51 protein-coding genes and 1 riboswitch are annotated in these 56648 nt (G+C 45.3%); of the genes, 35 read left to right on the top strand and 16 right to left on the bottom strand.

The features are described 5' to 3' along the window. Positions 1-133 precede the first annotated feature (133 nt). The 5 genes from nudF (at position 134) to parE (ending at position 4672) form a co-directional block, all read left to right on the top strand. On the top strand, positions 134-760 hold the full coding sequence (gene nudF, locus LHL20_RS16290) for an ADP-ribose diphosphatase (protein ID WP_226434049.1): 627 nt from the start codon (positions 134-136) through the stop codon (positions 758-760). Then, on the top strand, positions 757-1197 hold the full coding sequence (locus LHL20_RS16285) for a DUF1249 domain-containing protein (protein WP_159624122.1): 441 nt from the start codon (positions 757-759) through the stop codon (positions 1195-1197). Before nudF ends, LHL20_RS16285 begins: the two co-directional genes overlap by 4 nt. Next, positions 1194-2018, top strand: coding sequence for a metallophosphoesterase family protein (locus LHL20_RS16280; RefSeq protein WP_226434048.1), 825 nt, complete (start codon positions 1194-1196; stop codon positions 2016-2018). The genes LHL20_RS16285 and LHL20_RS16280 overlap by 4 nt, the downstream gene beginning before the upstream one ends. A gap of 99 nt (positions 2019-2117) precedes the next feature. Further along, positions 2118-2699 (top strand): YqiA/YcfP family alpha/beta fold hydrolase, encoded by a 582-nt coding sequence (locus tag LHL20_RS16275; protein ID WP_226434047.1) that lies wholly within the window; start codon positions 2118-2120, stop codon positions 2697-2699. A gap of 77 nt (positions 2700-2776) precedes the next feature. Further along, the gene (parE, locus tag LHL20_RS16270; RefSeq protein ID WP_159624116.1) at positions 2777-4672 is read left to right on the top strand and encodes a DNA topoisomerase IV subunit B; all 1896 of its coding nucleotides are present in this window, start codon (positions 2777-2779) and stop codon (positions 4670-4672) included. A 2-nt stretch (positions 4673-4674) separates the two neighbouring features. Here parE and LHL20_RS16265 read toward each other — a convergent pair whose 3' ends face one another. Then, positions 4675-5346: a hypothetical protein gene (locus tag LHL20_RS16265; RefSeq protein WP_226434046.1), complete on the bottom strand. Its 672-nt coding sequence runs from the start codon at positions 5344-5346 to the stop codon at positions 4675-4677. 209 nt (positions 5347-5555) lie between these two features. On the opposite strand from LHL20_RS16265, the gene LHL20_RS16260 reads away from it, so the two are divergent. Next, complete coding sequence (locus tag LHL20_RS16260) at positions 5556-6857, top strand: hypothetical protein (protein WP_226434045.1); 1302 nt, start codon at positions 5556-5558, stop codon at positions 6855-6857. A 27-nt stretch (positions 6858-6884) separates the two neighbouring features. On the opposite strand, the gene LHL20_RS16255 is transcribed toward LHL20_RS16260, so the two are convergent. Next, entirely contained in the window at positions 6885-7217 is a 333-nt protein-coding gene (locus LHL20_RS16255) for a hypothetical protein (protein WP_159624110.1), read from the bottom strand. Between the two features lie 177 nt (positions 7218-7394). On the opposite strand from LHL20_RS16255, the gene LHL20_RS16250 reads away from it, so the two are divergent. Continuing rightward, positions 7395-7586 carry a hypothetical protein gene (locus tag LHL20_RS16250; RefSeq protein WP_159624108.1) on the top strand — a complete coding sequence of 64 codons (192 nt, stop codon included), beginning with the start codon at positions 7395-7397 and terminating at the stop codon, positions 7584-7586. Position 7587: 1 nt separating this feature from the next. Here LHL20_RS16250 and epmB read toward each other — a convergent pair whose 3' ends face one another. Then, positions 7588-8613 (bottom strand): EF-P beta-lysylation protein EpmB, encoded by a 1026-nt coding sequence (gene epmB / locus LHL20_RS16245; protein WP_226434044.1) that lies wholly within the window; start codon positions 8611-8613, stop codon positions 7588-7590. A gap of 36 nt (positions 8614-8649) precedes the next feature. Here epmB and efp point away from each other — a divergent pair, with 36 nt between their 5' ends. From efp to LHL20_RS16220, 5 genes are all read left to right on the top strand, one after another. Beyond that, positions 8650-9219 carry an elongation factor P gene (gene efp, locus LHL20_RS16240; protein WP_159624104.1) on the top strand — a complete coding sequence of 190 codons (570 nt, stop codon included), beginning with the start codon at positions 8650-8652 and terminating at the stop codon, positions 9217-9219. Between the two features lie 199 nt (positions 9220-9418). Further along, on the top strand, positions 9419-10417 hold the full coding sequence (gene epmA / locus LHL20_RS16235) for an elongation factor P--(R)-beta-lysine ligase (protein WP_226434043.1): 999 nt from the start codon (positions 9419-9421) through the stop codon (positions 10415-10417). Between the two features lie 158 nt (positions 10418-10575). Continuing rightward, positions 10576-13047, top strand: a complete 2472-nt coding sequence (locus LHL20_RS16230; protein ID WP_226434042.1) for a TonB-dependent receptor — start codon at positions 10576-10578, stop codon at positions 13045-13047. Positions 13048-13161: 114 nt separating this feature from the next. Beyond that, complete coding sequence (locus tag LHL20_RS16225; protein WP_226434041.1) at positions 13162-13812, top strand: gamma-glutamylcyclotransferase; 651 nt, start codon at positions 13162-13164, stop codon at positions 13810-13812. Between the two features lie 12 nt (positions 13813-13824). After that, positions 13825-14376, top strand: coding sequence for a GNAT family N-acetyltransferase (locus tag LHL20_RS16220; protein ID WP_226434040.1), 552 nt, complete (start codon positions 13825-13827; stop codon positions 14374-14376). A gap of 22 nt (positions 14377-14398) precedes the next feature. Here LHL20_RS16220 and LHL20_RS16215 read toward each other — a convergent pair whose 3' ends face one another. Together LHL20_RS16215 and LHL20_RS16210 are read right to left on the bottom strand one after the other, a co-directional pair. Further along, positions 14399-15007 carry a peptidylprolyl isomerase gene (locus LHL20_RS16215; RefSeq protein WP_226434039.1) on the bottom strand — a complete coding sequence of 203 codons (609 nt, stop codon included), beginning with the start codon at positions 15005-15007 and terminating at the stop codon, positions 14399-14401. A 25-nt stretch (positions 15008-15032) separates the two neighbouring features. After that, the gene (locus LHL20_RS16210; RefSeq protein ID WP_226434038.1) at positions 15033-16244 is read right to left on the bottom strand and encodes a methyltransferase; all 1212 of its coding nucleotides are present in this window, start codon (positions 16242-16244) and stop codon (positions 15033-15035) included. A 222-nt stretch (positions 16245-16466) separates the two neighbouring features. On the opposite strand from LHL20_RS16210, the gene LHL20_RS16205 reads away from it, so the two are divergent. From LHL20_RS16205 to LHL20_RS16185, 5 genes are all read left to right on the top strand, one after another. Further along, a complete protein-coding gene (locus tag LHL20_RS16205) occupies positions 16467-17549 on the top strand; it encodes a hypothetical protein (RefSeq protein WP_226434037.1) in 1083 nt (360 codons plus the stop codon). 80 nt (positions 17550-17629) lie between these two features. Next, positions 17630-18274, top strand: a complete 645-nt coding sequence (locus LHL20_RS16200; protein WP_226434036.1) for an alpha-ketoglutarate-dependent dioxygenase AlkB family protein — start codon at positions 17630-17632, stop codon at positions 18272-18274. Positions 18275-18281: 7 nt separating this feature from the next. Then, positions 18282-18602: a BolA/IbaG family iron-sulfur metabolism protein gene (locus tag LHL20_RS16195; protein WP_226434035.1), complete on the top strand. Its 321-nt coding sequence runs from the start codon at positions 18282-18284 to the stop codon at positions 18600-18602. Positions 18603-18635: 33 nt separating this feature from the next. Next, positions 18636-19310 carry a phosphatase PAP2 family protein gene (locus LHL20_RS16190; RefSeq protein ID WP_226434034.1) on the top strand — a complete coding sequence of 225 codons (675 nt, stop codon included), beginning with the start codon at positions 18636-18638 and terminating at the stop codon, positions 19308-19310. Between the two features lie 106 nt (positions 19311-19416). Beyond that, the gene (locus LHL20_RS16185) at positions 19417-19920 is read left to right on the top strand and encodes a nucleotidyltransferase family protein (protein WP_413228904.1); all 504 of its coding nucleotides are present in this window, start codon (positions 19417-19419) and stop codon (positions 19918-19920) included. Between the two features lie 9 nt (positions 19921-19929). Here LHL20_RS16185 and LHL20_RS16180 read toward each other — a convergent pair whose 3' ends face one another. Then, on the bottom strand, positions 19930-21258 hold the full coding sequence (locus tag LHL20_RS16180; RefSeq protein ID WP_226434032.1) for a nitrate regulatory protein: 1329 nt from the start codon (positions 21256-21258) through the stop codon (positions 19930-19932). A 333-nt stretch (positions 21259-21591) separates the two neighbouring features. Next, a complete protein-coding gene (locus LHL20_RS16175; protein ID WP_202263475.1) occupies positions 21592-21879 on the bottom strand; it encodes a hypothetical protein in 288 nt (95 codons plus the stop codon). A 272-nt stretch (positions 21880-22151) separates the two neighbouring features. On the opposite strand from LHL20_RS16175, the gene LHL20_RS16170 reads away from it, so the two are divergent. The 14 genes from LHL20_RS16170 to mobA all read left to right on the top strand — a co-directional run bounded on the left by LHL20_RS16170 (position 22152) and on the right by mobA (position 42355). After that, a complete protein-coding gene (locus LHL20_RS16170; protein WP_226434031.1) occupies positions 22152-23717 on the top strand; it encodes a SulP family inorganic anion transporter in 1566 nt (521 codons plus the stop codon). 322 nt (positions 23718-24039) lie between these two features. Continuing rightward, positions 24040-26589, top strand: coding sequence for a nitrite reductase large subunit NirB (gene nirB / locus LHL20_RS16165; protein WP_226434030.1), 2550 nt, complete (start codon positions 24040-24042; stop codon positions 26587-26589). 33 nt (positions 26590-26622) lie between these two features. Beyond that, positions 26623-26994: a nitrite reductase small subunit NirD gene (gene nirD / locus LHL20_RS16160; protein WP_226434029.1), complete on the top strand. Its 372-nt coding sequence runs from the start codon at positions 26623-26625 to the stop codon at positions 26992-26994. Between the two features lie 22 nt (positions 26995-27016). Then, on the top strand, positions 27017-29845 hold the full coding sequence (locus tag LHL20_RS16155) for a nitrate reductase (RefSeq protein WP_226434028.1): 2829 nt from the start codon (positions 27017-27019) through the stop codon (positions 29843-29845). A gap of 66 nt (positions 29846-29911) precedes the next feature. Then, a complete protein-coding gene (cobA, locus tag LHL20_RS16150) occupies positions 29912-30901 on the top strand; it encodes a uroporphyrinogen-III C-methyltransferase (RefSeq protein WP_226434027.1) in 990 nt (329 codons plus the stop codon). Between the two features lie 31 nt (positions 30902-30932). Next, positions 30933-31922: a glycosyl transferase family protein gene (locus LHL20_RS16145; RefSeq protein ID WP_319003242.1), complete on the top strand. Its 990-nt coding sequence runs from the start codon at positions 30933-30935 to the stop codon at positions 31920-31922. 76 nt (positions 31923-31998) lie between these two features. After that, positions 31999-33501: a bifunctional metallophosphatase/5'-nucleotidase gene (locus LHL20_RS16140; protein ID WP_226434025.1), complete on the top strand. Its 1503-nt coding sequence runs from the start codon at positions 31999-32001 to the stop codon at positions 33499-33501. A gap of 1 nt (position 33502) precedes the next feature. After that, positions 33503-35032, top strand: a complete 1530-nt coding sequence (locus tag LHL20_RS16135; RefSeq protein WP_226434024.1) for a GGDEF domain-containing protein — start codon at positions 33503-33505, stop codon at positions 35030-35032. A 185-nt stretch (positions 35033-35217) separates the two neighbouring features. After that, positions 35218-36534 carry a methyl-accepting chemotaxis protein gene (locus LHL20_RS16130; protein ID WP_226434023.1) on the top strand — a complete coding sequence of 439 codons (1317 nt, stop codon included), beginning with the start codon at positions 35218-35220 and terminating at the stop codon, positions 36532-36534. Between the two features lie 452 nt (positions 36535-36986). Next, the gene (locus tag LHL20_RS16125) at positions 36987-38393 is read left to right on the top strand and encodes a CmpA/NrtA family ABC transporter substrate-binding protein (RefSeq protein ID WP_202263495.1); all 1407 of its coding nucleotides are present in this window, start codon (positions 36987-36989) and stop codon (positions 38391-38393) included. 74 nt (positions 38394-38467) lie between these two features. After that, entirely contained in the window at positions 38468-39463 is a 996-nt protein-coding gene (locus tag LHL20_RS16120; RefSeq protein WP_201283781.1) for an ABC transporter permease, read from the top strand. Between the two features lie 28 nt (positions 39464-39491). After that, a complete protein-coding gene (locus tag LHL20_RS16115; RefSeq protein ID WP_159624070.1) occupies positions 39492-40370 on the top strand; it encodes an ABC transporter ATP-binding protein in 879 nt (292 codons plus the stop codon). 141 nt (positions 40371-40511) lie between these two features. After that, positions 40512-41714, top strand: coding sequence for an alginate export family protein (locus tag LHL20_RS16110; protein WP_413228903.1), 1203 nt, complete (start codon positions 40512-40514; stop codon positions 41712-41714). Between the two features lie 2 nt (positions 41715-41716). Next, positions 41717-42355: a molybdenum cofactor guanylyltransferase gene (gene mobA / locus LHL20_RS16105; protein ID WP_226434021.1), complete on the top strand. Its 639-nt coding sequence runs from the start codon at positions 41717-41719 to the stop codon at positions 42353-42355. On the opposite strand, the gene LHL20_RS16100 is transcribed toward mobA, so the two are convergent. The 5 genes from LHL20_RS16100 to ccoG form a co-directional block, all read right to left on the bottom strand. Then, the gene (locus tag LHL20_RS16100; RefSeq protein ID WP_226434020.1) at positions 42344-42934 is read right to left on the bottom strand and encodes an HD domain-containing protein; all 591 of its coding nucleotides are present in this window, start codon (positions 42932-42934) and stop codon (positions 42344-42346) included. The two genes, mobA and LHL20_RS16100, sit on opposite strands and share 12 nt — an antisense overlap. Before the next feature lie 69 nt (positions 42935-43003). Beyond that, complete coding sequence (locus LHL20_RS16095; RefSeq protein ID WP_226434019.1) at positions 43004-43636, bottom strand: thiol:disulfide interchange protein DsbA/DsbL; 633 nt, start codon at positions 43634-43636, stop codon at positions 43004-43006. A 204-nt stretch (positions 43637-43840) separates the two neighbouring features. Then, positions 43841-45763 (bottom strand): TonB-dependent receptor plug domain-containing protein, encoded by a 1923-nt coding sequence (locus LHL20_RS16090; protein ID WP_226434018.1) that lies wholly within the window; start codon positions 45761-45763, stop codon positions 43841-43843. Positions 45764-45851: 88 nt separating this feature from the next. Further along, positions 45852-46133, bottom strand: a riboswitch (cobalamin riboswitch). A 17-nt stretch (positions 46134-46150) separates the two neighbouring features. Beyond that, entirely contained in the window at positions 46151-47134 is a 984-nt protein-coding gene (locus LHL20_RS16085) for a serine/threonine protein kinase (RefSeq protein ID WP_226434017.1), read from the bottom strand. After that, positions 47131-48561, bottom strand: coding sequence for a cytochrome c oxidase accessory protein CcoG (gene ccoG / locus LHL20_RS16080; protein WP_226434016.1), 1431 nt, complete (start codon positions 48559-48561; stop codon positions 47131-47133). The genes LHL20_RS16085 and ccoG overlap by 4 nt, the downstream gene beginning before the upstream one ends. A 420-nt stretch (positions 48562-48981) precedes the next feature. On the opposite strand from ccoG, the gene LHL20_RS16075 reads away from it, so the two are divergent. Together LHL20_RS16075 and LHL20_RS16070 are read left to right on the top strand one after the other, a co-directional pair. After that, the gene (locus LHL20_RS16075; protein WP_159624055.1) at positions 48982-49353 is read left to right on the top strand and encodes a hypothetical protein; all 372 of its coding nucleotides are present in this window, start codon (positions 48982-48984) and stop codon (positions 49351-49353) included. Positions 49354-49474: 121 nt separating this feature from the next. Further along, positions 49475-50008 (top strand): DUF3016 domain-containing protein, encoded by a 534-nt coding sequence (locus tag LHL20_RS16070; protein WP_226434050.1) that lies wholly within the window; start codon positions 49475-49477, stop codon positions 50006-50008. A gap of 131 nt (positions 50009-50139) precedes the next feature. Here the strand turns inward: LHL20_RS16070 and LHL20_RS16065 are convergent, their stop codons facing one another. Continuing rightward, on the bottom strand, positions 50140-51900 hold the full coding sequence (locus LHL20_RS16065) for an acyl-CoA dehydrogenase family protein (RefSeq protein WP_226434015.1): 1761 nt from the start codon (positions 51898-51900) through the stop codon (positions 50140-50142). A 244-nt stretch (positions 51901-52144) separates the two neighbouring features. Here LHL20_RS16065 and LHL20_RS16060 point away from each other — a divergent pair, with 244 nt between their 5' ends. Both LHL20_RS16060 and LHL20_RS16055 read left to right on the top strand, forming a co-directional pair. Next, positions 52145-52894 carry an SDR family NAD(P)-dependent oxidoreductase gene (locus tag LHL20_RS16060; protein ID WP_226434014.1) on the top strand — a complete coding sequence of 250 codons (750 nt, stop codon included), beginning with the start codon at positions 52145-52147 and terminating at the stop codon, positions 52892-52894. Between the two features lie 33 nt (positions 52895-52927). Continuing rightward, complete coding sequence (locus LHL20_RS16055) at positions 52928-53800, top strand: amidohydrolase family protein (protein ID WP_226434013.1); 873 nt, start codon at positions 52928-52930, stop codon at positions 53798-53800. Positions 53801-53828: 28 nt separating this feature from the next. Here LHL20_RS16055 and LHL20_RS16050 read toward each other — a convergent pair whose 3' ends face one another. The 3 genes from LHL20_RS16050 to LHL20_RS16040 form a co-directional block, all read right to left on the bottom strand. After that, on the bottom strand, positions 53829-55013 hold the full coding sequence (locus LHL20_RS16050; RefSeq protein WP_226434012.1) for a mandelate racemase/muconate lactonizing enzyme family protein: 1185 nt from the start codon (positions 55011-55013) through the stop codon (positions 53829-53831). 27 nt (positions 55014-55040) lie between these two features. Continuing rightward, on the bottom strand, positions 55041-55808 hold the full coding sequence (locus LHL20_RS16045; protein ID WP_226434011.1) for a class II aldolase/adducin family protein: 768 nt from the start codon (positions 55806-55808) through the stop codon (positions 55041-55043). Between the two features lie 89 nt (positions 55809-55897). Next, positions 55898-56443: an NUDIX hydrolase gene (locus tag LHL20_RS16040; protein WP_226434010.1), complete on the bottom strand. Its 546-nt coding sequence runs from the start codon at positions 56441-56443 to the stop codon at positions 55898-55900. Between the last annotated feature and the right edge of the window lie 205 nt (positions 56444-56648).

Below are 56648 nucleotides of genomic sequence, written 5' to 3'. Positions count from 1 at the left end.
GTAATAAACGACTTATAAATTGAGTTTTCTTTTTATTAATACACATCATACCTTGTGAATTTCTCACGTGTACACGGTTGATGTGTAAATGTACTATGTATGATAAATCTATTTGAACCATAAGTGTCTGCAAATGAGCAAGGAATTCCTTTCATTTACCTCAAATGACGTCGAAATTACCGACATAAAGCCAGTGTTTCGTGGTTTCTTTACCATGAACGAGTATCAATTTAAGCACAAATGCTTTAACGGCGAATGGAGTTCCACTGTGAAACGCGAAATTTTTGAGCGCGGTCACGCGGTAGGAGTACTGCCATACGATCCGCATTTACAAGAGTTCGTGCTAATCGAGCAGATAAGAATTGGGGCACTAGCCACTTCTTCAAGCCCCTGGCTGATAGAAATTATCGCAGGGATGATTGATGAAGGGGAAACAGAGGAGTCGGTCTGCCACAGAGAGTCATTCGAAGAGGCGGGAATTACACTAGATAAATTGACCAAAGCGCTGAGCTATTTATCGAGTCCAGGCGGTACGACAGAACGATTGCATATATTTATTGCCAAAACCGATGCCAGTAAAGCGCAAGGCATACATGGCCTTGACTCTGAGTCAGAAGACATAAAAGTGCATCGCGTTAAAGAGAGTACAGCACTTGAATGGCTGGAAAATGGCCATATTGACAACGCCGCGGCAGTAATTGCGCTACAATGGTTCTTTATGCACAAAACTCAACTCCTGGAGCAATGGCAGACATCGTGACTCAACGTAATAACAGAAAGTATGTACCTCATCTTCCTTCTATGCAGGCTTTGTGCGAGCTAAACTACTCGCATGTGCTGCGTATATTGCCAGATTGCGATACGGAAGATTTAAGCTATGCATTTTCTGTTGGTAAAGGGTTGTCTTACGAAATTCGCATCGTAGAGTCTGCGCGCTACACCAGTACACTTAGTATTGTGCAAACCACTAAAGAGCTTCCTGCATACTTAACGCCGTCCATGACGGTGCGTCTTTATCACGATGCTCGCATGGCCGAAGTGATAAGTAGCCAAAACACGGGCGCATTGCAGCCGTCATACGATTACCCTAATTTAAAAATGCGGCAGCGAAACGAAAAGCATATGGTAAACATCTTTTTGGCTGAGTGGCTGAGTTTTTGTCTTCAACATGCCTCAAATATAACGTCTGAAGCGTGATTACTCTTATACAAATTAGTGACTGTCATTTACTGAAAGACAAAGATAAAAGCGGCTATGATGGCATTGCCCCATTTTATGCGCTTGAGGGTGTGCTGCGTGATGTATCTCAAACGCTAAAAGGCGCAAGAAGCTTAAGTGCCGATAGTGCAATTGTATTGGTAACGGGCGATATCAGTGGTGACAATTCAAAAGAGAGTTACATCCACTTTCTGTCATTAATGAAACAGTATATCGAAGCGCAAGGCGTGTCGTGGTTTGCCATAGCGGGGAATCACGATAACAATGTGCACTTTGACACATTATTAACAGACCATATACTAACAGCAGGCTCGCCTATACATAGCGCCAACTGGCTTATTCACGGCTGTGATACAAGGCACCCTTACGATAAACACGGTGCTGGGGGCAGTGTAAAGCAACAAGACGTCATTGCGATAGAAAAAGTATGTGACGCTAATCAAGCCGCTCAAATACTTCATCGTCCGTTATTTCATATAGTCGCGTTACATCATCATGTTCTTCCTTCACAGAGTTGGATGGATAAACACGCGCTAGCGGGGGCTGAGTATATCGAAGCCTTGGTTTCCCGTCAGTCGGGTATAAAGGCAGTATTGCACGGGCACGTGCATTCACCCATTCGTCAGCACATCGGTGAACGTGGCACGCCATCATATGGATGCCCGTCAAGCTGTTGGCAGTGGGCCATGCAAGAAACGTTTGGTACCAGTGAGGAAAGCCCAGGCTACCAGCAGTTTACCCTGTGCTATGATGGCACAGTAGAAGTAAATGTAAGACGCGTTGCCTATAAAAAGCACTAACTCAATGCCCCAGAAGTCCAATACAAAGGCATTGAAGAATAGACGTGACTGACAAGCCTATTTACAAGAAAGGCACTCAACGAAAACAAGAGAAGCAGTATGCAGCATATTTTATATCTACATGGTTTTTTAAGTTCACCCAAATCGGTAAAAGCGCAAGCAACCAAAGCGTATTTTGAACAGCACCACAGTGACGTTATGCTGCATATTCCTGAACTATCAAACTTCCCTAGCCAAGTGGAAGCACAGCTGCTGGCACTTATCGAGTCCACCCCTGCATTGTTAGAAAATGGACTCAAGCTTATCGGCAGTTCTATGGGGGGATACCTTTCTACGTTTTTGCTGGAAAAGTTTGGGGGCAAAGCTGTGTTAATCAACCCAGCGGTTAAGCCTTACGAGCTTTTGCAAGATTTCATCGGCGCTCATCAAAATCCGTATAGCGGCGAGAAGTTTGAAATTATCGAAAGTGATATGCATGTCATTAAAGCGCTTGAAGCATCAACGCTTAAAGATGAAGCCTGCTACAAAGTATTGCTGCAAACCGAAGATGAGACCTTAGATTATCGCTTGGCCGCACAAAAATATGCTAACAGCGAACTAGTGATTGAAGAGGGGGGCGATCACAGCTTTATCGGCTATGAAAACCACTTACCAGCAATTGCGAGCTTTCTCCTAAAATAAGCTCATTGCCACTATCTACAAGCCCTGCTACCATCGTTTTATTACGTTTGTTGCTGGCTTAAATAACAACCATAACTATGTCAAATCAATACAATTCAGATGCTATCGAGGTCCTAAATGGCCTCGACCCCGTAAAACGTCGCCCCGGCATGTATACCGATACGACCCGTCCTAATCACCTTGGGCAGGAAGTTATCGATAACAGTGTGGATGAAGCATTAGCTGGACATGCGTCAAATATCAAAGTGATATTACACGAAGACCAGTCACTTGAAGTGATTGATGACGGTCGTGGTATGCCGGTGGATATTCATCCCGAAGAGGGCATTTCAGGCGTTGAGCTTATTTTATGTAAGCTGCATGCAGGTGGTAAGTTTTCAAATAAAAACTACGCTTTCTCGGGTGGTTTACACGGTGTAGGTATCTCAGTAGTAAACGCACTTTCAACACGTGTTGAAGTAACTATTCGACGGGATAGTAATGTTTATCAAATTGCCTTTGAAAACGGCGACAAAGTAGAAGATTTGCAAATTATTGATACGTGCGGAAAGCGTAATACTGGAACACGCGTACATTTTTGGCCAGATGCGCAGTATTTCGATTCGGCCAAATTTTCTGTTAGTCGTTTAGTGCACAACTTGCGCGCTAAGGCAGTATTGAGCCCAGGGCTGCGCATTCGATTTGACAACAAAATAACGAAAGAAAGCCAGGAATGGTATTACGAAGATGGCCTAAAAGATTATCTCTATCAGGCGGTGGAAGAGTTTGAAACACTGCCTGCTGATACCCCATTTGTAGGCAGTTTCAGCGGAAATACGGAAGCCGCAGATTGGGCGGTAATGTGGTTACCTGAAGGAGGTGATCTTGTTACCGAAAGCTACGTGAACTTAATTCCAACCGCGCAGGGGGGAACCCACGTAAATGGCTTGCGCCAAGGCCTACTTGAGTCAATGCGCGAATTCTGTGAATTTAGAAACTTGATGCCGCGCGGCGTTAAGCTATCACCTGATGACATTTGGGACCGCTGTGCCTATATTTTGTCAACCAAGATGCAAGACCCACAGTTTGCTGGGCAAACCAAAGAGCGTCTGTCATCACGCCAAGCCAGTGCATTTGTTTCAGGTATCGTAAAAGATGCGTTTAGCCTATGGTTGAATCAGCACACTGAAATTGCAGAAGCGTTGGCTGAGATGTGTATTAACAACGCGCAACGCCGTCTTCGCCAAACCAAGAAAGTAGCACGTAAAAAGGTTACACAAGGGCCAGCGTTGCCAGGCAAATTGACCGACTGTTCATCGCAGGACATTTCATACTCAGAACTCTTTTTGGTAGAAGGTGACTCAGCAGGTGGCTCAGCTAAGCAGGCGCGTGATAGAGAGTTTCAAGCGATCATGCCCCTTCGCGGTAAAATCTTAAATAGTTGGGAAGTGGATTCATCTCAAGTATTGGCGTCGCAAGAAATTCACGACATTTCGGTGGCACTGGGTATCGACCCTGATTCAACGGATTTATCAGGCTTACGCTACGGAAAAATTTGTATTTTGGCTGATGCTGACTCGGACGGTCTGCACATTGCAACGCTACTTTGCGCGCTCTTTGTGCGTCATTTCAGAACGCTGGTAGAACAAGGGCATGTCTATGTCGCTATGCCACCGTTGTTTCGTATCGATGTGGGTAAGGAAGTGTATTATGCATTGGACGAAGGTGAAAAGCAGGGCATTTTAGATAGAATAGAAGCGGAGAATAAGCGCGGTAAAATTAACGTACAACGCTTTAAAGGCTTGGGTGAAATGAACCCGCTGCAGCTTCGTGAAACCACTATGGATCCTAACACTCGTCGTCTTGTGCAACTCACCATTGAAGATGCTGAAGAAATGATGGAGTTAATGGACATGCTGCTTGCTAAGAAGCGTTCTGGCGACAGAAAAGTGTGGCTTGAGAGCAAAGGTAATATGGCCGAAGTGGCGTTGTAACGCTAAGATATCTCGACTACGCCGCGTTCTTCGCGGCGTTTTAGTATTAGCATCTGAATCAGTACTGCGCCGCGCATCACAACACTCGTGCCGTTTAGTATTAACAACGGCCAGCTTTGGTTAATCGGCATGGTTAGGCCAAACATTAACGTACTGACATCTTTTATTAGAATATTCTTAAACAAAGTGGCTGATAGCGAGCCCACTTTTTGTCTGCGACGCAGTACCACCCACTGATGTAGCGTACCTTGGAACAATATAACGGTGACCACCAACATTAGCGCGTTGGCACCAAACTGTGCCAAGGTGGGAAAGGGCCGAAAGTACATCGACACAAAGCCCGCCATCAGCGATAGCCCGGCCACCACCGTAACCAGCGCGGTAAGTGATGTGCGTCTTTGTGCCCAAATTTTATAAATGATAATAAGAGTGAGGAGCAGTGCACCGCAGCGTGTCCACACTAGGTAATGGTTAAAGGGCTCAACCGAAATGCCGAAAAGAAAAATGGAGAAAAAAGCGAAATAACTGGAACCAAATTGATTGAGCGATAAGCTATTGTTGGCATCTGAAGACAAGTGCTCATATTTGTTCATCGCTTTGATTTGCGCGTACAGCCCCAACCACGTCAATAAAAACAATGCGGCACTCACTAGCCCCATTATGTGATAAAACACAGCAATTCACTCACAACGACAATCAAAAATACAGTGTATCACAGCTCACGTCGATTGACTTTTTGGCGGCCTATATTGTTTTTTGAAAGAGTAAGGCAATGGACGAGGCGTAAAGCTTGGTCATTCCACTTGTCACTGGTGGCAGTGATGAACTTAACGTAGTATAGACGACGTATTCATTTTATTGCGCCAAGGCTATTTTAAAATTTATGATGTTACGCAGTGTTAAGTGGCTTTTGCTTAGTGTGGTTATTGTTGTGGTATTGGTGCTTGCTGGCGCTGCCACCTTTACCTATCTAGCGGTACAAAAAGCGCCGTTAGTCGACAATACTGCACCACAGCAACTCGATGGTGCTGACAGCGTTAATAAACTTTTAAATCAACTGCAACAAGCATTTTCGCAACGACAAGAAAGTCACCAGCTGGAGCTAACAGAAACGCAGGTTGAAAGCCTTGTGGGTGTGCTGCAACGCGCGCTTCCTGATTTTAAAGGTCGCGTGAATATATCTCCGTTAGGCGGCACGGTAAGTGTGACCTACGCCATCAGCCGCTCAGGCTATTTTGTTAACGTATCAGCACTTGTTTTACCCGGAGATAGTCTGCGTATTGAACAAGTGCAAATTGGCGATATAACCTTATCTGGCAATTTGCTTCTTCGCTTCTTGGAATACACGGTTAACTTCTATACGGAATCTCAAATCGCCACTATCGCTCTGTCTCGTGTGGAGCAAGTCAGTATGAATAATGGTGAACTCACGCTGGATGTTGGTCCACTTGACCCACTGCTGACTGAGCTTAACGTTGTCAGTTTGAATTTAGCCCCAGAGCAAGAAACTGAGCTTGAAAAGCTCAGTGCTTATTATCTTCGCTATATTTCAGGAAGAGACATTGCACTAAGTCCAAAAGCCATTTCTCTGATGGAGTATTTGCGAGAGGGGATGGCGCGAGCTCGTGAGCAAAGTGAAACACCTGAACAAGCCGTACTACACAACAAAGCGGTGATCATTGCGTTAGCAGCCTATGTGGGCCATCACCGCGTTGGTCAGCTAGTGGGTGATATTCAGCCTAACCCGATTAAAGCGCTTAAGCCTAAACGAGGTGCGGTGCTGCACAAACGCAATGACTTAGCACGCCATTTTATTATTTCAGCTGCTTTGGAACTCTTATCTAAACAAGGTATATCACTTGCTATTGGTGAATTTAAAGAGCTGATGGATAGAGCTCAAGGGGGCTCGGGTTACAGTTTTGTTGATTTGGCAGCCGACATGTCAGGTACACGATTTGCGCAAGTGGCGACGTCATTGTCTACGGCGCAAGAGGTTCAAAATGCACTTGCGCGTATTCAAAGTGAATTGGAAATCATAGTACCCATCGACGGATTGCCAGAAGGCTTAAGTAAACAAGCCTTCGTTGAGCAATACGGTCAAGTAGACAGTGAAGCTTATCTTCGTGAGGTAAGCGATATTGAACGTAGAATCGGTAAAGTGGCGCTGTATGCGCCAAGAAATTAGGGCTTTACGTACAGTGATTCTAGCGCACTAGTCGGCCTTTTTTGCACTCAGCGACTGTTGAAATTGCGCTAATGTTACCAAAGCCACTTCGATTTTTTTCACCAGTGGTCCAAGTGCAGCTTTAGCGGCATCCTCATTCATGTCTTTCATTGCTTGCCAGTCATTCGCAATTTCTTCTACATAAGGCCCAAAGCGTTTCGCTGAGCTTGTGAATCCGCTGTCTGCGGCAAAAATGGCAGCAAATTTCCCTTTTTGATCGCGCTGCAAACTATCTAACATCTGATCGGCATCCACTGCTTTGCGATAAAGAGTTTGCATGGTCTCTTGAAGTTGTTGATGTACAGCTTGCATCTCTTGCATTTAAACGCCCTTTAAGTCAATTTTAAATTTCTATAGGTAATGGTTAAAGTTTCGCCTTTCAAGGCCGATAACCTGACGAGTGTTGGTATTTGCAGCTTATGCAAAGCCCAACACAAAATAAAGGGGGGCAATTCTGCCCACTTTTTTACTTTGCTACAAGCAACAAAGGAAAATGGTATGGATCTACAAGGTGCTAGTGCCTCTGGAACGTCCGGTGCGTCACTTGAGTTGGCCTCTCTAAAGCTTGCTAAAAGTCAGCAAGAACAAGAGGGACAAGCGTCGCTTCAGTTGCTGGAATCAGCTTCTGACGTACCAAAATCATCATCTTCAAACCCCGCATTAGGCGCCAACATTGATACCTATGCGTAGTTTACGGATGTAAATGTAAGTCGATAGGCGTTTTGCCAGGTTGACCGCCAATTTCTCTCACCAGTTTTGGCACCAAGAAGCCTGGTAAACGCTTTATCGCTTCTTCCATAATATCTCTTGCCGCATCATCGCTTACATAAAAGTGACTTGCGCCCTGTACCTTGTCTAGTACGTGAAGGTAATAAGGCAAAACGCCAGCATCGAACAGCTTTTCACTTAAGTCGCTAATTGCATCGCCCGAATCGTTGACGTTTCTTAACAACACCGACTGATTAAGCAAAGTGACGCCCATACGTTTAAGCCTGTCTAAGCGCATGGCTAATGACGCCGAAATTTCGTTAGCGTGATTAGCATGAAGTACAAGCACTTTTTGAAGGGGTAAATTGCCAAACCAGTTCTCAAACGCACTATCAATTCTTTCAGGCAGAACAACGGGTAAACGAGTATGTATACGAAGGCGTTTAATATGAGGAATACTGGCAATTTCATGTGCAAGCCACGCTAGGTGATCGTCCTTGGCCATTAATGGGTCTCCACCAGAAAAAATGACCTCGTTAATGCTTACATTGCTGCGAATGTAGTTAAGGACTTCCTCCCATTGGTGCTTGCTCACTGCATTGTCAGCATAGGGAAAGTGACGTCGAAAACAGTATCGGCAGTTAACGGCGCAGCCTGTTCGAACCATTAACAGTACGCGAGAGTCATACTTGTGCAGTATTCCTTTGCCCGCGGTGTCATGCTCTTCTAAGGGGTCCTCACTGTAACCCGGTGATGTTAAAAACTCGTCACTTAGCGGCATAACTTGTAAAAAAAGCGGATCGTCGGGGTTACCTTTTTCCATTAAATCAACAAAATGGCGTGGAACACGCATAGGGAAAAGGCGCCTTGCTTTTATGTGCTGTGCGTATTTATCTTCATCTAAACCTAGGTGCTCAAGCAGCTTTGCAGGGTCTGTAAAACTGCATGCTAATTCTTTTTGCCAGTTATGCTCTACAGAAATCGGTTTTTTAGGTATTATTTGTTCCACGAAACTTTTTGTACCTTATGTTTAGACAGAGGAATTATGGCTAATTACAGCACTAACGAGTTCAAAGGCGGCCTGAAAATCATGCTGGACGGCGAACCATGCAACATTCTAGAAAACGAATACGTAAAGCCGGGTAAGGGCCAAGCGTTTAACCGCGTTAAAATTCGTAAGCTTATTTCAGGTAAAGTTTTGGAAAAAACTTTCCGCTCAGGCGAATCAGTAGAAGGCGCTGACGTAATGGATACAGAGCTTGCCTACTTATACACCGACGGCGAATTCTACCACTTTATGAACAACGATACATTCGAACAAATCGCTGCAGATGAAAAAGCGGTTGGTGAGAACAAAAAGTGGTTAGTAGAAAACGACGTTTGCATTATTACGCTATGGAACGGTTCACCAATTACGGTTACACCGCCAAACTTCGTAGAGCTTGAGATCACTGAAACCGATCCAGGCCTTAAAGGCGATACGGCTGGCACCGGCGGCAAGCCTGCAACGCTAAGTACTGGTGCGGTAGTTCGCGTGCCATTGTTTGTGCAAACTGGCGAAGTGATTCGCGTAGACACTCGCTCTGGCGAATACGTTTCTCGCGCACAAAAATAAAAGAACTTGGCCCTTGTATTAAAGGGCAATTAAAAAACCGGTGTATCACGCAGCGCGTGTGCATCGGTTTTTTGTTTTTTATACTATCAACACCACTACTTGATATAATTGACCGCTCAATCACGTTAACCGATTAACATCGAACACCTGTTGATGTTGTTCTTCATTATGCAGGGGTTACAATTATGCAGGCAGTTTTATGACAGGCTCCGTTAATACTTGCGGCACTTCTCAGCTTTGGCAACCCACAACAACCTTAGAAGCGCGTCGAGCGCGTGCAGACCTATTGCGTGCTATACGTGAATACTTTTATCAACGCGATGTGCTTGAGGTAGATACGCCATTGCTCTCAAACGGCACTGTAACCGATGAACACCTTGACGCATTTGTTACCGCGTTTGCTCATGGTAATACTGGTAAGCCTGTCAATTTGTATCTGCAAACATCGCCAGAATATGCCATGAAGCGTCTGCTTTGTGCGCAAAGCGGCTCAATTTATCAAATCTGTAAAGCCTTTCGTCATGAAGGAGAGGGGCGCTGGCATAACCCAGAGTTCACTATGTTGGAATGGTACAGGTTGGGTTACGACCACCTTCAGTTAATGGACGATGTGGATGCATTACTAATGACCACATTAGGCACTGAGCCAAGTGATAAGTTGACTTACCAAAACGCCTTTATTGAGTACTTGGCGCTTGACCCACTAACGGCCACAGATGACATGCTAGAAAGTGCCTTACGCGAGCACAACATCGATATTCACGCGCCACAAACGTTAAGTACAGACAGTAAACTTCAGCTTCTGTTTAGCTACTGTATAGAACCGCGTATTGGCACACAAAAGCCTTGCTTTATATACGAATTCCCCGCGTCGCAAGCTGCACTTGCTAAGTTAAGTCGTCGGGATAGTCGTGTTGCAGAACGCTTTGAGGTTTATTTCAAAGGAGCGGAACTCGCAAACGGCTTCAACGAGCTTAGTGAAGCGGAAGAACAACGCCGACGTTTTAAAAGCGACAACAAAAAGCGTGAAAAAGCGGGGCTTGAAACTAAACCCATTGATGAGCATTTTTTAAGTGCACTTGAAAATGGGCTGCCCGCGTGCGCTGGCGTGGCGCTTGGGGTTGACAGGTTACTGATGCTGAAAATGGGCGCATCTCATATTCAAGATGTGATTAACTTTCCTGTAAGCCGGGCATAAACGATACGTTTCACAGTATTTAAAGTGCTAGCGAACTAACATTAAATGTCGTTAAAACCTGTCATACGAACGTTCAGTGGGAGTTGACATTCAATCCTACATCCTTAAAAATGTTATAACATCTCAAAATAATGTTATAACATCCTAAGAGGAAGTTCATGAAAATGCGTTCACTGCTAAGTTTAACGATAGCAGGGCTGTTGAGTGCGCCTGTTTATGCCACAACAGTAACTGGAAAAGTCACCGATACAGCAGGGCAGCCCGTTGCTGGCGCCGAAGTCAAAATTGAAGGTACACGACGCGTTGCTTACACAGATGAGAACGGTGTATACCGCTTCGATGACGTGAAACAGCCACATATCCACTTGCACGTATACTCTTCAGAGCATATTCATGGTGATAACGACCTGGGTGACGTTACCCGCGATCAAAATGTTGATTTTGTTCTAAAACCCGCTTCAGTTGAGAACATTGTTGTTACTGCTAATGCGCTACAGTCATCAGTGCTTGAATCTGTGACGCCAGTAACGGTAATTGGTGCAGAAAAGTTACGCAAAATTGAAGCGCCTACCTTAGGAGAAACCCTTAAAAATGCACCTGGTGTGCACAGTACTTATTTCGGCCCAGTTGCGAGTAGCCCAATTATCCGTGGTAACGATGGCCCACGGGTTAAAATTGTGCAAAACGGCTTGGATGTTTCTGACGTATCTCGCGTTGGACCCGATCATAATGTCGCGTCTACGTTAACCAGTGCAACACAAGTGGAAGTATTGCGCGGTCCTGCAACACTACAATACGGCAGTGGTGCAATTGGCGGTGTAGTCAATGTAGTTGATAAGCGCATTCCTCAGTATCCAGTAGAAGGAATTGAAGGTGAGGCCGAAACGAGCTACAGCACAGTTAACGAAGGCACCTATACACGCGGCGACGTAACTGGTGGAAAAGGCAATTGGGCGTGGCACGTTGATGGTTTCTATCGCGATACCGAAAACGCAGATATTCCCGGCTATGCGTCTATCGACCCCGATGAAGATGAGCCCAAAGGTGAGCTAGAGAGCAGCGCAATGGAAACCAGCAATATTGTTGCAGGTTTGTCTTATGTAGCAGAAGAAGGGTATTTTGGCTTTGCCGTTGAGAAGCTAGACAATGAATACGGCGTACCAGGCCACAGTCACGCGCATGGCGAGGAAGAGCACGAAGAGCACGATGATGATGACCATGACGAAAGCGATCACGGTGAAGAGCACAGTGAAGAAGGGGTTCTGCTTGATGTTGATATGACCCGCTATCAAATGGCTGGCGAGTGGCACTCACCTGTAGAAGGGCTTACTAATCTTAAGTTTGCCGCTGCTTATACCGACTATGAGCATGCCGAGATTGAAGATGGAGAGCCAGGTACAGTATTTACTAATGAGTCTAGCGATATTCGCCTATCTGCATATCACGAAGAGATAAACGGGTGGCATGGCGTATTTGGGTTGCAGTTTAATCATAGTGACTACAACGCCATAGGTGAGGAAGCATTTACACCAGCCAATACTACATCAAGCTATGCGCTGTATATCGTTGAGCAGAAAAAGGTGGGTGATATTACCTTTGAACTAGGGGGGCGCCTTGAGCGAACCACCCTTGATGCCGATGATAGTGAAATTGAGCTTAATATAGCCCATGAAGAACACGACGAGCACGAGGGTGAAGAGCATGAAGAGCATGAGCTTGCGTTTAGTTTCCCTGACTACGATTTCACCAGCCTTTCTCTATCAGCTGGTGCAAACTGGGAATATGCAGAAGGGCATGCTGTTGCAGTAACCTTGTCGCGTAGTGAGCGTGCACCGAGTCAGCAAGAACTCTTTTCAGCAGGCCAGCACCTTGCTACTCAAAGTTATGAAGTGGGTTTGGTGTTTGATATGGACGACGAAGGGCATATCGAAGAGTCGCTAAACGGTGTTAAAGAAGAAGTGAGCACAAATTTAGACGTGACTTTCCGTAAGTTCTCTGGCGATTGGGGATACAGTGTTTCATTTTTCTTTAACCAAGCTGATGACTATATTTTCCAAACAAACACTGGGTTAATTGCGTTAAGTGAGCATGAAGAGCACGGTGATGAAGCGCATGAAGAGGAAACTCATGAAGATGAAATCGGCATGCACGAAGACGAACATGATGAGCACAGCGAAGAGGGGCTTCCAGTCTATTACTTCCAGCAAGCCGATGCTGATGTTTGGGGCTTTGAAGCAGAAACCTATGTTGATCTGAGTGATACATTGCGCCTTATCGTATTCGGCGATTACATTCGCGCTGAAATTGAAGGTGATAACTTACCTCGCACGCCGCCTATGCGTTTTGGTAGCGAATTAAGTTACATGAAAGATGGACTAAGTGCAGATGTCGGGTTTACGTGGTATGACGACCAACAGCACGTTGCGTCGTATGAAACCGTAACAGATGGCTATACGTTGGTTAATGCCAGTGTTCAATACGAGTTCGCTAGTCAGGGCATCGATTGGGTATTGTTTGCGCGTGGCGAAAACCTTACCGACGAGGAAGCTCGCGTTCATACTTCTTTCTTAAAAGATCAGGCGCCGCTACCAGGTAGAAACTTTACTATGGGCGTTCGTGCACTGTTCTAAAAGCCTGACATAGTTCAAAGGTTATTAATTGCAATGGCGGTGTATTTACACCGCCTTTTTTGTTTTACTGGTGGATAATTTCAAATCTGCCACGGGGCAATTAAAGGCAATATTGTGCGAGAATTTAGCATCAAAGATGGTGATGACATCATTCAATGGCTCTCAACGTTGACACAATCACATATCGTATTGGGTTATGGGAGTTTGTTAAGTAAAGACAGTCGTGAGCGCTACTCAAACATCTTTACGCAGGGGATCCCTGTAACCGTTGAAGGGTTTGAGCGTGCATGGGTTACTCGTAGCTTAAGTGAAAAGCAAACCTATGTAGGTGCTACGCCACACAAACGCGAAAGTCTTAACGCGCAATTGATCCCAACAACGCTTAACCCCACACTACAAGCGCGAGAAAAAGACTATCGATTTGTTAGCGTAAAGAGTGAGAACGTGATTTTTAATAATATCGACTCACAGTATCAATCATTGCTAATTGAACAATTGTCGCCTTTTTCATTGTGGATTTGTGAAACGCTAGATTGTCATGAACCTTCCCAAGCGTACCCAGTGCATCAAACGTATATCGATACCTGTTTGGCTGGGTGTTTAGAGCATGGTGGCGTTGATGAGGCAAAAGCGTTTGTTGCAAATACCAAACTGTGGGACCATCCCAGAATAAATGATAGAGCAAAGCCGTTATACCCGCGCAGTGCGAGGGTAGGCAGTGATGTCCATCAAATCATAGATACGTTGTTACAGCCCCAAAACTAAGCGAGAAAAATCGTGAGTGTGACGTCTATTATTAATTCTGAAATGCTTTACAGCGAGCGGCTCCGTCTTCGCCTGCTAGATTTTGAAGATAAACATTGGATTTTGCGTTTGCAGCAAGATGACCTTTGGCTCAAATTTATAGGAAGTCGTGGCGTTAACTCTGTAGATGACGCGTGTGATTATATTGAAAGAACCAATGCGCAGCGCGCTGAATGGGGATATGGACTGTGGGCCGTTGAAGATAAAGTCAGCCATCAGCCAATAGGCGTATGCGGGCTTTTTAATCGCTTTGCCTTTTCATGCCCCGATTTGGGATTTGCAATGTTGCCAGAAGCACGGGGTAAAGGTTTGTGTCGTGAAGCTTGCACGCGCGTAATTCAATGGGCGCACGAAAAGGGCTATCATTTTCTAACCGCCATGACGCACCCAGACAATAGTGCGTCGCAGCGTGTACTTGAACGTGTCGGTTTTGCCAAACACGGTGCCTACTTTGACAAGACTTTTTCAAAACAAACCCTGTATTGGCTCGACCTTCCTGAGGCGCACCAAATAGACGCGCCTTAGTTGGTACTTACTTACAGCTCTTCTACATTGGAGGGAGTACGATAACTTTCTTAATCACAATGGGCTCAATAGGAACATTGTTGGCATTAAGGCGAAGTGAGTACTCAGTTTCAACTTCAGACATGGCATCGACAACGTCTTCGCCCTCAACGATCACGCCAAACACAGCATAGCCCCAATCTCGCCCTGGGTTTAGGCTGCTGTTGTCATTAACGTTAAAGAAAAACTGTCGATTTGCAGTGTGAGGATCATTTTGCCTCGCCATTGCGATGGTGTGTAAATCGTTGGTCAATCCATTCCCAGACTCGTTAAAAATATCTGGGAAATTAGACTTACCATTAAAGTCAGCAGTGTAACCACCTCCTTGTACTACAAACCCAGGCACAATTCGGTGAAAAATTGTGTCCTCATAAGCGCGCTTGTCTACGTAGCGTAAAAAGTTATTTACCGTGATGGGTGCGCGTCGTCTGTCGAGTTCAACGACAATATCACCCATAGTGGTTTCAAATTTCACGCGGGGGTAGTAATTATCGGGTTGCACATGTGAACCATCATCTTTTGTTGCCGCAAGCACTGTTGCGCTTACAAACAATGAAAGTAGTGCGAATATATAGTGGCGTGTTGTCTTCATGAATAATCCTCTTTCAAAAACCAGACTATCGCTTTGCTGTGCCTAAGATAACGAACTTTTTATCACTCGCAAGCACCTTGGCACCACCGAACAATTTTTTCAGTTTAATGTGGTAATCAAGGTGACGGTTACCCACCACAACTAAATGACCGCTCTTGACTAACAAGTCGCGAGAGTCGGTGAACATTTGCCAGGCAATATGATCCGTTATGGCATTTTGCTGGTGAAATGGTGGATTGCACAAAATTTTAGTTACAGCTGGTCGTTGGCTTCTTTCAAGCAGCGCTTCCAAGCAATTACTGGCAACAAACTCGCATTGATCTATCTTGTCTGGAAAGTTGTTCAATACGTTTAATCGGGCACTTTCAAGTGCCATATAAGACTCATCAACAAAGATAACTTTTGCCTCGGGAGCGAGGGCTAACGCATTGACACCAAGCACCCCGTTGCCGCATCCCAAGTCAACGATGACGTCATTAGCACTTACTGTCATGTGTTCTAGCATGATGCGAGCGCCAATATCTAATGATTGCCGAGAAAATACGTTGGCCAAGTTGTCCAGCGTCAGTGTTTGGCTGGTAGTTCCCTTTGCCTGCCAGCGGGTGGGATAGGGGGATTTAGCGTGAGTTTTTGCATTATCACGTGTGGCGAAAACGAGACGAGATTTCTTTTTGGCCAATGACGTCGTGGTTTTGCCAATATACTTTTCAAACAAACCAAGAACGGACTTAGTGATAGTTTTCACCTTACCCGCAGCCACAACATATGTATCAGGTGTAATGTAGCGCTGAATATCAATAAGCTGTTGTTCCAGCAATGCAAGCGTGCGCGGTATCTTAATCACAACGATATCAACATCAGATGCAGGTGTGAACGATAAACTGTCTACACTGGTTAACGTTTGAACAGGGGCGGTGATTGCATTGTCCTTGGTTGTTGGCGTGAGTTGATTTGCCGTTAGGTTCTCTAATAATGAGCGGTAGGCAATGTAGGAGTCAGACACCCACAGTGGCTCAACATGTGCAAACCAGCAACCCAATACCCCGAAGTCATCATTAAATATCATCATTTTAGGCGCTGTTGACGTGGTTATGGCACCTTCACTAAGACTGGTTTCTATATGCTCAATAAGTAGTTCATCTGCACTGTCCCACGCTTGCAAGCTCACGTGCTGATGCTTTTCTGGGTAACGTATTAGCGTGAATTGACGATCTGCAAATAAGAATTCTGTATTCATGAGGTTGTGCTTGATTGACTCGTGGACTGTGATTACTGGTGTTATCCCATTGGCATTTTCCCCAACAGGTGCCAACTAGAATACCATCTTCGACAAAAGTGCGCTGCTGTTTACCCTCTCAAATTAAGGTTAAACGTTTACCTTGTTATTTAATTGTGAAAATATTGTTAAATAAAGCTTGTCCGACCACTAATAAACTCGCAATTACAACGAGGAACAAAAATGAAAAAAAGTCACACCCTACTATGGACTATGCTGTTTGCGTTATTTTCGCTAAGTGCCAGAGCAGAAATAACCTTTCCCAATTCGGTATACAGTAACCTTGATTACGGCTTGTATTGGTTCGATTACACTGACGCGCAGAAAGCAGTCGCAGGGCAATCTAACCCTTACTATAGTAGCAGTAAGAAAACCGTTATTTATATACACGGTTGGCAGAGTGGCTCGGTTACTAACCGCTCAAGAGAAACTCTAAATAGAAATGGCTCTGGCGGTCCTAATCAAGATCTTGCTTGGTACTGGCTAGATAGAGGTTACAACGTGGGTATCTTGTACTGGAATCAATTCGCTGATGAAAGTGAAGTCAAAGACGCCGAGGCTAAAATTCACTCCACTAATGGCCCTCGCGGCATGCGCTGGAAGTCATCTAATGGCAGTTATAACTCAGGGCCAAATCAATCAGTCACGTCGCTCTTATACACGGCTTTGGTAAACGGTTTACCTAATTTTACCGGCTCAGAGCTCAGAATTGCAGGGCATTCGTTAGGAAATCAGCTTGCGCTGACTATTTCCGATAAGCTTAATACCGCAGTAAACCAAGGCAACTTATCTGGTGCTTACCGCCCCGACCGCATCGCCTTACTTGACCCGTTTTACTCGATAGGTCAGAAATCATACCTTAACAATCAATGGACTGGTGAGCGTAGCAAAGCCATTGTAGATACACTAAAAGCCAAAGGTGTTGCAATTGAAGCGTACAGAAGCTCACCTGTTACCAGTACGTTTTTGGCCGGTGACGACAACAAGAGTCTGATGAACAGTATTGCCTTCTCTGAGTTAAAACCGTGGAATTTTAACTGGTGGCAAGTAGCGGAAAAACACGGTGCAGCGGTTACGCATTATTTTTGGTCTCGTGCGTTTAACCCATTAACGCTTGATAGCAGCAGTACGCAGGTGCCAAGTGCGTCTGCCAGTAAAAGCGTGATTAAAACGTGGATGAACAAAAACAAAGGCGTAATTCAAGATAGTGGTGCGTACAGCGCGACGCCCGCCGATGACGACTTTAAAGAAAAGGCGCGTTTGTAACACGCAATCCGAAAGCACATTGCATACGTACTGTTTAGGTAAATACAATACAAATCCTAAATTCGGACACGGCAGTATGTATGCAATTTTCACTCTTTGATTCAGATAGTACTGACACTAATCAGCCAGCTAGTAGCGTCAAGACGCTCCCATTAGCTGAAGCGGATGTGAAGTATTACTCGCGTGCTATTGCAACTGACAGCGCCAACCACTATTTTCATGCGTTCAAGCAAGAATTGCCATGGCGACAAGACGCCATTCGCCTTTTTGGTAAGTCGATTAATATACCTCGTCTTCAAAGCTGGCATGGCGACCCAGAATGTACTTACACCTATTCAAACTTAACACTTAAGCCTAATCCTTGGACCGACTCTCTTCAGCGCTTAAGAGTGCTGTGCGAGACCTTAAGCAACACATCGTTTAACTGTGTACTTGCCAATTGGTATAGAGACGGCAATGACAGCATGAGTTTTCATGCTGATGATGAGGTTGAGCTCGGCATAAATCCAACAATTGCTTCTGTAACGTTAGGTGAAGCCAGGCCCTTTGTTTTTAAGCACAAAGAAAGTAAAGCCACTTACACCCAAGTGCTTGAGCACGGGAGTGTATTGATTATGGCGGGCACTACACAGAGTCATTATTTGCATGGTATTGCAAAGACGGCTAAGCCAATCGGTGGTAGAATCAATCTTACTTTTCGTCATTTGATTCCACGAAATAGGTAAACACCATATGCAAGTAAAAACGTTTCTTGAAGAAGCGATTCGCAATGCACTTTCACCGCTTTATTTAGAAGTATTAGATGAAAGCTTTATGCACAACGTGCCAGAGGGGGCGCAGAGTCATTTTAAAGTTACAGTGGTAAGTGATGCTTTCGAAGGAAAGCGTTTGCTAGCGCGCCATAGAGAGGTAAACGCATTGGCCGCTGAGGCTTTGGCGGGCCCAGTTCACGCACTTGCTCTTCATACCTATACATCGAAAGAGTGGGAAGCAAGAGGTGGGGAATCGTTAACATCGCCAAACTGTTTGGGCGGCAGCAAGCACGACGCCTAAACGACATATCATCGTTTTTAAATGGAAGTAATTATGAAGCAAGTAGGCGTTTTCGCCGTTTTATTAGACGCTCTTAGGACGCCTTCGATACAAGTGCTAGTGTTTGGCACTGGCTTCTTGTTATGCATGTTGTTTGTTTACATGGGCGTGCTGACACCGATGGACAACAAATTGTATGCCTTGCTTAGCGAAGTGGGAAATGCCGCCCCGTGGCGACAAGCGCTATTACAAGATGCAACAGTGCTAGGTAGCCTAAGCGTACTTTTATTTGTCACTGTGTCAGTGGCTATGGCCCTATTGCTTGCGGGAGAACAACGCAAAGCGCTGACCTTTGTTTGCGCTGTTGCAATAGGTTTGGCCGTCACATTTTTGCTTCAAGCAGGGATCGCACGACCACGACCGCCTTTAGCCGATCACACTGCAACATTGTATGACCATAGCTTTCCTTCAACGCACACTACACTTTCAACCTTAGTCTACTTTTATATCGCGTACTTGCTTAACCATTTTACAAAGAATAGGGCGGTGCGGCTTTGGGTGTATTTGGTAGCAGCGATATTGGTTATGACAATTGGTATAAGCAAAGTCATGTTAGGAATGCATTGGCCCAGTGACGTTGTGGCGGGATGGTGTGCAGGCGGCAGTATGGCGGCGCTGAGCTTTTATGTGATCAAATGGAAGCGCAAGTTGCGTGTAAAAACGTCATAACCATTACAGAAGTATCATATTTTAGCGCGAGACGACCATGGGAAGTAACAACGCTAGTGGCAGCATTGACTATGTAGAAAAAGTGTCGAGTTTGCTTGCAAGTGATATGTACCGCATGCGCTGCTTAACCGCACTAAGGGAGCTTGCTCTACCCCAAGGTTATATTGGCGCGGGCTTTTTACGAAACGCCATTTGGGATGTACTGCACAACAAACTTTCTTCAACACCACTAAACGATGTAGATGTTATTTATTTCTGCCGACAAAGTGAGAAAGAGCGTGACGCAGAGCTTGAACGTCGCTTGCACGACATGATGCCCGAAGCCAACTGGCAAGTGAAAAATCAAGCTAGAATGCATACTCTGCATGGCCACAATCCATACGAAAGTTGCGAACAGGCCATTTCATATTGGATTGAAAAAGAAACGTGTGTTGCGGTTAAGCTAAATGAATTGGGGCGTGTAGAGGTGTTGGCGCCTTTTGGTCTACAGGCTAATTTTGCCAGCACGCTATCTATTAACCCTCGCTATCCACGACGCGAGATCTTTAACACGCGAGTGAAGCAAAAAGATTGGCTTAAAATATGGCCACAGTTAACTCTTCATTATTGATACGTAGCACTACATCTTTTCAGCAATAGTCACTATCTTGGTGGCGATAGAGGCAATCGTTGTACTTTCGCTCATCGCTTGTTTCTGTAACCGTCTATAAGCGCTATTTTCGCTTAAGTTAAACTTATTCATTATCACAAGTTTGGCGCGTCCAATGACCTTTTGCTCATGAATGGCGCGCTTGGCTTCATCGAGTTCTCTCCCCATGTCTTCAATATGTTTTGCCTGTACCCGAAGTAAATCGTAAAACGAGCGGTGAGCGGCAAGTGTTTGTGTTTGCTCATCAATCGCGGCGGGATTGGCGTTGTCTTTGCCTGCATCTTCTACAAGACCAGGCATGTTAGGGTCGAATAACAAGGTCAGTGGCGAGCCTTCACTTAAATGTTCATCGTTGAATCTATCGAGCAATTGCTGATGGTTTGTCAGTTCGTTTTTGGCGTCTATTACTTTTTGATTTGCTTGCTCCAATAATGATTGAGTAAGCTGAACTTCAATTGTCTGCAATGCATCGATGCGTCGTGTTGCCACGTCAAACCATACTTCTGATATGGCCTCTGAAATAGGGCTGCCATCGCTTAGTTGCGCAATCATTTTACGCAACCGCAAGACATCGAATGTCGCTTCACTTTCATTTAATTCGCAAAATGATTGCATACTGGCAGGTGGGCTAAACTCACTAAAAATAGTAAAATGATGGTCTTGGGCGTGTTGTAAGGTATGTAATTTTTCGCACAAATGAGACTCAAAGTGAGTTTCAGCAAATCCAATTGCGCCCCATGCGCGCTCTTGCCCTGCGTACTCTTTGGCTTGCATAAAGTTAAAAAGTGAAACAAGCAGCCGAGTAATATCAGGGTCGCTGGCAATATCCGCGGCTTCGAAAATAACAGTTAACAAGCTGGCAATAAGTCGACTATATGCGCGTGTTGATTCAAGTGCGGATAATCCTTGCTTATTAATTTGTTCTCGAAGGTGTGGCAAATAGTCAGTGGCTTGCATTGCTAGCGTAATACTGCTGAGTAAACGCGGGTTTCCCGAGCTTACCGTATTGGTAAGGTAAAGCGATTTCAAATGGCTTTTTAACAGTGACTCAGCGCTTTCGCTGTGGCTGATATATTGAAGCCTAGCGCTTGAGTAACGCGCTCCCTTTGAGCCCAAAAAGATATTACTGGCGCCGCGCTCTTTTTGTAGTGCGTGCACAAGATCACAAACCGCAATAACAATGCGACAATTGCTCGACAACTGTTCTAACACGGTAATTTCTGCGTGTTTAGCCGCAAGTAAAAAACGTTTAGTTGCATCGCTACATAGCGCTGCAGAAGTTTCTTTTTGTTTTAGCATGTTTCTACGGGTGTACCTGTGTGACGTATTGAACGTACTTTTTTTGTTGTTAGCGTACTTGTCACGATACCTTGCAACAGCTATGCCTTTCTGAGTGAAATCGCAACACTCTCTTATTTCAGCATCAAGTAAGAATGTATATGAGCCGCGCCAACGCGCTTGATTTATGGGTAAAGAAAAACGCTGTGTAATGAAAGACGTTTAAAAAGAGAAGTCGAATGCGTTAAAGGTAACAAAAGAAAGAGGTAAGAATGAGAAGAGATAGGAGTGAGAAGGGCTAAAAGTGAAAACAAAACCAAGAGGTTGCGCCATTGTGGTGCAACCCCGATGCCACTAGTTGCGCACTACGCGCAAAAACCACCCCACAAACAGAGAAATAAGGAAGCCGAAGAAAGAGACCAGAATAGTAATGTTTAGCATCTGCCCAGAGAAATCTGCATTTTCACCAGTATGTTCGCTTACTAACATACCTGATGCCTGAAAGATGAAAAGCGCCGCGACAGAAAATAGCAATATGATTGCTGTCGATACCATTGTCGCTTTCCAGTAAGCCTTGGGTGACGCCCAGTGGATAGCGCCAGCAACCAGCACGCATAAAATAGTCAAGATATAAGGGACCACGTTAACTCCTTAATAGTGAAGTGATAGCCATTATTTTTAATCGATAAAGTGTGCGATGTACCACGCACTTCGCAAAAAATACTGGCATTACGATGCCACGGTGTGTGCTGTTTGTCAGCAAGCGAGCGCTAATTTAACCGTTTACGTGGCGATTTTGAGCGATAATGGTGATAGAATCGCCAACAAATTTTTAAAAGCCGTGTTGGTGTTCCACATTTTGTTGAAACGCCAAGGCGGTCTTTTGTGTTTAACACTTAAGCTTCTGAGAGAACATGTTCGATTTAATTACCAGTAAAGACAGTAATGTAAAAAACGACGTGCTTTCAGGTATTACCGTTGCGCTAGCACTGGTACCTGAAGCCGTAGCTTTTGCATTTGTAGCCGGTGTAGAACCTATGATTGGTTTGTACGCGGCATTTATGATGGGCCTAATTACCTCTGCCATTGGCGGTCGTCCAGGTATGATTTCTGGTGCAACCGGCGCTATGGCGGTTGTTATGGTTGCCTTGGTGGCGCAGCACGGTGTGCAGTATTTGTTTGCCGCTGTAATTCTCGCTGGCCTTTTGCAAATACTATGCGGGGTATTTCGGTTAGGGAAATTTATAAGACTGGTGCCTTACCCCGTAATGCTAGGCTTTGTTAATGGTCTCGCCATTGTCATTTTCCTCGCTCAGCTTGGTCAGTTTAAGGTGATTAACGCTGCAGGTGAGCTGCAATGGATGCAAGGTACCTTACTTTATTGGATGCTAGGCTTGGTGGCACTGACCATGGCAATCATATATTTGCTGCCTAAGTTAACAACCGCTGTACCAGCTTCATTGGTCGCAATTGTTACGGTAACGGCGTTGGTGCATGGATTAGATTTAGAAGCGCGCACGGTTATCGACTTTGTCCGTGACCTTTTACCTGCTGACCAGCGTGATTCCGCGACACTTGCGGGCGAGCTTCCAAGCTTTGCCATACCTATGGTGCCGTTCACGTGGGAAACCTTCATGATCATCCTGCCTACCTCGGTTATTTTATGCTTGGTGGGTTTAATTGAATCGCTACTTACCCTGTCATTGATTGATGAAATGACAGATACCCGTGGGCGCGGAAACAAAGAATGTGTTGGTCAAGGTGTTGCCAACACGGTTAATGGTTTCTTCGGCGGTATGGGTGGTTGTGCCATGATTGGACAGAGCATGATCAATATTAATTCAGGCGGTCGCGGTCGCTTGTCTGGTATTACAGCGGCTGTGGTACTACTAGGCTTTATTCTTTTTGCTGCTCCTCTCATTGAGATGATCCCGCTAGCGGCACTAGTTGGCGTGATGTTTGTTGTGGTAATTGCAACATTTGAGTGGGCGTCGTTTAGAATTATTCGCGGCGTGAACAAAGAAGATGCCTTTGTACTTTTCTTGGTAACTGGCGTTACCGTTATTGCTGACTTGGCAATAGCCGTTGTTGTTGGCGTAATTGTGTCGGCATTGGTGTTCGCATGGAAACACGCACGTCATATTGAGGCAAAATCACATATCGATAACGACGGCTGGAAAGTGTATGAGCTTGATGGTCCGCTTTTCTTCGGCTCAGTGTCTCACTTTAAAGACTTGTTTGATATTGCCAACGACCCAGACGATGTTGTGATTGATTTCAAAGACTCTCGCATTTGGGACTCGTCGGGTATTGATGCGTTAGATACCTTGGCTGACAAATATGAAGAGCAAGGTAAAAAGCTGCACATTCGCTATATTAGTGACGAGTGCCGCTGCTTGCTGCGCAAGGCAGACAAATTTGTAGAGATTAATGTGGTGGAAGACCCGCGTTATCGCGTGGCTACGGACAAACTTGCATAGCAGGTATGCACACTCAGTAAGTTTGCACCAAGCGAATACATGAATGCGTTTGTTTGGTGCATCTGAGCATTAGAAATATCCGGCGTTTTTGTCATATTTAATGTAAAAACAATTAGTTAAGTAATTGGCATTGTTATTGGATATCACTATACGTAAAGTGTGTACTAGTAATTTTGTGTTGATTGCTAGAAGTGTGATTCATAACACTCCGTAAAATGTGTTAGTTAGGTATCTTGTCAATACTTAACGAAAGTAGGCAACGAAGCCCGCACCAACGAAAGTTGGCGCGGGCTTTTTTTTGTCCCGAAGAAAGGGGAAAAACATGACGTCATCTGATTCAAAAACGCGCATCGTGGTCGTAGGCAATGGCATGGTGGGGCACCACTTTGTCGAACAACTACATAGCAGCGATGCAAACGCCGACATAACCGTACTTTGCGGAGAGTCTCGGCTCGCCTATGACCGTGTATATCTATCGTCCTACTTTAGCGGCGCGAGCGCAGATGACTTGGCGCTAACTACGCCTGCACAATATGCGTCATGGGGCGTCAATGTCGTGACCAATGCCATAGTGACAGACATCGACAGAGAGAATAAAACCGTTGTTACCTCTGAAGGTCAAAAATTCGATTACGACAAGTTGGTGTTGGCAACAGGGTCATATCCATTTGTGCCGCCAATTAAAGGTAACGACCAAGAACACTGTTTAGTCTATAGGACCATTGAAGACTTACTGGCTATTGAAGCGTCTGCCAGTGTCAGCAAGGTTGGGGTTGTTGTTGGTGGTGGTTTACTTGGTCTAGAAGCAGCCAATGCACTCAAGCAGGCAGGGCTTGATACGCATGTTGTTGAATTTGCCCCACAGCTAATGGCTGTGCAGCTAGATACGACGGGCGGCGACGTACTTAAGCAAAAGATTTCATCGCTGGGGGTTACCGTTCATACGCAGAAGGCCACGCAGTCAATTGAAGCGGGTGATAGCTGTCGTTACAAAATGGTCTTTGCTGATGGCAGTGAGCTTGAAACCGACATGATCTTATTCTCAGCAGGAATTCGTCCCTCTGATCAACTTGGCAAAAAAGCGTCATTAACGCTTGGTGAGCGTGGCGGTATTGCCATTGATAATCACTGTTTAACGTCTGATCCGAATATTTATGCTATTGGTGAATGCGCACTGTGGGACAACAAAATATTTGGCCTTGTTGCGCCAGGTTATACGATGGCACGCACGGCAGTAAGCCATCTCACTGGTGGTGACAGCGAATTTACTGGCGCAGATATGAGTACCAAATTAAAGCTCATGGGAGTTGAGGTGGGTTCTATTGGTGATGCGCACGAGCGCACAGAAGGGGCGTTGAGCTACACCTATCTAAACCAGCCAGAGGGTGTATACAAAAAACTGGTGGTAGACAGTGAACAGAAGCGAGTGCTAGGCGCCGTGTTGGTTGGTGATACCAGCGACTACGACACGCTATTACAGTATGCGCTTAATGACATTGCGCTTCCTGAATTCCCCGAGAGCCTTATTTTACCATCCAGTGGTAACGCTCCGGCCTTAGGTGCAGATGCGCTACCTGACACAGCGTCTATTTGTTCATGCCTTAATGTAACGAAAGGCGATATTGTGTCGGCCATCGACAGTGGCTGCTGCAGTGTGGCAGACGTAAAAGGCGAAACCAAGGCAAGTACAGGATGTGGCGGCTGTGCGGCATTACTCAAAAATGTTGTCGACGCGGAACTTGAAAAGCGCGGTGTTGAAGTGTCAAAAGCAATTTGCGAGCACTTTAACTATACCCGCCAAGAGCTGTTTCATATTGTGAAAGTCAACGGTATTCGTACTTTTGATGAACTGCTTGATGCGCACGGTGAAGGCCTTGGATGTGAAATTTGCAAACCCGCTGTAGGCTCAATACTCGCATCGGTTTATAACGACTATATCCTTAAAGAGTCACATTTACCTTTGCAGGACACCAATGACATCTATCTAGGGAATATGCAAAAAGACGGCACCTACTCGGTAGTACCACGCGTTCCCGGTGGTGAAATAACGCCCGAGAAGCTTATATTACTTGGTGAAGTTGCTAAAGAATATCAACTCTATACAAAGATCACAGGTGGCCAGCGTATCGATTTATTCGGCGCCCGTGTTGAGCAACTACCGGATATTTGGCAAAAGCTTGTTGAAGGTGGTTTCGAGACAGGACATGCCTACGCCAAAGCACTTCGAACGGTGAAATCTTGTGTAGGCAGTACGTGGTGTCGCTATGGGGTTCAAGACTCTGTGGGGACGGCTATTGACCTTGAAAATCGTTACAAAGGTCTGCGAGCGCCGCACAAAATAAAGTTCGCGGTGTCAGGGTGTACCCGCGAATGTGCAGAGGCACAAAGTAAAGATATCGGCGTTATTGCAACAGAACAAGGTTGGAACCTTTATGTGTGCGGGAATGGCGGTATGAAGCCACGCCATGCCGATCTTTTCGCCACCGACTTAGACACGCAAACCTTAATCAAATACATCGACCGCGTGCTGATGTTCTATGTAAAAACTGCCGATCGACTTCAACGCACCTCGGTGTGGATGGACAACTTAGAAGGTGGGCTAGCCTACCTTCAAGATGTCGTCATCAATGACGCATTAGGCATTAATGGCGAGCTTGAAGCGCAAATGGATACGGTCGTTGACGCCTACCAATGCGAGTGGAAAACCACGATCGAAGACCCACAGTCACGCAAGCGTTTCCGCCAGTTTGTTAATAGTACTGAAACTGACACCAATATTCAGTTTGTCTCTGAGCGCGGGCAAGTAAGGCCAGCAACCGTAGCCGAAAAAGCCGCAGGCGTTGGACAGTTTATCCCAGTGTCTATGGTGTAAAACGACTGAATAAAAGACAAAAGGAGCACATTAATGACGGCAGCACACGATTTTTCCGCAATGCCCACTGAAGAAACAGTATGGCACTGCGCGTGCACTACCGGTGATTTAGTCACCAATAGCGGCGTTTGCGCGCTAATAGAGAACGAACAGGTCGCTATTTTTCATATCAAAATGAACGGTGAATCTCAGATTTACGCTATCGGCAACTTTGATCCTATTGGTAACGCCAATGTGTTGTATCGCGGGTTGTTGGGTTCTATTGGTGGTGCGCCGGTAGTGGCATCTCCTTTATACAAAGAGCATTACTTCCTAGAGACTGGGCTATGTAAAGAGCGAGACGATGTGTCGGTGCGAGCATTTAAGGTAAAAGTTGAAGATGGCAACGTCTACATTGCCCAATAGTGCAACAGTCTAAGGTAAGAACATGAATATGGCTACACAACAACATAATGCTGTAAGCGAGCAGCTTAAACAAACCACGTGCCCTTATTGTGGCGTGGGTTGTGGTGTAGATATCAGTTGCAACGTGAGTAAGCGTACCATTACCCTGGACAACGTTATTGGTACGCCCGAGCATCCCGCCAATTATGGTAGATTGTGTGTAAAAGGAACAAACCTGCTAGAAACAAACGATTTATCAGGTCGCTTGCTTCATCCAACCGTAGCAGGAAAGTCTGTGGATTGGGACACGGCCACAGACGTTATTGCAGATAAAATCACCTCTACTATTGCGCAGTATGGCGCGGATGCCGTTGCTTTTTATGTCTCAGGTCAGCTTCTAACGGAAGATTACTATGTTGCCAATAAGCTGATGAAAGGCTTTATCGGCAGTGCCAATATCGATACCAACTCACGTCTGTGTATGTCATCGGCGGTGGCTGCATATAAGCGCGCATTTGGTGAAGATGTCGTTCCTTGCGATTATTCAGACTTAGAAAACACCGACCTGATTGTGATTACAGGCAGTAACGCCGCTTGGGCACATCCCGTCCTTTTTCAGAGAATTGAGCGGGCTAAACGCCAAAACCCCGATATGAAAGTGGTCGTCATAGACCCAAGGCAAACCGAGACCTGTACGATTGCTGATATGCACTTAGCGATAGCGCCGGGAACTGATGTCGCGCTATTTAATGGTCTTCTCGCTTATGGAGAGAGCACAGGGCGCATTGACCATAATGCGGTAAAGGCATTTGCAGAGGGCCTCGACGACGTTTTGCTAAACGTTAATGACTGCGCTATTGAAAACACTGCACAGCTTTGCGATGTTGATGTTTCTCTTTTGTCTGCTTTTTATGCACTTTTTTCAACGCAAAAACGTGTTGTGACATTTTATTCCATGGGGATAAATCAGTCGTCCAGTGGTGTCGATAAGGCCCAGTCAATCATCAATTGTCATTTGGCGTTTGACTTGATCAGTAAAACCGGATGTGGCCCCTTTTCGATAACTGGGCAGCCTAACGCAATGGGCGGGCGCGAAGTTGGCGGCCTTGCCAACATGTTGGCCGTGCATTGCGATATTGAGAATCCTGAGCATGTAGATGCGATTAAAACCTACTGGAATGCCCCGGTTATGCCACAAAAGCAGGGGCTAAAAGCAGTAGACTTATTTGATGGCATTGAGCAAGGAAAGGTTAAATTTGTTTGGATCATGGGCACCAACCCTGTTGTCAGTATGCCAAACCGACGCCAAGTTGAGCGCGCGTTAACCCAGTGCGAGATGGTTGTAGTTTCTGACATTGTTAACGCCAATGACACGCTTCAGTTTGCTCATGTTGCCTTACCCGCCACGGGGTGGTCTGAGAAAGACGGCACAGTCACAAACTCTGAACGACGTATCTCAAGGCAGCGAGGCATTTTGCCTGCCCCAGGTGATGCAAAGCACGATTGGCAAATTATGTGCGATGTTGCAAAGAAAATGGGTTTTTCAGAAGCATTTGACTACACCCATCCTTCACAAATATTTAGCGAATACGCCGGGCTAACTGGGTTTCGCAACAATGGAAAGCGTCAGTTAGATTTATCGCCATTGCACGGCTTGAGCGAGAGCCAATACAACAACCTTTCGCCAATACAGTGGCCGTTTGAAACGCGAGACTCAAGCTATGATGGTGAACCAACCGTAAATTTGCACGCCCGACGCCCATTTGCGGATAAAGTTTTCTCTACATCTTCAGGCAAAGCAAAGCTCATTGCTGTGCAGTATCGCGCGCCATTGCAGCAAACCAGTGGCGCATATCCCTTCATTGTAAACAGTGGGCGCGCTCGCGATCACTGGCACACAATGACCCGTACGGGTAAAGCAGCAAAGCTACACGCGCACATGAAGCACGCTAACGTCCATGTTAACCCTGATGACGCCATAAAATATTCTCTGAAACACGGGCAGTTAGTATCACTTGAAAGTCCGGCCATGGCCGAAGGAAGCGCAAAAGCGTCTCAAGACTCACTGACCGCGATACCTGTTATTTATCCTGTGAAAATGGATGACAGTATACGAAGAGGCGAGGTTTTTATTCCTATTCATTGGTCGGCGCAGTGGGGATCGCATTGCCATTTAGGGGCATTGTACGCCAGTGCGGTCGACCCCATTTCAGGGCAGCCAGAGCTAAAGCATGCGGCTGCGATGATAAAGCCTGCACCATTTGATGTTATTGGACACGTATTTTTTGACAATAGTATTGATGAACAAACGCTACAAACGGCTTGCCACTATTGGCGTAAAACGCCATTAGAAACAGATAAATGCGCATCAGGAACGGCCTATGATATTGCGTGTAATGCATCTCGTCGCGAGATGCTAGCTAGCTTTCTAGATGCGTTGCCCAAAACCTCACAGGTCATTCACTGTCATCATAAATCGCATACAGTGTGCATCGCCACGAATAACAGCGCAGTATGTTTTATTGCGGTACTGGAAGATAACGTTAACGACATTATTGATGCGTCAATGAGTGTGCTCAATGGCGAAGGGCTGACTGCGTTGGCCAATCAAGTGTTGGGCGATGCCATAGAGCTGCAAACGCAACAACAGTTGTTGCGAGGGCACGTTGACGAGCGATTTATGCAAGGCGAACTTGTGTGTAGCTGTTTTGCAGTGAGAGAAAAGAGCATTGTTGACGCCGTGCATCAGGGGGCAGTAACCGTATCAGCCCTAGGAGAAGCACTTAAATGTGGAACAAACTGTGGCTCGTGTAAACCTGCATTGTCTCAACTTATATCGCGCAATTTGGTTATTGCCACACAGTCTCAATAACCTCTTTTCGTCGCGGGGTTAATAAGCGTGTCTTATTAACCATGTCATTTTTTGGAGCTATTAAGTATGTCTTGGTTATCAACACTCATTAAACCGTTTTTCAACCATGTACTCTTTTTAAACAAGCGTACATTTGAGCCTAGTATGCTTAAACCTCGCCTATTTCAAAGCGCTGGAACAGCAGCGCTAAACGTTTATCGACGCAGCTCAAATGATGAGTGTGGGGCTAATGGTCACACATTGACGAGATTTGTCGACACAAGCCATGTTGAAAGTGACAAAGGAAGTGTGGGGCAAGTGTTTATTGTCGGGGCCGGGCCAGGTGATGCAGAGCTACTTACATTAAAGGCGCTGCGTTTGTTGCAGCAAGCCGATATCGTGCTTTTTGATGCGCTCGTCAGTGAAGATGTTTTAGCGATGATCCCACTGCATGTGAAAAAAGAATACATGGGTAAACGTTGCAAAAAACACAGTTTCACACAGCAAGCTATTTGTGAAAGGGTGGTAACGTTGGCACTAGAGGGCAAAAATGTCGTCCGGTTAAAAGGAGGAGATCCTGCGCTATTTGCCCGTACCTGTGAAGAAACCGCAGCGCTTGATAAGGCTGAAGTCGCCTATGCGATAGTACCTGGCATTACTGCGGCATCCGGCATGTCAGCGTATACGGGTATTCCATTAACAGATAGACGCTGTGCTCAATCTGTTTCGTTTATTACCGCGCACTTTCAAGATGCTTCACAATGGCCTGAAATGAAGCCGCTTGCGCAAAATGTGCTAAAGCAAACCGTAGTGGTTTACATGGGGTTAAGCCGACTTGATGGCCTTGCAAAAGGCTTGATGTGCTATGACGTACCCGCTGATTGGCCTGTGGCAGCGGTTGAAAACGCGACGACATCAAACCAGCGTGTTATCACAGGCTCGCTATCATCTATTGGCACTCTTGTGCGAGACGCTAATTTAACAGGCCCTACGTTACTTGTTTTCGGAAAGGTGGTAGAGTCTAGACAACACGTTAATCAGTGTCTGCTTGATGCACGGCGCTTCCAACATTACTAACATCATTATCAACAACGTCATTAATAAAAATATGCAGCAAGCGTTCAGCGAATACATCAAAATCATTGGCAAAGGACAAAAAGGCGGAAGAAGTTTAACCCGCGATGAAGCGTACAACGCCATGAAAATGGTACTTGCTGGTGAAGTGACCGGGGATCAGCGGGGGGCATTTTTGATGTTATTGCGTACTCGCGAAGAAACCCCTGAAGAAGTCATCGGGTTCGTTGATGCCTGTCGCGAGCTTATCGAAGGTGACGTTCAAACACTGACTCCTACCCTTGATATAGGCTGTTATGCTGGAAAGCGGCGTCAGCTTCCTTGGTATTTATTGGCGGTAGCCGTGCTGGCTGCAGAGGGCCATCGTATTATGTTGCACGGCGCTCATGAGCCTGGTTCTGGACGATTGTACGCCAGTAAGGCGTTACCGATACTCGGGCTTGCTGAGGCAAAAAACATTTCAGACGCTAAACATCAACTTGATGCCAAAGGTGTTACCTATCTAGATTTATCATATTTATTGCCCGCTTTAGATACGCTTATAAAATTGCGAGAAGTATTTGGCTTGCGTTCGTGTGCCAACACACTTGCCCGCTTGCTTAACCCAACCGCAGCGAAGTACTGTGTGCAAGGCGTGTATCACATGCACCTCGATCACAAGCACTGTCGTGTTAACGAAAATTACCCTCATATTGGTGCTTTGTGCTTTCGAGGTGACGGCGGAGATCCAGAAGTAAACGGCGAAAGGGAAACCGCGCTTTTTGTAACCCGCAACGGCGAAACGCAAGAGATACGACTGCCGGTTATTACCGAAAAATGGGCGCTGAAAGACACCCGAATGAACGTGAATGATATGCTAGAAGTATGGCAAGGCATACGCAATCATGTTTATGGCGAACAGGCCATTATTGGAACACTGGCAAGTTATTTAGTATTGCTAGAGCAGCACAACACGTCAGATGCTATAGCAAAAGCACAGGCATTGTGGCTGCAGCGCGATAAATCTTCTCTTCCATTTTCTTAGACAATAGTCTGCTTTAACTGCCTTAGTCTTGACATACACATGGGTATAATTGTTAATAGTATTAACAAGGTACTCCATGTGTGATGTTATGCGACTTGGGCTTTTTTTTCTTTTCTTAATTGTTGTGTCGTTAGCCCCTCGCGCTGAGGAGTCCGATACAAGCGTTACGCTCGTACTTGCTGCAGATATGCCTGATATCAGTGACGAGCATGCAGGCTACTATCCACAATTACAAACCTTGGTTAAAGAATACCGCAGCAAAGACGAAACCGTCTTTTTCGTATTTGGTGGCGGCTCTATCGGGCCTAGTGCACTCTCATCATTTGATCGGGGGTCGCATATCATTGATATTCTTAACTCCATTGAGCCCGACGTGATGGGAGTAACTAAAAGGGAATTTAGCTTTTATGAGGACGAATTGTCATTGCGTTCTTACGAAGCAGCATTTCCATTTGTTGCGAGTAACGCCGTTGTTAGGCGTGAAGGGCGCAGGCCTGATGGTCTTCAAACATCTGTCATAATTAAACAAGACAATGTAGCTTTGGGCGTTATCTCTGTGCTTCACGAAAGGGTTGTAAGTGAATACCAACTCTCCGATATAGCCATTGAATCACCACAAAAGGTCATCATCGAAGAAGCTAGGGCATTGCGTGAAAGGGGGGCCGACCTAGTCTTGCTTCACTACTCTTATCCTTTCACTTTTATCGATAATTTACTCTCCAAACATATTGTGGATGTAGCCTTTATTTCCGATAGTCGCTTAAATGAGAAAAAGTTGGACGACCCTACTGAAAACCCCCGAAACCTGAGCCTTTCTCAATCAGGCAACGCGGTTGTGGCGCGCCTTAAAAAGCATCCCACATGGTCGGTCACATCTTCTGAAAAAATAAAGCTAGGCTCGCTTAGTCCAAATCCCAGCGTACAAGAGCAAGTTTACGGATATGAAGCTCGACTTAAGCGCTTGCTCAATATACAAATTGGAGAGTGGAACACTGCACATTCAACCCTTCGTGCAGAGGTAAGAAGTCAAGAAAACGGCTTTGCTAACCTTGTTGTTGATACGCTTAAAGACTATGCCAATACCGATGTTGCCCTTTTGAATGGAGGAAGCATTCGCGGAAATAAAACATACGAGCCTGGAATGCCAATATCGCGACAGGATATCGTAGTGGAAATGCCGTTTCGCGCCAGTGTAGTATCGTTACGCCTTTCAGGGGAGCAACTGATTCTAGCGCTAGAGCAGGGGCTATCTCAGTATGAAAATGTTAAAGGTGGATTCCCTCATGTTGCTGGCATGCAATATACCTTTGATAGTCGTGCAAAGCCTTTTTCTCGCGTTAAATCTGTTAGTGTGGGTGGCGAGCCACTGCGCCCTGAAAGAATGTACTCGGTTGCTACAAGCGACTTTCTCGCTAATGGTGGAGATGGTTACTTTGCGCTGAAAGATGCGCCGCGTCTTAATAGTCAAACAGCAAGACCTCCTCAAATATCCGACCTTGTAGTTCAGAAAATTGCCAATCAATACAATGTATCTACGCATAAAATGCAGCGTATTTTGAATGTGGCAAAAGGAAGGTAGGATGGCTAATAAAAAAAAGACCCTTCAGTTTTTTGTGCTGGCGCAATGTAGTGTGATGGGGCTGTTCTTGTTTATTTTAGCCATGTCGATATTCAGACTGGACGATGTTAGAAAGATATTGAGTGATGTTGCTACAACCTCAATTCCTACACTCAGTCAAGCCACAGAAATTACCCGAGAGGTACAGCATTTAATATCACTCACGGCGCGCCTTACTGCGTCTGAGAACCAGTCATCTCGACGAATTGTGAAAGCGGCACTGGATGATTCTCTCAACCGTCTAAGAGCGCCCATTATTCATGACGAGTTCAGCGACAAATATTTAATGACTCAACTCAGCGTACTTGTGCAGGAAATTGACGAGCTTAATGCTTTAGTCACGCAACGAATTGATGTTGAAAAGGAAGTAAGCGTAGAGCGAGAAGCACTCTTTGACTACCTCAATAGTATTTTTGAGGGGAACGATGAGCAATTTGTCGACCTGCAACATTCTAAAATGCTGGTGTCGCTCATTCTACAAATTGCCCAGATTAACCAACAATTCCAGTTACACGAGCTAAGACTTCTAGAAGGTAATATTGAAAATAGCATCGCACAGCTTCGCGCAACGTCTAACAATAGCGCAAGTAGTCAAGCGTTGGTGTCATCGTTAGAAGAAGCGGTACTCGATGAATGGGGAATGATAGACAAGCAAGCTAATGTCATGCGGATCAGGGGGCGTTCGCGGGGACGCGGTAGTTTCGTTGAACACTTGGCTGAAGAAGTAGCGTCTAACATAGAATATCGAACGGCATCTATTACACAAGCCACCTATGAACACGCCGACAACGCCAATCGAAGTGTTACAAAACAAATCAGTTTGTCACTTGCGCTGTCGTTAATTGTCATGCTGATTTGTTGTGCCATTATTTTCTATATCTACAAACGCATTATTTTGCGGCTGATAGCGCTAACCAATTTAGTTGAGAACGACAGTGAAGCGGTTAAATCTCAAGAAGCTGAACTCATAAACTTGTCGTTGAGCGATGCGCTAACCAATATTCCAAATCGGCGTGCTTTTGAACTAGAAATTGAAAAAAGCAGAGCCATGGCGAAGCGTCACAAGTGGCCGTTAACCGTGTTGATGATTGACGTAGACCACTTTAAAGCCTACAACGACCATTATGGGCACACTCAAGGCGACGCCTGTCTTAAGAAAGTGGCAAAAGGGTTAAACAAAGCCATTGCCCGCAATACCGATTTCTGCGCACGTTACGGTGGAGAAGAGTTTGTGGCAATTATGCCTAATACTGACCAGCGCGGTGCGGGTATAAAGGCAGAAGAAGCGAGGGAGATTATCGAACAGTTACACATCGCTCACGCTAAAAGTAACGTCTCTGATTACATAACGGTCAGTATTGGCGCTGCCACTTTTTACTTTGACGAACAAAATGATTGGCAACCCGACACTCTGTTGAATTTAGCGGATAATGCATTGTATCAAGCTAAAAATGCTGGTCGAAATCGTTGCGTTTTTATACGACAGCCTTAACCTTAACTGTCAACACGCTCTAGGTAGTGCAACAGCCTGCATACTTAAGTTTTCTTTACGCTGCTATTTTCATCTTTCATTTCAGTTCTATTTTCGGCACGTGCGTCGATTTTCGGCACGCTCTTCGATGCTCTGCTATCTTTAATTTTGCATATATGTTTGCCGATTTAGCTTGGGAGTATTGGATGTTTTTCAAAAACAAAGAATTGATTGCCGAAAATCAACGATTACAACAAGAGTTAGCTGCTTTTAAAATGGTCCAGCAGGAACTTCGTGAAGAAATGCTGTTCGTTCAACTTGATAAAGAAGGGCGAATTACAGATGCAAATGACTTATTTGTAAAGGCTAGCGGTCATAAAGTAGATGGCATAAAGGGTAAGTCCCTGGAGTCTTTAATACCGGCTAAATCGCATAAAAAAGATGATGTGAAAGCGATACTTAAAGCCATTAAACAGCAAGAACATTGGCATGGTGCGCTTAATTTAAAGAATGCTTCAGGGCATGAAATTTGGGTAAGAGGCATTATCCACCCTGTCGATAATGCACAAGGCAATGTTGATTATATTGCCTTTTATATGGCTGAGCAGACCCAAAATATCGCCTATAGCAATGAACTTAGAGACTTAATAACTGCCCTGCATCGTTCTTCGGCGGTAATCGAATTCGCATTGGATGGCACTATTCTCAATGCCAATGACAATTTTCTTACTGGTATGGGATATAAGAAAGACCAAATTGTAGGTAAACACCATCGTATTTTCTGCACTGAAGAAGAAGCAAAGTCGCAAGCCTACAAAACGTTTTGGCAGGACTTAGCTACCGGTAAAGTGGTATCAGGGCGCTTTAAGCGGATTGATAGTCGAGGGAACGAAGTGTGGCTAGAGGCTTCCTACAATCCCATTCGCAACGAAGACAATGAACTCTACAAAGTCGCTAAGTTTGCCACAGTAATTACAGAGCAAATGCAGCGTGAAGTTGCTATTTCTGAGGCAGCCAATGTAGCGTTCACTATTTCAAAAGAAACAGGAGAACAGGCTAAAAAAGGGAGTGATATTCAAAAGGCAACAGTTAGCACAATGAACGAACTTGCCAAGAGAATGGGTGATGCCAGTGAAGGTATTAAAGATCTCGACGAGCAATCGCAAAAAGTCGCTGATTTGGTAAAGAGTATTAGCGGTATTGCTGATCAAACGAATTTACTGGCGCTCAATGCCGCTATCGAAGCTGCAAGAGCGGGTGATCAAGGGCGCGGGTTTGCAGTCGTGGCCGATGAGGTCCGTCAACTTGCATCACGAACAAGTAGTGCTACAGAAGAGATTGTGAGTGTTGTTGTCGAAAACAGAAAGCTTACCGAGAATGCCGTACAGCTGATTGAAGCGGGTCAAGAGAAAGCCAGAGAAGCATTGGAATATGCCAATGAATCGGGCAAAGCGATGACAGAGATACAGCATGGCGCTGATGAGGTGGTTAACGCTATTGGGCAGTTTACGCAAAAGTTATAGCGAGTGTTCCAATGCGCACCACAGTTGAACAAAAAGACTTTTTTGGTGCATTAACATGGCATGTTGCGGCGCAGTTTCTGTCTTCATAGTAGTTAATGTTTATAAATATCAGTGAGTTATATTTTTGGCACGGACACTGCTCTGTCTTACTCCGTAATGCTGCGCAGATGATGCGCTTAACTTATTTTACGAAGAACAACAAGGAATCAAGTCGAGTCAGGGAAGTACTTGAGACTTAACTTGGTAATAAGTGAATAATAATAACAATACGCTATTTGGTTTTTTTTAAACCTTCACAAAGAAGAGGTGTGAGCGGGAATTCCTTGCTTACCAATTACAATTTGAACAGTTTGTAAGTACTGTGAGCTTACAAATCTGGCAACGAAGCCCACCAAGCGCGACAGTTAAGTGTCGACAGCTGGTGGGTTTTTTTTTGGCTACGAGGAACACGTATGACTGGGTTAACAACATCACTAATAAAGCGATTTTCGAAGGCGAGTGTAACCGTGTGTACCGCACTCGCTGTGACTTTTTGTGCAGTATCTACCTCTGCGATAGCACAAGAGCAAACGGTAGGCTGGCCTGAAAAAGAAGAACTCAAATTTGGTTTTATCAAACTTACTGATATGGCACCGCTTGCCATTGCTTACGAGAAAGGCTTTTTTGAAGACGAGGGGTTATACGTCACCCTTGAGGCGCAGGCAAATTGGAAGGTATTGCTTGACCGGGTTATCGACGGACAGCTTGACGGCGCGCACATGCTAGCGGGTCAGCCATTAGGGGCGACGATTGGTTTTGGTACTGAATCTCACGTTGTAACTGCTTTTAGTATGGATCTCAATGGTAATGGCATCACGGTTTCTAATGAGATTTGGGAAAAAATGAAAGCGCATATTCCGCATGAAGACGGAAAGCCTGTTCACCCAATCAAAGCTGATTATCTAAAGCCTGTGGTTGATGAATATCGCAGTGCCGGCAAGCCGTTTAATATGGGCATGGTGTTCCCTGTATCAACGCACAATTATGAACTGCGCTATTGGCTAGCAGCTGGCGGTATTCATCCTGGTTATTACGCGCCGCATAAAGGCGATACTGCAGGGCAGATTGACGCGCAAGCGCTGCTTTCGGTAACACCTCCTCCTCAAATGCCAGCCACTATGGAGGCGGGTACTATTTATGGTTACTGTGTTGGCGAGCCATGGAATCAACAAGCTGTTTTTAAGGATATCGGCGTACCGGTTATTACCGATTATGAAATTTGGAAGAACAACCCCGAAAAAGTCTTTGGTGTAAGCCAAAGCTGGGCAGAGAAACATCCCAATACACATATTCGCGTAGTCAAAGCATTGATTCGAGCAGCAATGTGGCTAGACGAAAACAACAACGCCAATCGTCCTGAAGCCGTCAAAATACTTGCAAAAAGTACGTATGTTGGGGCTGATGAAGACGTACTTGCCAACAGCATGACAGGCACGTTCGAATATGAAAAAGGGGACAAACGCGATGTGCCTGACTTCAATGTATTCTTCCGCTACAACGCTACATACCCCTATTACAGCGACGCTATTTGGTATCTGACACAAATGCGCCGCTGGGGACAGATATCAGAAGCCAAATCGGATGAATGGTATAAAGAAATGGCTAAAAAAGTATACAAGCCAGAGACTTACGCTAAAGCAGCACTCGCGCTAATTGCAGAGGGCAAAGCAAATGCAGCTGATTTTCCTGAGTTCGCCACTGAGACTGGCTATAAGCCACCGCAAAGTGAATTTATAGACGGTGTGACGTTCGATGGAAGCAAACCAAATGCTTACCTTGAGCAGTTCAGTATTGGTCTAAAAGGTAAAACGGTTCTTTAAGGTAAATAAGACGGCCTTGTAAAGAGTCAAGGCCGTCAAACTTGTAAGTTCATGAAAGGTGTCAGGAGCAAGCGATGAGCAAAATGACCACAATTCTTCGAATGCCAACATCGGCATCGACAAACAATAGTACGTTAGGTCGCGTTTATAACATGACACCAGCCTTGTTATTGCCCATTATCGGCTTACTGATGTTTCTCGCTGTGTGGAACGGTGTTGCGAAAAGTATCGATACCTCGTTGGGGCAGTTTCCTGGACCCGCAGAGGTGTGGGAACAAGCGGGCGCTTTAATTGATGAGCATATTGCACAGCGTGAAAAAGCCGACGCGTTTTATCAACGTCAAGAGGCGCGAAACGCAGAGCGAGTGAAACAAGACCCTTCATATGTACCAAAACTACGTGACTTTACTGGCGCACCAACGTTCTTTGACCAAATATGGACGAGCTTGTATACCGTCATGGTGGGGTTTGTGATCGCGTCACTGGTTGCAGTTCCCGTCGGAATTTTGTGTGGCTTAAGTAAGTCGGCGTATACGGCAATAAATCCACTGATTCAATTATTCAAGCCAGTCTCCCCACTAGCTTGGCTCCCGCTTGTTACTATGGTTGTTAGCGCTCTATACGTCAGTGACGACCCTGCGTTTTCAAAGTCGTTTGTGACATCTGCTTTTACGGTATCGCTGTGTTGTTTGTGGCCGACACTTATAAATACTGCAGTTGGCGTTTCAAATATTGATAAGGACCTTATCAATGTCAGCAAAGTGCTTCGCCTTACGCCCTTTGCTCATCTAACAAAGATTGTCTTGCCTTCGTCTATTCCAATGATTTTTACCGGGCTGCGGTTATCACTAGGTATTGGGTGGATGGTATTGATTGCTGCTGAAATGTTGGCGCAAAACCCTGGGCTTGGAAAGTTTGTCTGGGACGAATTTCAAAATGGCAGTTCAGAATCTCTTGCTAGGATAATGGTGGCTGTACTGACAATAGGTGCCATCGGCTTTGTGCTGGACCGTCTTATGCTATCGGTACAACGGGCTGTAAGTTGGGACAAGTCGAGCGTTTTACGTTAATTACTCGCAGGATAAAGGAAAAAATACGATGTCTTCAAAACATTTAGAACTTGCCCAAGTGGGTATTGACTTTCCAACGCCTAAAGGCCCTTTTACCGCACTAACCGATGTTAATCTAAAAATAGCCAAAGGTGAATTTGTGTCATTAATTGGCCATTCTGGATGCGGTAAATCGACGGTTCTTAATATTGTCGCAGGCCTTCATCAGGCTACCACAGGAGGCGTTATCTTAGATGGTGCAGAGGTTCGTACTCCTGGCCCTGAAAGAGCAGTTGTCTTTCAGAATCATTCTTTGCTTCCTTGGTTGAGTGTTTATAAAAATGTCGAGCTAGCAGTGAAGTCAACCATGCGCGGTAAATCGAAAAGTGAGATGAGGGATTGGATCATGCACAACCTTGAACTTGTGCACATGACCCATGCATTAGACAAGCTGCCCAGTGAAATTTCAGGCGGTATGAAACAGCGTGTAGGTATCGCCCGTGCCCTAGCCATGGAGCCAAAAGTATTATTGATGGATGAACCCTTTGGGGCACTTGATGCGCTTACTCGTGCTCATCTTCAAGACTCTTTAATGGAAATACATGCTGATTTGGGTAACACCGTTATCATGATTACTCATGACGTCGATGAGGCAGTCTTGCTCTCAGATAGAATTGTGATGATGAACAATGGGCCTGCTGCAACCATTGGCGAAATACTCGATATAGCGTTACCGCGACCAAGAGACCGCTTAGCCCTTGCTGACAATAAGCAATACAACCACTACCGCCATGAAGTGCTCACCTTTCTTTACGACAAACAGAAGAAAGTGGAAACCGTTGCTTCACATGGCAAAAAAAATTCTAAACAACTATCTAAAGAGGTGTCATCTGAAAAAAAAGACGCGAATGAATCAGATGCTGCCTAACGCGGTCGGCTTCTGAACTTAGCGACCACGTGTCGCAACCATTTTTCAAGCAGTTTTCCTTTGCCATTTTTATTCGGTAGGGCGCTGCTATGCTTAAAAAAACAATATTGAAAGGGAACACACATGAACACGCTACACAAAATGAGTTTGAAGCTACTCTCTACATCAATGCTCATGGCTTTCGCTTCACACGCTGCGGCGAATGATATCCATGATGCTTTGAGTAACTCAACCGCATACGCAGACTTTAATTTGCGCTATGAATCTGTTGATCAAGACAACGCACTTAAAGATGCGAGCTCCCTAACCCTTAGAACATGGCTAGGATTTTCAACCGGAAGTGTTAATGGGTTCTCTTTTACGGCTGAGGTTGAGGATAGTCGTATTGTAATGGGACAGGATGAATTTACGGTTGGGCCAACAGGGTTCAACGTAGGCGAGTATTCTGTCATCGCCGACCCTGAGACGACCGAACTCGATCAAGCCTATATTCAATATAAAAACGACAACTTTACCGCTCGCGTTGGACGCCAAGTCATCACGCTTGATGATCATCGTTTTGTGGGTCATGTGGCGTGGCGTCAAGACAAACAGACGTTCGACGCTGTCAGTGCGAAATACGCAGTAAATAAAGAGCTAGAGTTATTCTATAGCTATTTGTACAAACGTAATCGTATTTTTGCTGAAGCAGCAGATTTAGATTCAAAAGACCATATCCTGCATGCGACTTACAAATCGAAAGTGGGTAAATTTGTCGCCTATGCCTACTTACTTGAGGTCGATAACGATACGAGCAATGCGCTAGATACCTACGGCGTAAGTTATGACGGAAAAATGCAAGGCGACAGCATTAATTGGGCTTATGGCGCAGAGTTTGCGACACAGTCAAGTGAGTCAGGAAGCGCAGAAACCGCAGTGGATTTCGATGCCTCTTACTTCAACGCATATTTAGGCGCAACAATGTCAGGTATAACCGCGAAAATAGATTATGAAGTATTGGGTTCTGACGATGGTCTTTATGGTTTTGCTACGCCATTGGCTACCTTACATAAGTTTAACGGCTTTGCGGACCTATTTTTAGCAACGCCAACGCAAGGGCTGCAAGACGTAAAGTTATCCTTGTCTGGCAAAGCTGCGGGTGGAAAATGGTTGTTGGCCTATCATGATTACTCTGCTGATGAGAGCACAGCTGAGGTTGATGATTTAGGTAGCGAAATTAATGCACAATACACGACGACATTTGCACATAAATATCGATTCGGTATTAAGTACGCGGCCTATGATGCCGGTGACATAAAAGTAGATACCAACCGCTTTTGGATGTGGGTTGGCACGCGCTTTTAATTATGGCACTTTTTGAAACGTACGAAGCCAAATACGAAGGCGCTGATGCTGTCAGTGCCCTTATTCTCTGTGGTGGGAAATCACAGCGCATGGGGCAAAACAAAGCACAACTAGCCCTTGGGCAGCGCACCTTTCTAACTACAGCAAAAGATACCGTTAGACGCGCTGGAATAGAAAACGTAGTAAGTGTTGGTCAAAAAGGCTGTGATGTAGTTGATGACATTGCTTTTTGTGGGCCAGGTGCAGCACTTATAAGTGCGCTATATCAATTGAATTCAAAAAAAGCTGCAGATAGCGACATTGAGGTTACGGCTAGTGAAAACAACCTTGCATTAACGGAGATTGTTTTAGTGTTGCCCGTTGATATGCCACTATTAACGCCTTCTTCCATTCACTTTTTATTGGGTAAGGCGCGTGAAACAAAGCAAAGTGTTTACTTTGAAAACGAGTGCTTTCCTTTGGTCATATACAATGTGTATTGCCACCAACATAAACTGAGAGCGCTGAAAAATAGTGTTGCATCGCCTTCAATGCGCGCCGTTATTAATGCCGTTGGTGCAGTGGGAATACCCACACCAACAGCAATTAAACCAACATTGTTAAATGTAAATACGCCACACGAATATGCATTAATCTCGTAACCAGCCGCGAGCGACTGCGATATCGAGTTGCGCCATCACGTAATCCCAAAGTGCAGGTGCGCAGCTTTTAAGGTGTGCATTGCGTTTTTCTATCTTACTTCTCGCAATATTGTGCTTATTCCAACTGCCGCCTTCATTTTTCATATTCTGAAAAACGGGGAGAACGCGGTCCATGGCTTTGGCAAATTCAGCATCCGGCGTTGTGGCCTCTTCAAACTCTAACCACAAGGCCAACATTTCGTCGTTGAAAGGCGTTGGCAATAGACCAAAAATTCGTTTGGCTGCGGCCACTTCTTTTTCGGCTTGAGCATCGTGATCTTGCTGTTCGTTAAAAGCGAACATGTCGCCGGCATCAATTTCGACAATATCATGGATCAAAATCATGCGGATTACGCGCGTTACATCAATTGGCTTGTTAGCATATTGACTCAACATGTTTGCCATGAGTGCAACGTGCCAGCTGTGTTCGGCAGAGTTTTCTTGACGTTCTCCGTCAACGGGCAGGGTTATCATGCGCTTTACGGCTTTTAACTTATCAAGTTCACAAATAAAGTCGGCAAATTCACTTACTTGAACCATAGGTTCGAATTCCTTGTTGAATAATAAAAATGGGCGCTAATGCGCCCATTTTGTAAGGTATGTTTATGCTTATTTTTGTTCAGATAGCCAAACAATAAGGTCCGCAATATCGTCAAATGTCATATCAGCAGTAAAGGTAGGCTGGTACTTTCCATTAATAATGAAGTTAGGCACACCCGTTAAGTGCTCGCGATATGCGTCAATTTGTTGCTGGTTTTTACGTAGCATGCTGTTAACGCCAAAGCTCTTCGCCATTTTATCGAACTCTTCGCCATCTACGCCATTAACAACGAAGATGTTACGAAGGTCACGTAGACCAGTAATAGAAGCACGTTGCTTGTGAATATAGTTGAAGATAGCACCGTTCATTGCATCTTCTTGTTTCATCGCACGGGCAATCAGCATAGCCTTGGTTGCAGCATCTTGTACGTCAGGGCCAGTAAAGCGCATGAAATTCACGTGTACTTTATTGAATTTAGTGCCTTCGGCTTTCTTTTCTTTAATCTGAGCAACAATAGGCTCAAACTGGAAGCAGTGCGGACACCAGAAAGAGAAATACTCAGTAATTACTGGTTTATCAGTCGCTTCTTTGTCTAGTACAATGTAGTGCGTACCTTCTTTCCACTTAGATGATGAGCCTTCGGCACATGCCGTAAGTGGCATAAGCATTGCCATGATAAACATGACTGCAAACTTTTTCATGGAAACAATCCCTATAATATTTAACTAATTATCGCCGATGAGATTATCACAGGCGCGTACGCTTAACTAGAGCGTGTTTAATACCTGTGTCTTATTTCACGATAAGTGCACCAAAAAACACGTTATGTGCTCTATGCCCCTTTGTGCGAAATGCGACAGAACGAAAATAAAAAAGGGGCCGAGAGCCCCTGTTAATGCGTGATGCTACATTTGATAGTGAACAGATAGTAGCGCACGCCTTTCTTGGCCCGCGAAGCCTACAATATCTTCGTAATCAGTATCAAATAGGTTGTTTAGTTTAAGCGTAAGTTGCCATTGTTCAGTGACTTGGTAACCCAGATTTACACTGGCTAACGTATACGCTGATAGCGCGATGGTTTGCGCTGAAGCAGGAAACGGAGGGAAGAAGGTGTCGTAGCGCGTGCCTGTGTATGCCAGCTTGCCATACAAAGTAAATCGCTCAGTACCTAAATCAGAGGTGTAAACCAACGCCCCTTGATGTCGCGCACGTCTAAGTTCAGTAGAGGTAACACCCGCATTAGTTTGTTCGGCATCTAGGTAGCTATACGATGCACTAAGGTTACCGAAATCGCTGTTCCAATTTACTTCAACGTCAACGCCATCTCTGTGACTCTTTCCATTCACATTATCAGCGCTAAAAGCACCTAAGTCGGCAACAAATACAAAACCATTTATTTCATTATCGAGCTCTGCTGAAAATAAACTCACTTGACCTGACATACGGTGCCAGTTGGCTTTTAGCCCCACTTCAATTTCTTCACTGTTCTCAGGTTCGAGGTTTTCGTTACCAATAAAGCTCGCTGGGAAATAGCCAAAACGCTCAGTAAATGTTGGCGTTTTTACCGCTTTTCCGTAGCTTGTGAAAAGCGCATAACGTTCGTCCACCTGCCAAGTAATTCCTGCGCGGTAACTGTTTGCGTCATCAAACTCACTGTTGTCATCAATCCGTGCACTTAAGGTGGCGAACAGGCTCGGTGTTATCGCTCCGTTGGCTTCTGCAAATACGCTGTGCGTATTGTCATGTTGCTTTTGGTTAGGATCGCCAAAGTTTATCGGGCCTCGCTGTGAAAACAGGCGTTGTAAATACTCAATGCCTCCGGCAAATTGCCAATTATCGAGCGAGTAAAAGTTGGTCCAATTCAGTTCAATGCGCTCGCCTGTGGTGCCTCCGGCATCGATTCCAGCGGTAGTATTGTCATTTTCATCTTTGCGATAGTTAGCGCTTAGTCGCGAGCGGTAAGCCGATGAGGTAGGCGTATAGTCCCAGCGAAATTGCGTGCTTACCTGATAGCCGTCGGTCACATTGTCTGAGTCGGTGGGTAAACCCGTAGAAACAAAATCAGTGCCGTCGTACTCATTTTCATAGTCAACGGTGCGCAAGCGGGCAATAAAGCCATGCTCTGTACTGACTTGATAATTTAGGTTTAATCCAGCGGTTAAATTGTCATAACCGTCATCTTCATTGCCAGTTCGTGCAATATTGTCACCGTCGGTGGTGATATAGTTGGCATACGCTGCAATATTCAGTTTATCTATGTGAGAGGTGGCATTAACGCTGCCTTGGTAGGTACCTTGAGTACCCACGCCAGCGGTCAGGTTTAAAGATGAATAGTCTTGTGTCGATTGGCCAGCTTTGGTGGTAATGCTAAGTACACCGCCTATGGCGCCACTGCCCCAACGCGCGCTTTGTGGGCCGCGAAGAAGTTCAATGCGAACAACGTTGGCACTGGTAAGGTGGGCTAAATCAATCAAACTGCCCTGGCCGATGTCATTGGCCACCACGCCATCGATAAGTACCAGCAGGTGGTTTGTTTCGCTACCACGTACTCGCACTTCAGTTAACCCTCCTGGGCTGCCCGATTGTGACAAACTAACGCCAGGTAAGCCGCGGATAAGCTCCGTCAGTTGCACGGCACCAGATGCTTCTATGTCGGATTGTGTGAGCACTGACACTGAGCCAGGGAATTGAGTTACCTGAACAGGAAGCCTTGACCCGGTAATGGTCAGTGTTTCTACATTACTGTTGGTTTCTTGAGATAATGCAGACGTGCTTACGCACGAAAGTACCGCAGCGGTAACTGCAGCATAAGTAAAGTGTATACGCATGGTTCTTTATGTATTTTCTTTAATGCGCTCCGCCCGAGCACATGTTGATGTGGAAGTAAGCTTGCTGCGCTTGCAAATGCGACTGCGAGCTTACCGTGAAGCACAGGCCGGTATCCGGGCTTACTCACCAATGTGTGTAGCGCACATGTTGGCTCTTTTACCTTCCCATCTTGAAAACGGTCGCCGTTTTTGCACTTGATACTTAAGCACATGGCGACAACAAAGACAGTGGTGTATGAAAAGAAAATGTCTAATGTGACATTGAGTTTACCGTTGCGGGGGCAGCATCAGGTTTACACTGATTTCCCGTTTAACGCCAATAACCGCAGAACTTAATTGTTATTGGCGCACCTACGCGTCACGCAGTATATAGAAAAGGTGTGTGGTTTAAAACCCGAGCTTAAGTGGCGGCTCTTGCAAGGCCGCAAGTTGCTCCTTAAGTGCCAGAATTTGGCCTTCCCAATACTTGTCTTCAGCGAACCATGGAAACGCACGCGGAAAAGCGGGATCTTCCCATCTACGTGATAACCACGCCATATAATGGACCATACGCATAGCGCGAAGCGGCTCAATCAAAGTTAACTGACTCGTATCAAAAGGGTGAAACTCTTCATAAGCTTCTACCAGTGTATCTAATTGCAGTAATTGTTGCTGGCGGTCGCCACTTAGCATCATCCACAAATCTTGAATAGCGGGGCCCATCCTGCAGTCATCTAAATCGACAAATGTTGGGCCGTCACGCCATAAAATATTGCCTGGATGACAGTCGCCGTGCAGGCGGATAGATGATGAAGGGCGATACACTTTTTTAGTTGCTTCAATAACGGGGTTGAGAATAGCAAAAAACGCGGTCTTTAAATGCGCTGGCAATAGCGTGCTTTGCTCTAATACTCGCTTTGGTTCGTCAAGGTAGCTTTCAACATCGATAGTAGGGCGATGGGCGAAGGGGGTAGCTTGTGCTATGCGGTGAATGCGTCCTATAAATCGTCCCATCCACTCTAGTTGATCAAGATTATCATTTTCAAACTGCCTTCCACCCACAGAAGGAAAGAGTGCAAACCGGTAGTCTGTGCCGTCAACAATGTGATGATGCAGTGTCTCGCCGTTCAGTTTAAGTGGCGCAGCGAGTGGAATTTCGTTTTCCAGCAGCGCTTGCGCAAACGCGTGTTCCTCTAAAATTTGGGCATCTGTCCAACGCGCGGGTCGATAGAACTTGGCAACATAGCGTTGTCCATCTTCAGCTAGGAATTGATACACCCTGTTTTCGTAGCTGTTCAGTGCTAGCAGCCCACTTTGTAAAAAAATGCCCTGTGACTCCAGGGCATCTAAGATGGTGTCGGGACTAAGCCCCGAAAATGAAAAATCTGTCATCGATAAAGAAATTTGGTTGGTTCATCAACAGTAACCGTTTCTCCATCAATGGTGGTGGTTACGCTAATAAATATATCGGTAACGGTATCTTCCAGATTATAGGCGTCGGTTGCAACCGAAATCGGCGTGCTATAAACCGCACCGCCTTCCACGGTTACCTCTTGCTCGCCAATGTACTGATAATCAGGCAAACCTTTAATGGTTACTGTATAGGTATGCGTTTGTTGAGTTTTGTTTAACACTTTAATGGTGTAAACATTCTCAATTAATCCTTCATTGGTCTCGCGGTACAGCGAATTTCTATCGCGAATAATGTCCACTTCGGTGGGGCTACGTGTCCAGATATTGGCAAACAGCAATCCCATCATAATGACGAGGACCACAAAATATCCAATAAGCTTAGGCCGTATTATATGTGTTTTGCCTCCAGACAGTTCTTCTTCTGAAGTAAAGCTTATAAGGCCTTTGGGGTAACCCATTTTGTCCATCACGCCGTTACAAGCATCAACGCATGCACCGCAGTTGATGCACTCATATTGAAGGCCATTTCGAATATCAATGCCGGTGGGGCACACCTGCACGCACAGGTTACAATCGATGCAGTCTCCAAGGCCTTTTTCTTTTACTTGCTCATGAGAAAGCTTGCGAGGGCGAGGGCCCCGTTGTTCACCGCGATTGGGGTTGTACGATACGGTAAACGTATCTTTGTCGAACATAGCTGATTGAAAACGCGCGTACGGACATATATGCGTACACATTATCTCGCGCATATAACCTGCGTTACCGTATGTACATACCGCAAAAAAGATGACTGAAAACGCCGCCCAAAAACTGGTATCGAAAGTAAAAAAGTCCACAAACAAACTGGCAATAGGCGTGAAGTAGCCTACGAACGTTAGCGCTGTAAGTAAGGCAACTAAAACCCACGCAGTATGCTTAGCTGTTTTTCGCAAAAATTTATCGGCATCCATGGGTCTGGCGTCTAGTGCAATGCGCTTGTTTCTTGGGCCTTCGCACTTTTCCTCAAACCAGGTATAGATGTAAACCCATGTGGTTTGCGGGCACATAAAACCGCACCATACTCGCCCTGCAAAGGTGGTCACAAAGAACAAGGCAAATGCCGAAACAATAAAAATATAGGCAAGCAGGGTTAGGTCTTGCGGCCACAGTGTCAAAGAAAATATGGTAAAACGCTGCTCGCCAATATCGAGTAATACGGCTTGCTGGCCATTGTATGAAATCCAGGGAATGACGGCGAAGAGCGCTAAAAAGAAAAGGCCGAAAAAGCGCCTAAAAGACTCTAGGGGACCTTGCACCGCGCGAACATAAATGCGGCTGCGAGAGTCGTAACGCTTGCCCTCGGTAGCACCTTTGGGTTTATGTACCTTTACCGGTGTTACATTTTTTACCGGTATTTGTTCATTCATAATAAAACCTTAGCTGACATTGCCAAACTGCCTTAGCAGTATAACAGTTTGCGCTACATGATATTTAATGTAGATCAATGATGGTGGGCATCATCCATACTTTCAAAGTTTCAGTCAATACTGAAACTTCAGAATTCATTTGGGTGCGATTAATGAACAGCTTAAGTGACTATAAACCTAATTTCATATACTTGCGTATGATTCAGTGTATTTACAGTCATATAGAGGCAGCTTTATTATCAATATGCGACATTATCGTGACAAGGAGCGTTATTAATAGGTAATAACGCATATAAAGAGTAGTAAATACTCGCCTGTTTCCTGTACAGTTATTCGTGGTCTATACTCAGTGATAGTCGCTTCTGTGGGGAAACATGCACTGAATAGTCTTAAATGTCTGTCATAATTAGCTGAGAAGTCATGTTACGCTTTTTTATCATCGCTGCTGAAATTATTGTTTTAGTTATTGTGCTGCGCTCGCCGTTTGCTCAGTATTTATTTGAAGATATACAAAACTCCATTTCTAATTGGCTGGCGGAGATGGCAACTATGCCAGAGCGAGAAAAATTGGAAACATTGCGCATTCAAATAAATAGTCAGTTAAGTCCGTTAAAGCCTTACCAGCAAAGCTATGTGTTAGAGATAACACAAGACGCCACTACCGTGCACCGCTTCCACCGAACCTATTGTGAGAAAGATGACATTAACCCAAATTTCACGGGAACTAAACGCGCACACCTTTGCCTAATCATTAAACAGTCACCGTTCATTCAAGACGCTCGCGTTAACTAGAGTTCATACAAGACGCTCTAGTACACGCGCACTATTTTATGGAGTATCAACCAAATTGTTGTGCATTGCGTACGAATGTTGAGTGCCTGCAAAGAGGAGCATTAGCGTGAATAAAACAAGTGTGTTAGTAGGGTTAAGTTGCGTAGCATTGTTAGGCTATGGTGTTACGGCTGAGCCTTCCCATGCAGCAGAAGTAAAAATTACTTGGGAAGAGCCTGAATCATATTCCGATGTAAGGCCGTCAAACGAATCGCGTAAGCGCTTTAGAGAGCGAACGCTGAATGAGCTTGAAGCGCATATTGTAGAGCTAGCAGCAGACTTACCTGAATCTCAAGTACTGTCGATTACTGTAACCAACGTCGATTTAGCCGGAGAAGTATGGCCAAGTCAATTTGTTGGGTTTGGTAATGCAGGTGCAAATGATATTCGAGTCATCCGTCGTATTGATATTCCGAAAATGACATTTAGTTATACACTCACTGACGCAGCGGGTGAGGTAGTGGCAAGCGAAGATGAAGTGAAAATAAAAGACATGGATTTTATGGAATCAAACATACGACGCCATCGTAACGAATCTTTGTCTTACGAAAAAACCATGTTAGATGAATGGTTTTCAGATACTTTTCTTAAACAGCAGGTTGCCGCCAACAATTAACGTATAACGAATTAACGTTTAGGTACAGCAGGACTGCGAGTGAGCAGAATATTTGTATCCAACGATCTAATGGTAAATAGCAACAAAAAGGTCGCCAAGAGCGACCTTTTTAGTGCGTACAATACCGCTAATTACAGGTAATCAAACTCACTACCCGCTACTGCAAGTGTGCTGTCTGGGCCTGCCAGATAAGCCGCTTTATGTGCATCACGACGAGGTAAAATTCGCTCAATATAGAAATCGCGCGTTTTTTGTTTTGATGCAGCAAGTACCGCATTGTCACCGCGTTGTGCAGTATCTGCCATGCTGTACCACAGTACGCCAATGAGTGAATAAGCGCTGTAGGCAAGGTAATCGCATGCCGCTGATGCTGCTGTGGTTGCATCCATACCCAAACAATCTGCAGATGAAGCGCGCCAGTCATCTAAGATACCCTGCGCCAATGCCTTGCTTTCAGCGTCTTGAATGTCAGCAACAAGGGCATTAAATGCACTGTAAGTCGCCTCCATCATTTGACCACCATCGCGAGTGAGTTTTCTGCCGATTAGGTCAAGCGCCTGAATACCATTGGTACCCTCGTAAAGCATGGCAATGCGAACGTCGCGCATCAACTGCTCCATGCCCCATTCGCGAATAAACCCATGGCCACCGAAAACCTGCACACCAATACTGGTTGTTTCAAGACCCATATCGGTCATAAACGCTTTGCAGATAGGGGTTAAAAACTGCAGAATTTTATCCGCATTTTCTTTATCTTCACCTTCGCCAAGTTTTTCAACATCCATAAACTTTGCGTATAGCAGTGAAAGCGCACGACAACCTTCAATCAACGATTTTTGCGTAAGCAGCATTCGTGCGACATCAGGTTGAAATACGATAGGATCAGCTTTGCCTTCAGGGTTTTGAATGCCTTGTGGTGCGCGTGACTGAACACGTTCGCGAGCATAGGTCAAAGCGCCCTGATATGAAGCTTCGGCGGCACCAAGTCCCTGCATTCCCACTTGGAAACGCGCATCGTTCATCATGGTAAACATGCAAGCTAAGCCTTGATTTTCTTCACCAACTAGCCAGCCAGTTGCGCCGTCAAAGTTCATAACGCATGTCGGGCTCGCCTTGATACCCATTTTGTGTTCAATACTGCCAACAGAAAGGTTGTTCGCTTCACCTGGGGCATTGTTCGCGTCGGGTAAGAACTTAGGCACTAAGAAAAGACTGATACCCTTCACACCTTTTGGTGCATCCGGTAAACGCGCAAGTACAAGGTGGATAACGTTTTCGCTCCAGTCTTGATCACCGGCTGTAATGAAGATTTTATTCCCCGTTATCTCATAGCTACCATCGCCCTGTGGCTCGGCTTTCGTAGAGAGCAGGCTTAAATCTGTACCGGCATGTGGCTCGGTAAGGTTCATGGTACCTGTCCATTCACCGCTAATGAGCTTGGCTAAATAAATGTCTTTTAGTGTTTTACTTGCGTGTTTGGTAACGGCAAGCGTTGCGCTTTCGGTCAGCATAGTGGTTAATCGCCAGCTTAGGTTAGCGGCGTTTAACATTTCATGCACTGGCACTGCCATGGTATACGGTAGGTCTTGACCATCGTATTCTGCTGTACCCAGCATAGCGTTCCAGCCATTCGCGACATATTCTTGATATGCTTCTGCGAAGCCTTTAGGTGTGGTCACCTTGCCATCTTCTAGCTTACAGCCTTCTTCATCACCCTCGCGGTTAAGTGGGGCAACAACATCTAGGGCGAACTTTGCACCCTGCGCAATAATTTCATTGGCCAAGTCACTGTCGAAATCGCTAATACCTAGCTTTTCGTAGTGCGCATCAAGTCCAAGCCAGTCTTTCAATAAAAACTGAAAGTCAGCAGTTGGGGCATGGTACAGAGGCATGGATGACTCCTTTTTCAAACAAGTGTTTTAATTTTTGCCTATTATAGTCACAAAAAGCATAGTCAGAGTAGTCTGTTTATGGAAAGTTAATGAAAATACTCTTTCATCAAAAGCACTGTTGGCGAGGTTGGCTATTGTGTATTCGCCCACCCAGATTGATTGTAAACCGTAGACTAAGCACTTGCTTTTTTAGCGCGTGTTGGCATGCTTTAGCGAAATTAACCTAAATTAATAGCGAAAAACTATGGTAAATGAACAACCGGTTTGCATCGTCACGGGTGGCAGTTTGGGCATTGGGCTTGCGGTATGTGAAGTGTTTGCAGAGCAAGGTTTTCACGTGGTGAATCTTGATATACGCGATTTCGAGAGTTCGCCGTGTAATGCACGTTGGAAACAGTGCGATGTAAGTAAGGTTGGTGAAGTACAAAGTGCAATGAGTGAAGTTATCGCTGCGTTGGGCAGAATTGATGCTGTGGTGTGTAACGCGGGAAAACACGTGTCAGCAACAATAGAAGAGACAGATGAAGCATTGTTAGACAGTGTGTTTAGCCTCAATGTGAAGGGCGCATACGCTACAATTCAAAGTGCGCTGCCGATCATGAAGCAACAACAAGGCGGGGCTATTGTGGTAATGGGCTCTGACCAATCATTTGTTGGAAAGCGAAACTCCTTCGCCTATGGCCTCACTAAAGCGGCGCTGGCGTCAATGGCCAAAACGACAGCATTAGATTATGCGCCTTACAATATCAGAGTAAATGCAGTGTGCCCGGGCACCATAGAAACGCCATTGTTTCATAACGCTATTGATAAGTATGTGGCTCGCAGTGGGGCTGATAAAGGTGAAGTCGTTGCAGAAGAAGCTGCTGCACAGCCTATTGGACGGCTGGGGCAACCGCGTGACGTGGCCGAGCTTGCTTATTTTTTATGTAGTGACAAAGCTTCGTTTATTACAGGTAGTCTTCATGCCGTCGATGGCGGCTATACCGCGCAATAGTCAATCCACGCAAATTAAAGTAGACAAGCACCTATGCAATGTAACGCGCTAACTTGGGTCGATCCGCACCTTCATATTTTTGCCCTTAATGAAGGGCAATATCATTGGTTGAAATCTTACAATCCGCCTTTTTGGGAGGATAAACCGAAGATAGCGAAGCGGTTTTATGAGCGAGATATCTTATCCTCAGCGGGTGCTCAGCTAGAAGGCTTCGTTCATATAGAGGCTGGGTTCGATAACCATCGTCCTTGGCGGGAAATTCAATTCTTAGCTCGCCATTGTACAAGGCCTTTTAGCGCCATTGCCTGTATCGATCTTCTTTCAATTGACGCGAGTGCGCATATCGATAAGCTTGCACAAATGTCACCTGTTGTTGGCCTTCGTCATATTCTCGATGACGATGCAGTGAGTATATTGCGCAATCCAAAAGCTGTATGGTGCTTCTCGCGTATGGCGTCTTTAGGGTTGTCATTCGAAGTACAAGCCGATATGACTGACCCGCATACCGTTAAGGCGCTACTTAATATTTTGCAACGATATCCAACACTTAAATTCACCATTAATCATTGCGCTATCGTGCCAACAAGCGCTGCGAGCTTTGCCTTGCAGCTATGGCGAAATCACCTACGCCTACTTGCTGCAACTGGGCAGGTCGCTTTTAAGTTTTCTGGTTTTGAAATGCAAAACCGTCAGTGGTCATGGCAACACGCAAAAGCGCGTTTTGAAACCTTGGTAGATACGGTCGGTGTTGATAGGGTGATGTTTGCCAGTAACTACCCATTGTGTACATGGCGGATGCCGCTTAAACAGCTGTGGCAGGGATATGAAATGCTTTGTGCTGAATTTACAAGAGAAGCACAGCAAAAACTGTGCGCATTAAATGCCCGTACGTGGTACGGGCTTTAATCTCTTTTATAATCGTTAACTACAACGTTTATTTCAGTGCAGTTACTGTCATATGTGGTGAGCGATAAACCACTTCATCATTTAGATCTATTCCAATTCCTGGTGTATCCGGTGCTTCAATAAAGCCATTAACGGGTTGTGGGTCTTGAATACATAGCTCTCGGTTCCAGTCCTTAATGGCATAAGTGTGGTGCTCATGGATTAAGAAATTGGGAATAGCCGTTTCAAGGTGTAAACTCGCCGCCGTTGCTACAGGGCCGCCGCACACGTGTGCTTGAATTCTTACGTCATAAATATCAGCGTAGTCACACACTTTTTTCGCTTCGGTAAAGCCACCACACAATCCAACATCTGGCTGTAATACGTCAATTGACTGGTCTTCTAAATAGGGGCGCACATCCCAACGATGATATAAGCGCTCGCCACCGGCAATAGGCACGTTGACATTTTTCGCTACTTTGTCGTGAAGTTTTGAATTTAAGTAATTCACAGGTTCTTCGTAATACAAACAACCAATCTCTTCAACAATATCGCCAAGCTGAATGGCGGTAGATGCACCTAATAAGCTGTGACATTCAAAAATGATATCGCCGTCTTCACCCATGGTATCGCGAATGGCTTGTAATCTGGCCTTGAAAAGTTTTAGCTCTGGCTTAGTAAAAAGCTTAGTTCTATCAAAATGGGTATTGCCGTCTTTGTCATAGACAATGGGGTCAACTTTCACTGCATCATAGCCATCTTTGAGCGCTTTTTCAGTGGCACGCGCGTAATCGGCAGGATCGTTAAGTTTGGTGACTTCTTTATCCCAATCGAATTGAAGCTGACTCGCGTAGCTGCGCAGTTTGCCGTTAGTCTTACCACCTAGCAGTTCATAAACAGGAAGCCCTAGCGCCTTACCTTTAATGTCCCACAATGCGGTATCAATAGCGCTCATTGCCGCATAAATAACAGGGCCTCCGCCTAACCCCCAAAAGCCTTCACGCAGCATACGTGACCACAACAATTCGGTGTTCATAGGATTAAAGCCAATTAGCATTGCTTCTGCAATTTCTTTAATCATATGAGCGGCAGCACTGTGGCCCCAGTCATACGCCAAACCAGCTTCGCCTACGCCAGTTAGCCCTTCGTCTGTGTATACACGCACAAACACAGGATTCCACTGGGGACGTTTAGGGCATTCAATATCAAATATTTCTACTTTGGTGACTTTCATAGTAATGATGTAATTCCGTTCTAAAAGCTATTCGCAAAAGCTTGGGTCAAGTTTGTAGGCTTTTCGTAGCATAGCTGGCCATGCTTTTTGGCCACCGGTTTCTCCACTATGCACTACACTGGCTTGTTCGTATATACCGTCGATAATAGGTTGAGGGATCTCAATAACATCCTCGTTTGATTGCATTAATGCGAGCTGAATTTCACAGGCGCGCTGTAAATCATAAAAACGCATAAAGGCGTCGCCGACCGTTGGGCCCAACGTGAGTCCGCCATGATTCGGCAATAACATGTGGTTGGTATCGCCTAAATCTTCTTGTAGTCGGCGTTTCTCGTTGCTATTTACCGCAAGCCCTTCGTAACCGTGATAAGACAACGATGGCAGCGAGAACAGCGAATACTGACTCCATGGTTTAAGCCCACCTTTTAGCGACGCAACAGAAATCGTCGCCAAGGTATGCAAGTGAATCACGCACATCGCATCATGGCGTACTTCGTGAATAGCGCTATGAATAGTAAACCCTGCGGGGTTAATCCCGTAAGGCGTGTCGTCAAGAATGTTTCCCTCAAGATCGACTTTAACCAGATTCGAGGCAGTAACTTCGTCGAAGGTAAGGCCAAAGGCGTTGACGAGATAATGGTCGGTGCCCGGGACTTTGGCTGAAATATGGGTGTAGATAAGATCGCCCCAGCGCATATCGGCAACTAGGCGGTAGCACGCTGCAAGGTCGACCCGGGTTTGCCACTCTTCGTCAGACACTTTGCCTTTAAGGTTTAAGCTTGGCAGTGTGAACAAGTCACTTCTCCTTTAATAATGATATCGACAATTTACCAACACCTATGTGGTTGAACAATGTTTTGTCCACAGATGATGCTACGAGGTTGTTATTGCTTATTTTTAATTGCTATATAACCGTCGCGAAGTGGGATGAGGTCGTCTGAAAAGCGCAAATCATCATGGTTGAGTAAAAACGGGTCAACCTTTTCAAGTGCTACGACTTCTATTACTGACCACGACGGAGCATCAAACGTGTTGGGTAGGTCATCTAAACCCGCATCAAGCCCACATTCGAAGAGGGCTAGCCCCCGTGCCGTTGTGCCTAAGAACTGCTGTATTTCAACGTTAAAACCCGTTTCTTCCCAGGTTTCTCGATGGGCGGTGCACGCTAAGCTTTGTTCGCTCTCATTATCGTGTGACTTACCACCACCAGGAAAATCCAATTTTCCAGACAGACGGTGGCGAATCATTAGTATCTTGTTACCTGTTTTTATAATGCAGGCGGCGGCCTCATACTGACCCTCATTAGGGTTCACATTCGTAAGTACGAGTGACTCGGCTACGCGGCAAGCTGGATCGTTAGGCGCATCAGGTGTACATGAAAAAAGCGGTAAAACCGCCAAAATAGCTGATAAGCGAAATAAGAATGACATCGATTTAGGTAAAATAGTTAACGTAAATAAAATTATGTGTGCTGGGTTTGCGCTGTAGCATGTGTAACGCTACCAACGGTAATCCAACCAATAAAGCACATTAAACACTAGAGCGTGTTGACCTTTGCCGTACGTTTTTGCAGCAAAGTGTTTAGCATTTAGACAAGGAAGTGCACACGTCGTGTAGCCATCTACATAAGTGTGC

This window comes from Alteromonas sp. McT4-15 (genome assembly GCF_020515205.1).
GTDB lineage: Bacteria > Pseudomonadota > Gammaproteobacteria > Enterobacterales > Alteromonadaceae > Alteromonas.
This window is presented reverse-complemented; position numbering and strand designations above follow the sequence as displayed.

Coding starts and splice junctions, on each gene's coding strand:
- nudF (WP_226434049.1), top strand. CDS start 134: ATGAGCAAGGAATTCCTTTCATTTACCTCAAATGACGTCGAAATTACC.
- LHL20_RS16275 (WP_226434047.1), top strand. CDS start 2,118: ATGCAGCATATTTTATATCTACATGGTTTTTTAAGTTCACCCAAATCG.
- parE (WP_159624116.1), top strand. CDS start 2,777: ATGTCAAATCAATACAATTCAGATGCTATCGAGGTCCTAAATGGCCTC.
- LHL20_RS16260 (WP_226434045.1), top strand. CDS start 5,556: ATGATGTTACGCAGTGTTAAGTGGCTTTTGCTTAGTGTGGTTATTGTT.
- LHL20_RS16255 (WP_159624110.1), bottom strand. CDS start 7,217: ATGCAAGAGATGCAAGCTGTACATCAACAACTTCAAGAGACCATGCAA.
- LHL20_RS16250 (WP_159624108.1), top strand. CDS start 7,395: ATGGATCTACAAGGTGCTAGTGCCTCTGGAACGTCCGGTGCGTCACTT.
- efp (WP_159624104.1), top strand. CDS start 8,650: ATGGCTAATTACAGCACTAACGAGTTCAAAGGCGGCCTGAAAATCATG.
- epmA (WP_226434043.1), top strand. CDS start 9,419: ATGACAGGCTCCGTTAATACTTGCGGCACTTCTCAGCTTTGGCAACCC.
- LHL20_RS16230 (WP_226434042.1), top strand. CDS start 10,576: ATGAAAATGCGTTCACTGCTAAGTTTAACGATAGCAGGGCTGTTGAGT.
- LHL20_RS16215 (WP_226434039.1), bottom strand. CDS start 15,007: ATGAAGACAACACGCCACTATATATTCGCACTACTTTCATTGTTTGTA.
- LHL20_RS16210 (WP_226434038.1), bottom strand. CDS start 16,244: ATGAATACAGAATTCTTATTTGCAGATCGTCAATTCACGCTAATACGT.
- LHL20_RS16205 (WP_226434037.1), top strand. CDS start 16,467: ATGAAAAAAAGTCACACCCTACTATGGACTATGCTGTTTGCGTTATTT.
- LHL20_RS16200 (WP_226434036.1), top strand. CDS start 17,630: ATGCAATTTTCACTCTTTGATTCAGATAGTACTGACACTAATCAGCCA.
- LHL20_RS16195 (WP_226434035.1), top strand. CDS start 18,282: ATGCAAGTAAAAACGTTTCTTGAAGAAGCGATTCGCAATGCACTTTCA.
- LHL20_RS16190 (WP_226434034.1), top strand. CDS start 18,636: ATGAAGCAAGTAGGCGTTTTCGCCGTTTTATTAGACGCTCTTAGGACG.
- LHL20_RS16185 (WP_413228904.1), top strand. CDS start 19,417: ATGTACCGCATGCGCTGCTTAACCGCACTAAGGGAGCTTGCTCTACCC.
- LHL20_RS16180 (WP_226434032.1), bottom strand. CDS start 21,258: ATGCTAAAACAAAAAGAAACTTCTGCAGCGCTATGTAGCGATGCAACT.
- LHL20_RS16170 (WP_226434031.1), top strand. CDS start 22,152: ATGTTCGATTTAATTACCAGTAAAGACAGTAATGTAAAAAACGACGTG.
- nirB (WP_226434030.1), top strand. CDS start 24,040: ATGACGTCATCTGATTCAAAAACGCGCATCGTGGTCGTAGGCAATGGC.
- nirD (WP_226434029.1), top strand. CDS start 26,623: ATGACGGCAGCACACGATTTTTCCGCAATGCCCACTGAAGAAACAGTA.
- LHL20_RS16155 (WP_226434028.1), top strand. CDS start 27,017: ATGAATATGGCTACACAACAACATAATGCTGTAAGCGAGCAGCTTAAA.
- cobA (WP_226434027.1), top strand. CDS start 29,912: ATGTCTTGGTTATCAACACTCATTAAACCGTTTTTCAACCATGTACTC.
- LHL20_RS16145 (WP_319003242.1), top strand. CDS start 30,933: ATGCAGCAAGCGTTCAGCGAATACATCAAAATCATTGGCAAAGGACAA.
- LHL20_RS16140 (WP_226434025.1), top strand. CDS start 31,999: ATGTGTGATGTTATGCGACTTGGGCTTTTTTTTCTTTTCTTAATTGTT.
- LHL20_RS16135 (WP_226434024.1), top strand. CDS start 33,503: ATGGCTAATAAAAAAAAGACCCTTCAGTTTTTTGTGCTGGCGCAATGT.
- LHL20_RS16130 (WP_226434023.1), top strand. CDS start 35,218: ATGTTTTTCAAAAACAAAGAATTGATTGCCGAAAATCAACGATTACAA.
- LHL20_RS16125 (WP_202263495.1), top strand. CDS start 36,987: ATGACTGGGTTAACAACATCACTAATAAAGCGATTTTCGAAGGCGAGT.
- LHL20_RS16120 (WP_201283781.1), top strand. CDS start 38,468: ATGAGCAAAATGACCACAATTCTTCGAATGCCAACATCGGCATCGACA.
- LHL20_RS16115 (WP_159624070.1), top strand. CDS start 39,492: ATGTCTTCAAAACATTTAGAACTTGCCCAAGTGGGTATTGACTTTCCA.
- LHL20_RS16110 (WP_413228903.1), top strand. CDS start 40,512: ATGAGTTTGAAGCTACTCTCTACATCAATGCTCATGGCTTTCGCTTCA.
- mobA (WP_226434021.1), top strand. CDS start 41,717: ATGGCACTTTTTGAAACGTACGAAGCCAAATACGAAGGCGCTGATGCT.
- LHL20_RS16100 (WP_226434020.1), bottom strand. CDS start 42,934: ATGGTTCAAGTAAGTGAATTTGCCGACTTTATTTGTGAACTTGATAAG.
- LHL20_RS16095 (WP_226434019.1), bottom strand. CDS start 43,636: ATGAAAAAGTTTGCAGTCATGTTTATCATGGCAATGCTTATGCCACTT.
- LHL20_RS16090 (WP_226434018.1), bottom strand. CDS start 45,763: ATGCGTATACACTTTACTTATGCTGCAGTTACCGCTGCGGTACTTTCG.
- LHL20_RS16085 (WP_226434017.1), bottom strand. CDS start 47,134: ATGACAGATTTTTCATTTTCGGGGCTTAGTCCCGACACCATCTTAGAT.
- ccoG (WP_226434016.1), bottom strand. CDS start 48,561: ATGAATGAACAAATACCGGTAAAAAATGTAACACCGGTAAAGGTACAT.
- LHL20_RS16075 (WP_159624055.1), top strand. CDS start 48,982: ATGTTACGCTTTTTTATCATCGCTGCTGAAATTATTGTTTTAGTTATT.
- LHL20_RS16065 (WP_226434015.1), bottom strand. CDS start 51,900: ATGCCTCTGTACCATGCCCCAACTGCTGACTTTCAGTTTTTATTGAAA.
- LHL20_RS16060 (WP_226434014.1), top strand. CDS start 52,145: ATGGTAAATGAACAACCGGTTTGCATCGTCACGGGTGGCAGTTTGGGC.
- LHL20_RS16055 (WP_226434013.1), top strand. CDS start 52,928: ATGCAATGTAACGCGCTAACTTGGGTCGATCCGCACCTTCATATTTTT.
- LHL20_RS16050 (WP_226434012.1), bottom strand. CDS start 55,013: ATGAAAGTCACCAAAGTAGAAATATTTGATATTGAATGCCCTAAACGT.
- LHL20_RS16040 (WP_226434010.1), bottom strand. CDS start 56,443: ATGTCATTCTTATTTCGCTTATCAGCTATTTTGGCGGTTTTACCGCTT.